Raw genomic sequence first — 57,671 nt, 5'->3', positions numbered from 1 at the left:
TGATGCGGTGCTGGTGGTTTTGGGTGCGGTGACGGCGGTTGGGGCTTCCTTGGTGGCGATCGCCCAAATCGACATCAAAAGAGCACTATCGCATTCTACCAGCGCTTCTTTAGGTTTAGTGTTTATCGCGGTGGGGCTCAATCAAGTTGACATTGCTTTGCTGTTGCTGTTCGTGCACTCGATCGCCAAAGCACTATTATTCATGAGCGCAGGGTCAATTATTACCACAACTAACACTCAAGATTTAACAGAAATGGGTGGGTTGTGGTCGAAGATGCCCGCCACGACTACGGCTTATTTAGTAGGCGCTGCGGGGATGGTGGCCCTATTGCCTATGGGCAACTTTTGGGCAATGCGGCGCTGGCTCAACGGTTTTTGGACTGTACCCTTGTGGTTAGTAGTTGTACTGCTGTTAGTTAACGGTTTGACGGCGCTAAATTTAACTCGCGTATTCGCTTTAGTGTTTGTTGGAAAACCGCAGCCCAAAACTCGCCGAGCTCCCGAAGTCGGTTGGCCGATGGCTTTGCCGATGGTAATTTTGACGGTGATTGGGCTGTTGGTGCCTTGGATATTGCAGAAGTGGCAACTGTTAATTAGTTGGACTGGGCCTTGGGCGGAAACGGGAGATTTTGATGCTTTAAATTTGCTGTTGAAGACTCTGGATATTCCGCTGCTGATGTTATCAGGCTTGATTGGCGTTGCGGTTGGGGTGGCGATTTATTGGTACGGGGTGTTACCTCGACCGATACGGCTGCCGGTTCCGGCGGTGCAGGATTTGTTGGCTTACGATTTTTATATCGATCGAATTTACCGCTTGACTGTGGTTTGGGCCGTAGCTTCTATTGCGAAAATCAGCGCTTGGACTGACAAGTATGTAGTAGACGGGGCGGTGAATTTGTTCGGTTTTGCCACAATTTTCAGCGGTGAAGGTTTGAAGTACAGCGGCACCGGTCAATCGCAGTTTTATGTGTTGACTATTGCTGCGGGAGTTGCTGCGTTACTGGGGCTGATTATTTGGCAGTTTTGAACCGCAGATGTTGGCGGATGAACGGGGATGTAGGCGAAGCCTTCGGGAAGGCTTCGCAGATAAATTGTTTTTGGTTTGTCTGCTTGTTCCTCTAGTTTTATTCAAACTCAACTGGCCACAATTCTGCAACCGGAACTTCCCAACCGGGTAAAAGTTCGGGAATTGAAATCGTGTCTCCGTCTGTCAATACAACTGGCTCGGCTGTAGGAGTGTAAATCGTTACTGTATGTTTGTCGGGGTCGATTAATATTCCTACTTTTGCTCCCATTTCAAGAAATGATAGAATTTTGTCTCGGAGTGGTTTTAGGCGATCGGACTGAGATTTAATTTCTACTACTAAATCTGGAACCAGTTCGGCAAAATACCGTTTGCTTTGTTTGAGACGTGCGGCTAACACAAAAGAAACATCGGGTGCTCTCACATCTGAATTGGGAAGAATAAACCCGCCGCTGGAATTGAAAACTCGTCCAAGTTTCCGGGGTTTGACCCAGTTTAGTAAAAGACTGCCAAATTCTGCCCCAATTTGGCTCGATACCAGATCGGACGGGCTCATAACTATAATCTTTCCGTCTAACAGTTCGAGTTGATAGTCGAGATGTGCTTGGGAGAATAAAGCTTGCACTTGTTCCAAGTCTGCCACTGTGAGGCGGGTGGAAGGATAGCCTGATTTAATTTCCAAATCTTCTCGATCGCTAATAATTGAGGTCATAGGACGATTCCAAAAACATTTGCATCTATGTTAACAAGAAAATGGGCCGATCGCTTTTTTATGCAGTTGCTTTGCGCTAATCTTAAATATAGTTCTAAATATTGTGTAATAAGGGAAAGTTTTAATTGATGCTCAGTGCTTTAATCTGGATACCAATGTTCGCGGCTGCTCTGATTGGGTTCTGGCCCGGTGCGGTAAGTTCTAAAATAGTTCGGAATGCCGCGATCGCCATTGCGGGCCTAACTTTTATTCTCTCGGTGATTGTGGCAGCTCAGTTTGATGCCAATATCAGTCAGTTGCAGTTTTCGGAATATGTTCCTTGGATAGGTGCTTTGGGATTGAATTACAATCTCGGCGTTGATGGTTTGTCTCTGCCTTTGGTAATTTTAAATACCCTACTGACAGGGGTAGCTATTTACGCTACGGATGAGTCGATCCGCAGACCCCGATTTTATTATTCTTTGATGCTGTTAATTACTGGCGGTGTCACAGGGGCTTTCTTATCTCAAAATTTGCTGCTATTCTTCCTGTTTTTTGAGGTAGAATTGATTCCGCTTTACCTGTTAATAGCGATTTGGGGAGGCGAGCGCCGGGGTTATGCTGCTACTAAGTTTTTAATCTATACTGCATTTGCGGGTATTGTGCTGCTGGCTGCTTTTTTGGGGGCTGGTTGGCTCAGCGGTGCTTCTAGTTTCGATATGGTTGGTGCAGCGGGTGCATCGCATTTGCAAGGAGGTTCCCCATTGCCTTTGGTAAGACAAATTGTGTTGCTGGCTGGAGTGTTGCTGGCTTTTGGAATTAAGATTCCCTTAGTGCCTTTTCATACTTGGCTGCCGGATGCTCACGTAGAAGCTTCGACTCCGGTTTCAGTGCTGCTGGCGGGGGTACTTTTGAAGCTGGGAACCTACGGGATGCTGCGCTTTGGTTTGGGTTTGTTCCCGGATGCGTGGGCGGTGGCGGCGCCTTGGTTGGCGAGTTGGGCGGTGGTAAGCGTGATTTACGGGGCGAGTTGCGCGATCGCCCAAAAAGATATGAAAAAAATTGTAGCTTACAGTTCGATCGCTCACATGGGCTACATTTTGTTAGCTAGCGCCGCAGCGACTCCGATTAGTATGATGGGAACAGTGTTGCAAATGGTCAGCCACGGTTTAATTTCGGGGCTGCTATTTTTGAGTGTCGGCATTGTTTACAAAAAATCCGGCAGCCGCAACATAGATGTGCTCAAAGGTTTGTTCAATCCCGATCGCGGTTTGCCGGTAATTGGCAGTTTAATGATTGTCGGCGTGATGGCGAGTGCCGGCATTCCAGGGTTGTCGGGATTTATTGCTGAATTTTTGATGTTTAGGGGCAGTTTACCAGTGTTTCCCGTGCAAACTTTGCTCTGCATGATCGGCACAGGTTTGACTTCAGTCTACTTTTTAATTATGGTCAACCGCGCCTTTTTCGGCCGCCTTTCCGATTTGGTGGTGAATTTGCCGCAAGTCCGCTGGGGCGATCGCATTCCTTCGCTAGTTTTAGCAGTAATCATCGCCATCATGGGATTGCAGCCGGCTGTTTTAGTTGGTTTGAGCGAGAAAACTGCGATCGGCTTAGTATCGACTGTGCCGGCGCAAGTTAAACAAGTTGCTCAAAACTTGGAGTGAAATCTTCCATAGGTTCGTAGTTGCGCTTCAGCGCTGGCCGGCGCTAAAGCGCAACTACAAACCTAAAACATACAAGCGCAACTACGAACCAAAGCTAAAACATAGTTATTCAATTAAGGTTCAAATCAAATGACAAGTACCGTATTAAAACCCTCTTCCCATCCTCTAGCCGCATACATTGACATCTTGGAATCAGGCAAAGCTTTGCTTCCCGAATCTACCGAAAATGTAGTAGAAGTGGTTGGCATTCTCAAAAGTTACGGTGTAGTTCTCGATGCCTATTCTCGCAATTTAAACTACATCGCTGAAGAACAATTTTTAGTGCTGTTCCCGTTTTTCAAATATTTCAACGGAGAAGTGACAGTGCCGAAATTAATGCGCTATTTATGGCACGATCGCATTAATTTTGAGTATGCTGAGTATTGCATGAGAACGATGCTTTGGCACGGCGGCGGCGGTATGGACAGTTATGTGGATTCTCCAGAATTTAGCAGTTTGGCCGAAAAGGCGATCGCAGCTAAATTAAAAGGCAACTTTTTGATGCAGGGACTCCACAAAGCATTCCCAGAGTTTTTGCCCGAACAAGTGCGGATGCTGGCTTACTACAGCGGGCTGGGGCAGTTTTGGCGGGTAATGAGCGATTTGTTTATCGATTTGTCCGATCGCTACGAAGCCGGTACAATTAAGTCGATCGCTGACGTAGTAGATTTAGTCTTAGCAGGTTTGGTAAGCGCCGCCAGTCTACCAATCACCTACAGCGTCAAGATTCGCGGTGAAGTCTACGATATCCTTCCAGCGTCGGCTAACTTGACCTTTTTACCAGATGTAGCAGTACCTTATGTAGAAGCAGTTTTCTTTCGAGGAACAGCTTTTTTTGGGACAGTTTCCTACAACGCCCAAGCACATCAAATCCCAGAAGAACAAAAAGAATTTAGCTACGGGGCTTTGTTTGCAGATCCTTTACCCATAGGAGGTGCAGGCATTCCGCCAACTCAATTGATGCAAGATATGCGGCATTATCTGCCCGATTATTTGCACGAAATTTACCGCACTAGCTGTCGCGGCGAAGATGATTTGCGCGTGCAAATTTGTCAGAGTTTTCAGAAGTCGATGTTTTGCGTGACGACAGCGACTATTTTCGGTTTAGCACCTCATCCGATGAATACCTCCGATCCCGAGGAGAAAAAGGCTAACCGGGCTTATTTGGAAGCTTGGATGGATCGATTCGGCACTTCTCGCTTGGATTGGGCAAATCAGCCAACTATCAGGGCCTGTCAGCTTTTCCCAGAACGGTAGTCATGAGTCATTAGTCATTGGTCATTAGTCATTGGTCATTAGTCATTTGTTGTTTGGTAATAACGAATGACTAATTACCAATTACCAATTACCAATTCCCAATTCCCAATTCCCAATTCCCAATTCCCAATTCCCAATTCCCAATTATCAATTCCCAATTCCCAAAGTATCTAGATTCGGACTAAAAGACTCAGGCCGTGAGAATCAGTGCCGCAAGTTCCCAGCAAACCGTAAGTTTCGGCTAAATCTTTCACTAAAGCAGTTTGTTTGGGACTCGGTTTCCAAGGATTGGGATTGTTGTAGGCATAGTAAATTTCTACGCCGTCAATTCCTAAGCGAGCGGCTTCTGGGATTAATTTATCTGCGGTAGAACGATAGCGGCAAGGATGGGCGAGAACTGCTAAACCTCCTGCTTCCTGAATAGCTTTAATTACCTTTGGTGCTGGATAATTATCGCTACTTTCAGTACCGCTATCACGTCGCAAGTATGGTTTGATACAGGGATGTTGCGGATCGAAGCCATAACCGAGAATGTGTACCTCATTGTTTAGCAATTCAGCATTAATTTCAGCCCCTGTCCAGAGAGTTGGTGCTGTGACATTGCTGTCGGGATTGTTTGATTTCCAATTATCCAACCAAATTTGAGCTTGAGCGTAGCCTTTGGTGCAATGGTGGTCTGTAATCGCTAACCCTTTGAGGCCTCCGGCTATGGCTTGTTCCATCAATTTCTCTGGCTGCAATCGCCCGTCCGAGTAGACTGTGTGCATGTGGAAGTTATAGGAACCCGGACAGCTATCGGCATCAATTGTCTGCAACACTTGTTTGAGTGCCCAGATATTCTGGGCTTCTGGTTTGAGGCTAGAATTTGTTGAGGGAGCGAGATTGACAGTCATAAGCGTTAGTATAAATAAGAGTAGCTTTGTTTAATATATCCAATAAATTGATATGTTGCACTGGTCGCGATAGTCGCAATAGCGATTTACCGTGGCGCGGGGGCGGGTTTATGAGATTATTGATTTTAGGCAATTATGGTTGGTAAAACCCGCCCCTACAGGTTTGTTGAGAATGGCAAAAGATATCAATTCACTCGCACATCTTGCAAAATTCTCACTCAAGGATTTTATCAAAATTTAGGGGTTTAAAACCCCCGCCTCAAGGCGGAATGTTTTTAGGGTGGGGTATAAATCCCCATTCTAAAAACCTCGCACTCATCTGTCAACTGTCAACTGTCAACTGTTTAACGTCGGGTGGGGGCGGGTTTATGAGATTATCGATTTTAGGCAATTATAATTGGTAAAACCCGCCCCTACAGGTTTGTGGAGAATGGTACAAGATATTAATTCAATCGCATTTTAAACCTGCGGCTGCGGCTGTGGGAAATTCGATCGGCACAAAGGTAACGCCATATATTGCTGTAGAACAGGGTACAATATGCGCTACTCGTTTGGGAGGATTTTTCCGATTTCCAGTCTTTGAGTCAAACTCAATTATACCCGTGGCTCCCTCGGCTTTAAAGGTTGGATCGGCTAAGGTTTTTTGCATTCCTTCGCGAGTGGGTTGCGGCTGCATTTCTAATGCTTTAATCAGCGTCCGGGCGGCGTCGTAGGTTAAGGCAGATCGAGTATTTACCGGGCCTCCCCACAATTTTTCCGCGTTTATAGGAAATTTTTTGTCAAAGCTTGCTAGCGGATGCCAAAAAAGGGATATTCCCAGTTTTTCAACAGATTTTAACTGCTTTGCTATTTCTAATGTTCTCGGTTCGTACAGCGTCCAAGGCCCGACAATCCAATTGCGATCGGCGTTAACTTTAATCATTTCCAGCCCATTTTCTACGGAATTAGTTACTTGACCGTCTGGAAAGAGTGCTATGGCTTTGATTCCGGCTTTCTCAACTTCTTCGATCGCGGATTGGGCGTTAAAATCATTTTTAGCTAAGTTAGCGTAATTTCTGAGTCTAACAGTTTTGCCGCCTTTGGCTTCAAATTGCTCGGTAAATTGTTCCCACAAAGAATAGCTGAACGGACTGTCGGGATTGTAAAAAACAGCTACTTTTTTTTGCCCTACGCTCAGCAATTGATTTACTAAGCCTTCAGCTTCTACGCTAGTTGTCGGAGCCGTCCGAAAGAAAAATTTTCGGGGTTTTCGGGTCAGTTCTTCTGTGGTGCTTCCCGGAGAAAGGGCGACTAATTTATGGCGATTGTAAATATCTACTGTTTCCACAGTCATGTCGCTGGTATAATGTCCGATGAGTGCTAGAATATCTGGCCGCTCGACTAGGTAATTTGCTCTTTGAACTGCGTAGGATTTAATATTTCCGTCATCAGCAATGATGACTTTAAGACCTTTTCCGTTAATAGCTTTTGGTTCGAGAAATCCTTGACCGGGAAAATCTCGATCGCTCTCATTGGAGATGAGACTTAAATTAACTTCGGTTTGAGCTTGAGCAATGCCGCGCAGCAGTTCTTCGGCTAAGTTGGCGTTGGCGATGCTACCGTCTTGATTTCTGCGGATGGGAACAACAATGGCGATGGTATAATACTCTGCACCGCTCGCTTCCAGCAGGGCATTGTTCATGTAAATTAAAGTTTCCGGATCTCTGCGGTCTTCCCTCCATGACTGTTTGAGCAATTTAAAAGCTTCTGGATAATTTGAGTCGGCAAATTCGCTAATTCCTCTTTGTTTTGACCAAAGGGCGGAGGTTTGTACTAGAAGTTTTTCGCCAGAACTTACACCATCTGTGGAGGGTGTAGGAAGCGTTGGCTGCGGGGAAATTCTGGGGTTGAGCGGGGGAATTCTGCGATTTAGCGCGTAAATTTCGGGGTTTAAAAGTACGATCGTCAATGCGGCCGCAATTCCCACAGAACCTACCAACAGCCAGCGACGCCAAGGCTTGGGTGATTCGGGCTGTGCTACTTGCAAATCCCCATCGGGCAAAACATCAGTAATAGATAAATTGCCGTTTTCAGATTCGGGCTGCGTGACTGGCACATCTTCATCATGCAACACACCAACAACAGATTCGATCGAATCTAAATCGCGCAAAATATCAACAACAGATTGGTAGCGGTCTTGAAAGTGGTAGCGCACCATCCCAGTTAAAATATCTCTGAAACCGTCGCTAATTCGTACCGCAGGTCGATCGGGCGTTAGGAAAATCCAAATCAGCTCGCTAGTTACCGGATCGGGGGGAAGATCGTTGGGATTTCGCCCGGTGAGAGCTTGAATCGCGATAATTCCGAGAGCGTAAATATCGTTGTAGGGTCGCGGTAACGATCGCGGATTGTATTGTTCGGCTGGCATATAACCGGTGGTGCCGATCGCCTGGGTTGTTAATATTTCACCTGTAGAGTTAACTGTAAAAGTGCTGATTTCTCTGACAGCTCCAAAATCAATTAAAACAATTTTTCTGTCTGCTTCGCGCCGAATTAAGTTAGCAGGTTTAATGTCGCGATGTACAATACCTTCTTGGTGGATAGATTGCAATATTGTCAGAACTTCCCGCAAAAACTCGACGGTTTGTATCTCCGTCCACTGCTGCTCTGGAGGGAGTTCTTGACTGAGTGGATGTCCTTCTATGTATTCTTGCACTAAGTAAAAATTGTTGTTTTCTTCAAAGCTATCGAACAATTCGGGAATCTGCGAGTTATTCCCCAGATGGCGCAAAGCGCTGCCTTCCATTTGAAACCGCCTCCTTGCTTGTGCCAAGACGCGCGGATCGTTCGATCGGGGAAAAGGAATTTCCTTAACAACGCACGGCGGATTATTGGGTTGATTCATTTGTGCAGCCTTATAGGTTCTCCCAAACCCTCCCTCTCCCAACCCTTCCATAATTCTGTAGCTTCCTTGAATTCCGTTCAGAATATGCCCTGGTTGGAGCAGAATATTGTCCGATTGGATATACATAAATTTTCCAAACCTCTTGACAAATTGCGGTTTTTAATGTTGCTTAAAACAAGCCCAAATTAGGTGAGGGATGTCTGGCGATCGGTAATTAGTAATTGATAATTAGTAATTGGCAATCGATCGGCGAGTACCTAACTGACTTGAAAACTGCTCTACCAGCTTTTTCGCTCCCGGTAGATGCAGGCTGATATTATATCAAAAACGGGCAATCGATCGAGCTCGCTTGCAAAAGTTCTTCACGTGCCGGGGGCGATCGCAATTTCATTCGGGCGATCGAATATTTCAAGTCGGCCGGGGCGGGTTTATCGACTCTCGGATTTGTACAGAAGATCTCGGCGAACTCGCCCCTACAGAAATTACGGTAAATAACCTGCTGACTGATGACCAATGACTGATGACTGCTGACTAATTAAGTTTCCCCTAACTTGCTGAGTACAAAAGCAACGAAAAATCCGCAGACAGTAATTAAACCAGCAAAATCGTGAGTTTCCTCGAATGCTTCGGGAATCATGGTATCTGAAATCATGGCTAAAATACCGCCTGCTGCTACGGCGGTAGTTGCAGCTATTACTTCCGAAGAAAAGCGGCTGAAAACCGTATATCCTAACAATGCTGCGATACCGGAAATAACTGCGATCGCGCCCCAAACTCCAAAAACGTAACCGATCGATCTTCCGGCTTTTTTCATACCGGCGGCGCTAGAGAGTCCTTCGGGAATGTTGGAGAGAAAAATTGCCGCTACTGTCACCCAACTGACAGCGCCTCCAGAAATCATACTGACGCCAATGACGATCGACTCCGGTATCCCGTCTAACAGCGCGCCGAGGGCGATCGCCAATCCGCCACCGCCTGACTCTGTTTTAGCTGGGTGCAAAGTGCCCGATCGCTTGCGGTGTTTTGCTCCCTGCTGACTCAAAAACCAATTGGCGGCTGTATAAACAGCAGCGCCGCCCAAAAAGCCGATCGCCGTCGAGTCAAAACCGCCGCGCTTGTAAGCTTCATCCATCAGTTCAAAAGATAGCGCTGAAATCAGCACACCGGCGCCAAAAGCCATAATTGTGGCGATCGCGCGCTGGGGAATGCGGACAAAGTAACCCACCGCCGCTCCCAGTAGCAGCGCCGAACCGCCCACTAAACCCCAAAATCCTGCCTGCAACCACACTGGAAACATGACTCCGCACCTCAAAGCAAAAATTTTTACACCCGCATAAAAATTATATATTTTTTATTGCAGGCAGACAGCGGATACAGCAGTTTTAAACTTAGAGAGGTACTCTTCATTCATGACTAATGACCAATGACTAATGACTAATGACCAATGACTAATGATTAATGACTAATGATTAATGACCAATGACTAATGACTAATGACTGATAACTAATAAAAAAAAATCCCAGGCATAACCTGGGACTTAAAAATATTAAAAATAATGTTGTTTTAATAAATTGAATTGGCCGGAAAGCGGCGATAATTTGGGTGATAATTGAGCAGCGCTGGTAGATTTGAGAGCGGACTGCGGGGCGGGCATTCCGGTTCCGGTGCCGCACCCGATCGCATTTTCCGAACTCAATAAAACAGTTGCGTTCATGTTCGAGTACCCGTTAAGCTTGGCTGCTGTTGCGAGTCTGGCTTGCCAGCTCCAACAGTTGCGCCCAGCGTTTGTGGACTTGTTTCGGAGTGCATTTGAGTGCGGTGGCGATCGCCTTGTCGCTTTCTTGATTCCGCTTCATTTCTAACAGTTGCTGCATTTGGGGCGACAGTTGAGCGCGAAATGCTTCCCATTTGTCCGAAGTCATGCCCAGCTTTTGATCGACATCAGCACCCAGCCATTCGTGCACGAGTTTCCAGTTTTGAGTGCGGGCAAATTTTTCGACGTGGTACTTAAACCGCTGTTGCAAGTAGTCGCGCTGGCGGGCAGACAAACCGAGAACTCGATCGATTTCCGAAGCCGAAAGGTCTTGCAATTTTAAAGTCAAGTAGCTAACACATTCGGGCTGATTTTGAGCTTCCAGATAGGCGATCAATTCGGTGACTACTCGATCGCGCAGCACAGCATCAGCCGGATCGACAGTTTCCGAAACCATTTGCTCGCGCACTTGTTGCAGCGCCGGAGAGCGACTGTAGATTTCCGCATCTTCTCCCTTGCCCGACTCTACAGCCATTTCAATGTCGATCGCAGTTTCAGGAGGTTGGCCCTTGGCAAATCCTTGAGCGCGAAGCACGATCAGGCGCTGGCGGTTGCGGCCGGGCAAGCCGATTTGGCGCTTGGCGTAGTGTTCGGTGAAAGCCATGTATTCAGCCAATTCTAGCTGCGTGCGGGGCTGGTAGGTAGCATCGAGTTGGTGTTCGCGGCGGAAAGCTCGCAAAGATTCGATGTAAAAGCCTTGCAAAAAGTCTTCAATCATGTTGTAGCGAGCTTGGAAGTTCAAGTTCGATCGGAAGGAAGCAACGTGGCGGTAAATCATGGATGCGAGGTGAGAGTGCAGTTCGACGCGGCCGCCTTTGGAACCGAGGCGGTAGAATTGCAGGGTTTTTTGCAACCGGTGCTCGGCCAAGGTGATTTGCCAAGCTTCAACTTCGCCGGAAACTTGGATGCGATCGCTTTTTTGGCAAATCCGTTCGACTTCCTTAGCAATCCGCATCGCCACTGTTTGAGCGCTGCGGCTGGAAGTTTTCATTTCAGCTTCCAATTCTTTGAGGGCGAATTGGGCTAAAGCCAGGACATCGATGCTGGACACTGTATTGATTTCGGCGGTTTGTTCGCTGGAGGTGGCGGGAATGAAGTTGAGGTTAGAAGCGGTGTTGCAGTTGACGGTGTTGGTGGCAGTTTTGACAGTCATGGCGTTTATCGGGTGGTAGCGCACAGCGTGCGAGGACATTTTTCAGGGAGCGAGGTGGCAGTTGCTGGCGGTTTCGCTTGCTGTGCTGATTCAACTCTCTATACATTGAATATAGGGAAGTAGAGATAATCGCAGTGATGCCAGTGTTCCACTCTCTCATGCAACAGTTTTTGGCTGCTGTTTCTGATTCTAAGCGCTGGCTGTGGGAGATTGATTTTATTGCCCTTAAAGCCTGACTGTACAAGCACTCTGAGCTGTAATTCGGGTAGGGCGATCGCGACAAAGATTGACGGTGTTCCGGGGCCGCGGAGTGGACAATTTACCAACTGGCCTTTTGAGGCGGTTTTCGGCGTTGGAGATTGTGGAATCGAGACTCGGCAGAATGTAGTGAACTGCAATGTCTTCAGAACCTACGCCACAGCAGTTTGGAAACCCGGTTAATCTGCAAATTTGCTTTTAAAAGGGGCAACGGCTTTTTTTGAACGAACCGCGTTGGCGTAGCCTGCGCGTAGCGCTTAGACGCAAAGGACACGTTCGGCGAAGCCGTTCCCGTTCCCCGCAGGGGTTCCCGAAGGGTAGGGTAGGAAGACAAGAGAACAGAGTACAGAGAAAGTCTGCCAACAATTCACCCGGATTCTCTTTCCAACACCAAAGTCACCGGGCCGTCATTATCTATAAAGACTTGCATCTGAGCTCCAAACACGCCTGTTTCGACTTTTAAGCCGCTCTGGCGCAACTTTTCGACGAATTTTTCATAAAGTTTTTCGGCTCGTTCAGGAGCCGCTGCTCGGTCAAAGGAAGGCCGCCGACCTTTGCGACAGTCGCCGTAGAGGGTAAACTGACTGACAACCAGCAACTCGCCGCCGATGTCTTGTACGGACTTGTCCCAGCGCCCGCCGTCGCTGGCTGAATCGGGAAATAAACGCAATTCTAGGCATTTGCGAGCCATCCAGTCGAGTTCTGCTTCGGTGTCTGTGTCCGCAATACCTACCAGCAAGTTGAGTCCGCAGCCGATTTGGCCGACAATTTCACCGTTAATTTCGACTTGAGATGATTTGACTCGCTGGATGATGACTCGCATTTTATAGCAGTGGACAGTTGAGAGTGGACAGTTGACAGTTGCACAGTACGGAAATCAAACCGTTTATGCTATGGCTCTCGGCTCTATTCATGAGGTTATTTATGTCCTCACTGCTGTGGCGATTGCTATAAATCAGAAATATTTAAATTAAAAACTCACAAGGAAAAGGTGAACTTCCTTTTTCAACAGTCTTCGACGCATCAATACTAGAGAAACCGGGTTTTTTACCAGCATTAAAGGCATTGATGCAGTTTTTTGGGAAAAAAACAGGTTTCTGGCTACCCGTGCGTAAGTCCTTTTTAAGAGTAATATTATCTCCCCTCAAAAGACCATAATTAACATTGGTTTGTAGTGAGGACTTTAGTCCTCGGATAATGCGGACTAAAGTCCTCACTACAAACCGTTAGATCTGGGTTTTCGCAGCCAATTCTCTCGGCTTTTTAAAGCTTTAGTTTTTCCCAAAACCTTTGCCGCGATTGGCTGAAGCCATACAGAGACAGTTTTCGATTTGCGATCGCAAAGTCTCGGTATCCAAATCCTGACCGATGAGAACAAGTTGATTTTTGGGTTCACCTTTCCACTGGTCGTCATCCATTGAAAATCGCTTGCCGCTCAAGTGAAAAATATGCCGCTTGGGACTTTCGTCAAACCACATAATCCCTTTGGCGCGAAACACGTTTGTTGGCATTTGGTGGTCTAGGAAATATTGAAATTTCCTCAGAGAAAACGGCTTGTCGCTCTGGAAAGAAATTGAGGTAAATCCGTCATTTTCTAAATGGCCGGAGTGGTCGTGATGGCTGTGGTCGTGATGGCTGTGGTCGTGATGGTCGTGGTCGTGGTGGCCGTGGTCGTGGTGGCCGTGGTGTTCGTGGTGTTCGTGGCCGTGATGGTCGTGGTCGTGATGTTCGTGACTGCTAGAAGTTTGCTCAGATTGGAAATATTTGTCAGATTCAAACAATCCGACGCTGAGCACGAGCGGCAGGGGAACTTCCGATTTTACCGTTCGCAGAATGCGAGCACCTTCTTTGACATCGCGAATCTTAACTTCCAACAAATCTAAATCTGCTTCTTCAACCAAATCTGTTTTGTTGAGGATAATAATATCGCCGTAAGCTATTTGACTGTAGGCTGCTTGAGAGTTGAACAAATCTAAGCTGTAGTTGGCTGCGTCTACTACTGTAACTATTGAATCTAGACGGGTCAGGTCGCGCAGTTCTGTGCCTAAAAAAGTCATCGCTACTGGCAGCGGGTCGGCTAGTCCGGTGGTTTCGACTACTAGATAATCGAGATTTTCTTGACGTTCTAAAACTTTGTAAACTGCATTAACCAAATCTTCGTTAATTGTGCAGCAGATGCAGCCGTTGTTCAGCTCAACCATGTTGTCGTCTGTGGTGACAATCAGTTCGTTGTCGATGCCGATTTCGCCAAATTCATTGACCAAAACTGCTGTTTTCAAACCTTGCTGGTTGGTCAGGATGTGGTTGAGCAGGGTTGTTTTGCCGCTGCCGAGAAATCCTGTAATGATTGTAACGGGCAATCCGTGTTTGGGAGCGTCCATCGCCGTTTCTGTCTCGGACTGAGTTGTAGATTGCATAGCTTGACTGTCAAATAATGTCGATCGCACTTTTTGAGTGTTTCTTATTGTATCTTATTTAAGCCCAGCCCCCATCAACCCGGTTTCTGCGATAAATTTGGGGTGGGGCCGCAGCCGCACCTCCGCATCAACGGGGAACCAGCGCCCGAGTAAGTGTCGCAGTTGGCTTGCAGCCTGTTTTCTGGGTAAATCCAGCGGCGACAAATTTGGGGCCGACTTCCGCAAGTGCGATCGGCGCAGCTATCGTCCGCGTGAATCGACCAATTTCCGCTGCTATCTAATAGTTTTAAAATAATTTAAATTATCGAGCTGTGTAAAATATTTAAACCTCAACTAAAACAGGGCGGTGGCTAACAACAGCCACCGCCCTCAAGATAGTATGGCACTATCTAAGTCTTTCCTTACGCAGGAAGCAAGACTGCATCGATGATGTGGATGACGCCATTATCAGCAGCAACATCCGCTGCTGTAACAGTAGAATCATTAATTTTGACGCCATTGGAAGCATCAATTTTCACTTCTGAACCTTCAACTGTCTTGGCAGATGTCAGGTTGACTACATCAGCAGCCATAACTTTGCCAGCAACGACATGATAAGTCAGGATTTTTGTGAGCTGAGGAATGTCCTTAAGCAGTGCTTCTACAGTACCTTCGGGAAGCTTAGCAAAAGCTTCGTCTGTAGGTGCAAAAACTGTGAAGGGCCCAGCGCCTTTGAGAGTATCTACTAAACCAGCAGCTTGGACGGCAGCAACTAGGGTTGTAAAAGAGCCTGCCGAAACGGCGGTATCAACGATGTCAGCCAAGTGAGTCACCTAGGTTTTGTATTCCGTAAATCAATATAACGCTAAAAAGTTAATTTAGCTACCTAATTTTTCCTCTTTTTCAGTCAGTTGTTCTGATATAAATAGCCAAATTTTTTTATATAACTCATTGCAAAAAACATATCTAAAGGTAGATGAAAATCTCTAGGTTTTAGGGTATTTTAAAGTCAAAACAATGCGATCCTAAATACATTGGTCAGCCGATCGCACAATTCGCGATCGCTCGGCGCAGTGTGAAACGTAAATGCAGGGCGATCGACATTTTGACTAACTTGGCAAAACCTTCAACATCGAGCGCCGTGCTCGGATCGCACCGCCAAAGCCAGCCACTCCCGACTTACGGCAACAGTTCGGCTTGCATCCCGCTCTCAACTGTATAAAATTCAATCGGCCTGCTACACAACTTTCTGCCTTGTGAGGGAATTGGTTGTCCCAAAAACTGCGTTACACTTATATACGTATCTTTACAAAACAACATACAAACATGACAGTTGCCTATCCCCGCAAGCTGCGCAACGGCATGGGAGCGCGCGAAGTTTTAGCTCAAGTGGTGCGCGATCGCGAAATTCACCTGATCACCCTCAACCGCTACCGCTTCAGCGAACAGCGCAGTTGCAAAGACCTCACCGACTTGATCGAGCAGCTAGACGGCGAACCGGCCGAACTCGTGCGGGATCTTTCCCGGCACATCTCGGACGAAGCGCGGCACGCCATGTGGCTTACGGACTTGCTGGTAGACCTCGGCCAGAATGTGGGAAAGCCGCCGGGAGTTTCCTACATTGACGAATTTGAAAGGTTGTTCGACAGCGAGCAAAAAGACCCTACCAAAGACCGCGAAGATTTTGTGATTTCTTCCCTAGCGGCGATTAACGTCACCGAGAAGCGGGGATGCGAGTATTTCTCAGCGCACATCCACGCCCTCAAAAATGCTCCCCAAACCGACGAAAACGTCAAAATCCGCGAAACTATCGAAAAGATTTTTCCCGAAGAAGCTGGTCACGTCCGCTGGGGCAACCGCTGGCTGGGCGAAATTGCTGCTAAGAGTCCGGCACACCGCGAAAAGGTGGAACAGGCAAAACGCAAGTATGCGGCGATCGAACAAGCAGCATTTGCATCGGGAATGGATATCATGCTGGGAGCAGAACTGCGCCGCGTCACCCGTCTCGTGGACATTGCCAACACGATGCCCATGTGGGAACGCCCGCAATACCTGATGGAACGCTTGCCGGCCACCCTGCTCGCCCCCGATTTGCAAATGACCAGAGTCGATGTAGCTCAACGGGCCTGGAACCGAGACCCGCAGGCATTTGTGGAGAAATTTGTGCCGATGTTCCTCAATGGATTAAAACCCATTGAGAAGAAGCCGACCCCGGCCAAGCCCAAGGCTTAAGCACTGTCTGGGACTTGTGCGCGCGGGGACTAGAAACCCGGTTTCTTCGTGGCCCTCTCGTTAAGCGGCCAGATATCTCTGTGAGAAACCGGGTTTCTTTTCGTAGCTTCTAAATGTGAAGGGGAAGAGCTCGGCTGGGATTGTAGAGTTGAGATTTTGGACAAATCCAAGATTTTAAATCTACAATCTCAACCTCTAGGAAGTACACTGATTAGTGGAAAAGTGTCCGTCAAATCACAACCATGACTAACAGCGAGCCGAACCCACAAACAGTTTCCACAGAAAGTCTCTTGAGTGAAAGCGCGATCGCCTCCGAGCAGGTCGAAAAAGCCACAGCAGTCAGCTATGCAGAAGAAATTGAAACTGTGATTGCCAGCATGGCTGTAGACCAAAAAGTGATGGTCGGTCAAAATGAAGCTGGCGGACATCTTTGGAAATTTAAGTATGGCAGCGTCGAAGTGTTCGTGCAACTTACGGGCGAAACCGAAAATGATACTTTGACTGTGTGGGCTTTTGTTCTCCAGTTGCCGGCCAAGAATGAAGCTCAATTAATGCGGAAACTTCTAGAAATGAATTGGCTGTCTACTTTGGAAGGTCATTTTGCGATTGTTGACAACCAAGTTGCGGTAGTATCGACTCGGACAATGGCCCAAATCTCGATCGGGGAAATTTCTCGGGTTATTACTATTGTCGCCACGATCGCCGATGACAACGACGACGTGCTGCAAGCAGAATTCGGTCAGTAGTCCTTAGTCAGTAGTCCTTAGTCATTAGTCCTTAGTCATTAGTCCTTAGTTAACTGTTAACTGTTAACTAATGACTAATATGCAGGCCCTGCGATCCAAGAAATAGCGATTCCCAGCCCCAAACCGACGAGCACTTGAAAAGGAGTGTGCCCCAGCAACTCTTTGAGCCGAGCTTCATTGAGGTTGTGATCTTCCTCAAAAAACTCGTCAATAATTTGGTTGAGGATGCGAGCTTGTTTTCCCGCAGCTTGGCGGACTCCAGCAGCGTCGTACATCACAATAATTGCAAAGATCGTAGCGATCGCAAAGTCCGGACTTTCCCATCCCATCGTTTGTCCGACTCCAGCAGCCAAAGCGCCCACAAAAGACGAGTGAGAGCTCGGCATTCCCCCCGTTGTTACCAAATAACGCAGATTAAACTTGCGATTTTTGATTAATTCGATCGGCAACTTCAATACCTGAGCCGACAAACAAGCGATCAAAGCAACCACCAGAATCTGGTTGTGCAAGATGCCGCTGCAAATTTCCTGCATAGTGTTTGGCATTTCTAGTTACTGCGGCTGGTAATATAATCGGCGATTCCCAACAGCGGTAGAGCTTTGCTCCCAAACACTGCCAGTTGAGACTTCGCATCAGCAACAAGCTGTTTGGCTTGACGGCGAGACTCTTCAATTCCCCACAAACTCGGATAAGTCACCTTTCCGGCTTGAACATCTTTGCCAGCAGTTTTGCCCAATTCTTCTTGAGTACCAGTAATATCCAGAATGTCATCAATTATCTGGAAAGCCAGCCCAATATTCTTAGCGAAACGAGACAGCCGCTGCAAATCCGCAGCCGAAGCCCCAGCCAAAATTCCCCCACAAACTACGCAAGCTTCTAACAGCGCGCCAGTTTTGTGAGCGTGAATGTAATTCAAAGTTTCCAGAGAAACATCTGTTTTTCCTTCCGATGCCAAGTCAACCACCTGACCGCCTACGAGTCCAGCAGCGCCGGATGCCCGCGCCAAATGGGCGATCGCCTGCAACACCAGATGGGGGGGTACGTCCTGAGTTTTAGTGGCGATAAATTCAAAAGCATAAGTCAACAAACCATCCCCAGCCAAAATGGCGATATCCTCGCCGTAGACTTTGTGGTTCGTCAGTTTGCCGCGGCGGTAGTCGTCATTGTCCATTGCCGGCAAATCGTCGTGAATCAGCGACATCGTGTGAATCATTTCCAAAGCGCAAGCTGTGGGAATTGCCATAGATGCAGTGCCGCCGGCGAGTTCGCAGCTAGCCAGACACAGGATCGGACGCAAGCGCTTGCCCCCCGCTAGCAGCGAGTAGCGCATTGCTTCGTAAATTTTCTCTGGGTAGATGACCGGTAGTGCACTGTCGAGAGCTACCTCGATCGCCTTTTTTTGCTCGACTAAGTAAGTAGATAAGTCGAAAGCGGATTCCGGTTGGGACGAATCCATTTCTGTTGCTGTAAATACCATCCCTTGCTCTCTTGTACTGAATGTGACTGGGGATATTGTGAGCCGTTCGGGTCGGATCGCGCCGACTTTTACGGCAGGGGTTGCCCGAAATCCGAGCATCAATTAATTATTCTACGGGTGTTGTTGCACAGAAAATCTTTGAGTTTTGATAACTTTGTGAAATTACCAGTCAATCTAAACTCTCAAATCTCAAATCCGCCACTTTGTCTGGCGACTTCCAAAAACCGCTGCACCGCCTCCGTTGGATCGCAGCGCCAAATTAGGGCGATCGCCACAATGCAGGTTGATTCTGGCAAAGATTTGTAAACAACCCCGCTGCGCTGGAAATTTTGCATTGATGCGGGGACGATCGCCACGCCCATCTGGGCAGCTACCAAGCTGATAATTGTCTGCATTTGAATCGCTTCTTGACCGACGATCGGGCTAAAACCTGCTTGCTGACAAAGACTGACGATCGGATCGTACAGTCCCGGAGCTAGGGAACGCGGAAATAAAATGAACGGTTCTGCTGAGAGTTCGCGCAATTGAACAAAAGCGCGATCGGCCCACGGGTGCGTTTCTGGCAGCGCCACGATCAGCGGTTCTCGAAAAACGATTTCGGAATTTATGCCATCTTCCTCGATCGGAGGGCGCACGAAGCCGATATCAATTTGCCCTTCCCGCAGTTGCTGCAACTGTTCGTTAGTGGTGAGTTCCCTCAGTTCGAGTTTGACTGCGGGACACCGAGTGCGAAACGCCTGCAAGATGGCTGGAACTACATTGTGCGCTGCAGAGCTGACAAAGCCGATCGTCAGTTGGCCGAGTTCGCCGCGGCTTGTCTGTTTGCCGAGTTGAATGGCGCGATCGACTTGCTGCAGAATTTTTTGTGATTCCTCAAAAAAAACCTGTCCCGCAGCAGTTAGCACAACCGTCCGCTTAGTGCGGCGAAACAGTTGAAACCCCAACTCTGCCTCCAACTGCTGGATTTGTTGGCTCAGCGGAGGTTGAGCCATGTGCAGTCTTTCCGCTGCGCGAGTGAAATTCAGTTCCTCTGCAACCGCAATAAAGTAACGCAAATGTCGCAGTTCCATAACTTCCAAATCATTGATATTTTAAAAGTATAAGTTGTTAGTTAAAAAGATATTGGACATTGATGATGAGATTTCATACAGTGATTAATAGGCGAGATTGAGAATTAAACAATGGCTAATCTGGATATCAAAATTAGAGAAGCAGAACTTGCAGATTTAGAATTGATTCTGGCTTTTATTTCGCAAAAAAGCGAGTTCGATGGAGCGAGAAATCTGTTGGCCGCCACAGCAGATAAATTGCAGCAAACGTTATTTTGTCAGACTCCGCTAGCGCGGGTATTGTTGGCAGAAGTTGCAGGGAATGCGGTAGGATTTGCTATGTTTTATGCTTCCTATTCAAGTTTGTTGGCGCAGCCTTGCCTGTGGCTTGATGATTTATTTGTGCAAGCTCCTATGCGCGGTATGGGAGTCGGTACAGCTTTGTTGAAATATTTTGCGCAAATTGCTGAGTCCACAAATTGCGGGCGGATTGAATGGACTGTTAATGCTAAGAATGCGCCGGGAATTGCTTTTTATGAGAAGCAGGGAGCGCGGATTTTGGAAAATATTAGGGTTTGCCGTATTGATGGAAGTGCGATCGCCCAACTCGCTAACAAATAATTTGATTGGTTTTGTGAAGAAGGTTTTTTTTTATACCATTTTTCTAAAATCGTGCAACACTCTTCGACCCCCCCTAGCCCCCCCGCTGTATTGCGGGGGGAACAAGAATACTGTTGCATTCTTTTTTAAGATTGGTATTATTAACCGCAGAGAACACAGAGAACACAGAGAAAGAGAAGACAGATTTAGGGTAGTTATCATGGCACAAAATTCTTGGAATACAACTCTTTACGAACAACAGCACGCCTTTGTTTGGCAGTACGGCGAATCGCTTTTGGAGTTACTATATCCGAAGGCGGGAGAACAAATTCTGGATTTGGGCTGCGGTACGGGACAGTTAACTGAAAAAATTGCTCAAAGTGGTGCTTTTGTGCAAGGTATTGATTCATCTTTGTCGATGATTTCCACGGCTAAAGCAAATTATCCTCACATTAAGTTCGCGGCTGCGGATGCGAGGGATTTTTATGTGGAAGAGCCGTTAGATGCTGTGTTTTCTAATGCTGTTTTGCACTGGATCAAGCAGCCGGATGCTGTGATTAATTGCGTGGAAAAAGCGCTGAGGCCGGGAGGGCGTTTTGTTGCTGAGTTTGGCGGTAAGGGGAATGTGGGGGCGATCGCCGGTGCACTTTTGAGCGTTTTGTCGGAAATTGGCTCCGAGGAGCCTGAATCGCTTAATCCTTGGTATTTTCCGAGTATTGGCGAGTATGCTCTTCTGCTGGAAAACCAGGGTTTTGAGGTGGGTTATGCGGTTTTGTTCGATCGCCCGACTCCCCTAGAAGGCGGCAGCGCTGGTATGGTAAATTGGATTGAGATGTTTGCTGGCGGGTTTTTGTCGGGTTTGTCTGAGGAAGTGCGATCGCGCGCAATTCGTACAGTTGAAGAACGTTTGCGGCCCGCCCTTTACCGCGACGGTAATTGGAGTGCAGATTATCGCCGAATTCGCGTTGTTGCTGTCAAGAAATAGTCGGCGCACGTAGAATTAGTCTCTTTGGTATTAAATGAACCGCAAAACTTTTATATGTAGGGTGCACGGCCCGAGCGCACCTTACCGCTATACGCGCGTCAAAGCATTTTTTTCGTATAACTCGAAACCGTATTTTCCAACAGCATAGCAACAGTCATCGGCCCGATTCCTCCCGGCACTGGCGTGATAAATTCGGCTACTGTTTTAACAGCATCAAAATTTACATCTCCGGCTAAACGGCTAGTACCGTCTGGATTGACGACGCGGTTAATACCGACATCAATTACTACTGCTCCCGGTTTGACCATATTAGCTGCAATCATTTCGGTGCGGCCGACGGCGGCGATTAAAATATCGGCTTGGCTGGTAATTGATTCTAGGTTTTGCGATCGCGAATGAGCTACAGTAACAGTGCAATCGGCTTCTAACAGCATCAGCGCCATCGGTTTACCCACCAAAATACTCCGTCCCAAAACAACGGCATTTTTTCCTTTCAAATCAATCTGGTATTCTTGCAATAACCGCATCACTCCGGCGGGAGTACAACTCCGCAAACCTTGCTCACCGCGCACGAGACGGCCTAAATTTACAGGGTGAAGCCCGTCAGCATCTTTGTCGGGGGCAATTTGGTACAGTAGGGAAATTGCATCTAAGTGTTCTGGTAGCGGTAATTGAACTAAAATGCCATCTACTCGATCGTCGGAGTTGAGCGCCTCAATTGCAAGTTCTAGTTCGGCTTGAGTAGCGTTTGCTGGGTAATGCTGGCCAAAGGAAGCTATGCCAACTTTAGCGCAGGCTCGCTCTTTGTTGCGCACGTAAGCCGCGCTGGCTGGGTTGTCGCCCACCATCAGCACGGCAAGTCCGGGAGGACGCCCCATCTGGGGCTGTAGGGCGCGGACTCGATCGCTCAGTTCGCTTTGAATCTTTGTCGCTAAAGCTTTGCCATCTAGTATTTGAGCAGTTTTGGCATCCATTGTAGACTCTGGGTTAGGGGCTGACGATTTTAGATTTTAGCTTAATCCCCGTCAATGATTGCAAAGCAAGAAATTTCTGACTTGCGATCGACTCTGGGGATTCTGTTAGAGTAAGTCGTATCTCCAATCTCAAATCAGTTGACCAATGACTACTGCAATTAATCAAGTTTGGGTTCCAAGATTCTCCATAGGCTCTTTATTGCTAATACTTACCAGCGGTTTGCTCAGTTGTGGCAGTTTACCCATGTCTCAACTCAATCTTGGTTTTAATGTTGCTAGCATTGGCGACATTCAACAAAAGCGCCAAGTCGATGGTGAAGTTTATCTCCGGGGAAAGGTGGAAAATCGCGCTCCGTTTGTGGGGAATGCGGCTTATCAACTTCAAGACGGTACTGGTCAAATTTGGATTTTAACTAACCAAGCTTTGCCTCAGCTTGGCGATGAAGTGTTGCTCAAGGGAGAAGTCCGCTACAAGAGTATCACTCTTAAGGAATTGGCAGGCAAGGATTTAGGTGAAGTTTATGTTGAGGAAATGGAACAATTAAATCGCACTCCAGCGGCTGACAAAGCAAAATAGCTACAGGCTAATTTTTTTTTTCAATAATTAAGTACCTGTATTTCATAAGAATCCAAGGTTTGTAGTTGCGCTTGGGCGCTTTGGCTTTGGTTATTTGTGCTGAAATGCGATCGCGTTTACGAGCTTTTTCCTTTATTTTACAGTTAGTTTAGGGTGAAACAAAGTTTCGACCGGGGCGGGTTTAGGAGCTCTTTCGTTTTGATCGCAGATTAGGGTGAACCCGCCCCTACCACAACTTCTTCCCTCTTCCTTCTTCCCTCTTTTTACCCTGAGCGAAGCCGTTATAGCCTTCCATCCGTTAAATCTGTTACATCCGTTACACAATCCGTTGCCGAACTTCTTTATGACTCAAATTCACGTTGCGATCGCCATTTTATACAAAGACGGCAAGTTTCTCTGCCAGTTGCGGGACGATGTTCCTAATATCAGATATCCCGGACATTGGGCTTTGTTTGGCGGACACTTGGAACCGGGAGAAACTGCGGAAGTTGCTTTGCTGCGGGAATTAGTAGAGGAAATTGGCCATGCTCCTGCAAGTCTTTCTTTTTTCTGTTGCGATGTCGAAGGAGATGTTGTTCGCCATGTTTTTCACTCACAACTTAGTGCGGATGTCAAGGATTTAGTTTTGCACGAGGGTTGGGATATGCAGTTGTTGACAGCCCAGGATATTCGGGCTGGCAAATGCTATTCTGAAAAGTCGGGAGATGTGCGACCTTTCGGCAGTCCTCACCAGCGGATTTTATTGAGTTTTATTGAGTCAATTTGAGACTCTATTGATATTTGTAAGGTGCTTCAGGGCGCACCTTACATGGCAGGGGTTTTAGCAGTTAAGAGCGAGCTGCAATCATTCCCGTTTGGCGTGCGTAGGCAAACAGCCCTCCGGCATCAATCACCGGCCCGACATCTCCTAAAGGCTTGAGGGAGCAAGTGAGATTTTGAGTGTGGTTGATAATTCGATCGCCCGCAAAGTCGATCGTTACTTCTTGGCCTGTTACAAATAAGTCGCAAAGTCGATCGACCGATTCGATCGGGTACAATTCGCCAGTAGCCGAGCAATTGCGAAAGAAAATCCGGGCGTAAGACAAGGCTACCACCGCTGTGACGCCGGCGGCCCCCAGAGCGATCGGAGCGTGTTCCCGCGAGGAACCGCAGCCAAAATTTTCGCCGGCAATGATAATCGGATACCGGGTTTTGGTTTCGCCGGCTTCGATAAACTTGCCGTAGCGATCGGGCAACCCAATCATCGCATAACTGCCTAGTTTCTCGTACTCGTCCGGCTTCGAGGGAACCAGGGTCAAGTATTCGGCCGGGATAATTTGATCGGTATCGATGTTGTCGTCTACAACAAAAATTTGACCGCTAATTACTTTACCCATAGTTTATTTCCGGTTGGCGAGAGCTCGATGCTGTGGTGATAATTTTAAGTGGGATCGGTATGCAAAATTTGCACCAGTTCATTTTAACCTGGCAGTGTCAGTGATAACCTGTATGAGTGAAAATCAGATCCGAGACTTTGGGTTAACAAATATACAGATTGCTAAGCGTCAAGATAGTTTTATGGCGAATCCAATAGATGATATTGCTCGACAAGCTCGCGAGGGCTCCGTTGCATCGATTATTCAAATCCTTAACGACCAACTGGCACAGGTAGGTGTCCGAGCCCGAGCCGTGTTTGCTTCCGGGGTGCTGCAACTGCTGTGCGAAGCTGCAACACCCCAACTGCTCGAACAGTCTAGTTTGGTCGATCGAGTCCGAGAAATTTTGGAGGGCCTTTCGCCCCGCAATATTCACCGAGTCAACATCAACAGCCGGCTTGTCCGAGAACACCAACTGCTGTGGCTCGAAGAAATTAGCCGCGATCCCGAGAATCAACTGCTGTGGTCTCAAGAAATTAAACTCAGAAAGCCGAATTTGTTCAAGCGTTTGGCCCTTTCCTATCACGAGCGCCAAGCTAAAGGCAAGCGGGCTTTGCCTAGAATCGCTGCACCTCGATCGATGCAGCAGCCGCGGCAATTTCAGCGGGGTATCGTCGGTGGCGTCAGCTTGACCGTGCTGTTGCTGGCCGCCGCCATCTACAAAGCACTCAATTCCCCAGTCCCAAACAGCACAGCAGCCACCACCCAAGCCGTTGCCACTGCCACTCCGAATCCGGTAACACCTGAATCGAAAATTTCTAAGGAGACTGCGAATTCTGCTGTTGACTCTTTTGCACAAGCTGTGCGAATAGCCGAGCAAGCAGCCACCGACGGCAAAACCGCTCAATCTCGCGAGGATTGGTTAGTAGTAGCGACTAAGTGGCAGCAAGCTTCGGATTTGATGGCCGCCGTGTCCCCCAACCATCCCCGCTACAGCACTGCTGTCAACCGGACGGCACTTTACCGCCAAAATAGCGATAAAGCCCAACTGGAAGCACAAAATAAGTAAGCAGGGAAGTCGGATAAATTTAACAATAGAACTGGCAAGCGCGTCTCTTCGAGCTGCGATAGATGAGTTTTTGAGCAAAAACTCCGACACTCTCAGGTCTGCTATGACGGGAAATTTTTTAATTTTTAATTTTTGCGATCGCAGTCACTCGATCGCCTGATTTGTATCACAATAAAAATTTACCAGGATCACAAACTTAAATAGGAAACATCACAGAGTCAGGAGAGGGGTGTCACTAAGCGGTCTCAAGAAAAGCTTCATACTAAAATAACGGCCAAAATTAGTGGGAATGGGATTTATCCTCATCAGGTAAAGGATGCAAAGTTCATTCCGTACAGATATAAGGGTAGAAAACAGCAAAATAAAAAATAAAAATAGGTCATATCTGGGTATTTTTCACAGATCTAGTGACCTGCCAACGGGCGGAACTAACACAGAAAGCAGGCTCATAACAGTCAAACCGACTGTTGTGGATAGGTTCTATATATCCAGCGCGAGCCTGCTCAAACATCTTAAAATAAAGGCTTCGTTGCCATGATCGATTACCAGGGAAATCAAGATTTTACTCCGATCGACCGATCGCTGTCAGAGTCTTGCACTTTGCATCTACCACAAATCGCAGAACCAGTATCAGTCCAAAAATTTCTGGATCGTCTTATGCAGTACCAGGTCGATCCTGCCCTTCTGGGGCGGCAAATTTACCAAATTCTCGCGACCAGCTTAGATCGAGAAATCCTGCTGCTACAAATAGCCAATACTTTGGGGGCGGCCTTGGGGGCAGACTGCTGTGTGGTTGCTGCTGCGGTTGACCAGAAAGTAGTAAATCCGAATGCTTGGTGGCAAAGTCGAACCGACGATCGCCCAAATGCTGCCGTTGCTGCTGATTCAACTCCAACACCGGAACACTCTCAAACCACAAGATTAGAATCGCCTAGCATATCACCCGAACATCCCGTCTTGGCTCCTGTGCTAGCAGACGGCGAGATAGTGGCGATATCAGACTATCTGGAGAGTGCTGCTGCTTCATCGCCCAATTCCCCTGTGACACCGCTGCCTTTGCGGGCAATTTTAGCAGGGCCTGCGCGATTTGGAGGGGCTGTAAATGGGATGATGATTGTTGGTAAGTCGCAACCTCACGAGTGGTCGGCAGCCGACCGGCAGTGCCTAGAAGCAGCATCAGACGCGATCGGCATCGCGATTTCTCACATTCAAAAAACTCAAGAAATTGCCACTTTAAACCAACAGTTACAGCGACAAGCTCAATACAAAAATCTCCTCGGCTCAGTCGCTGCCGCGATCGACACCAGTTCAGAAGCCGATGGAATTTTGCAGCAAATTATTGAAAATACCGTCGATACCCTGGCAGTAGATAGAGGTCAAATCCTGCTGTTGAAATATACAGACCCTCTCTTTAAAAATCGCTCTACCAACAATCAAACGCCCAAAGCAAAAGTCGAATTAGTTTGCGAATCCGCTCTCAAAAAAGATGCAAACAAACAGACAATAGCAGAAAGCGATGCGGGGAAAAAAAGCACGAGTGCCAAAACAAAAAACAAGGAGAAAACTGCCAATTCCAAATCGAAAATCCCCAACTCAAAATCAAATAACTCTCCCGCTTTTTGGCTGTCGGAATCTAGCTTGTTCGAGCAAGCATTCCACAGCGCACCCCAACCTCTCGCCCTCGCTGACGCAGGCGAATCGATCGACAACGAACCAGAAACCGCGGCAGAAATCTTGAAACTCCAAGACATTCGCGCCCTGTTGCTGGTTCCCCTCACGGGCGCCAACGGAGACGAAACCGTCTTGGGGTTCTTGGTTTTGCAGCACTCCGAACCCCGCCCTTGGCTCAAAGAAGAATTGGAAGTTGTGCAATTAGTCGGAACTCAAGCGAGCAGGGCGATTATCCAAACTCAGACGCTCAAGGAAGCGCAAACCCTAGTCTCAGAAAGAAGCGCTCAGTTGCAGCAAAGTCTCGACCTGCAGGAGAAACTCTACGAACAATCTGCCATTCAACTAGAGCAAGTGCGCAAATTGAAGCTGATAAAAGACGAGTTTCTCAGCACTATGAGTCACGAGTTGCGCACCCCTTTAACAATCATGAAGCTGGCGATTCTGATGCTAAAACAAGCTGAACAGCAGTCAGCAAGTCGGGCTAAGTATCTCGACATTCTAGAGCAGCAGTGTTCTAAGGAAACCGCTCTGGTTAACGATTTGCTAGCCCTCAAGCAGTTTGAGCCCCAGCAAGTCCCTATTTCTCTCATCAAAATCGATCTCAAGCGTTTGATTCAAGATTTAGCTGGGGATTTTGAGAAACAGTGGGCGGATAAGGAATTGACTCTGAAGGTGGATTTGCCGAAGTTGGCCCCTTGCTTGGAAACCGACCAGGACAGTCTCAAGCGGGTGCTGCTGGAACTGCTGACGAATGCTGGAAAATACTCGGCTTCTGGAAATGCGGTGGTTTTGGAGGCGTCTGAGGCGGCCGGCTCTATTGTCTTGAGCGTCTCTAATTTCGGGCGCGGCATTTCTGCTGCTGATTTACCCCACATCTTTGACAAGTTCCGCCGCGGCACTGGCATTACTGACCAAGCGATCGCCGGTACGGGTTTGGGTCTGGCTCTGGTAAAGTGTTTAGTAGAGCACTTGAATGGTACTATTGATGTGTCTAGCACTCCGGCAGAAAGTTCAGAAGCTGACGAGTTGTGGCGCACATCTTTTACTCTGACTTTGCCGCAATTTCCAGCGAAACTCTCTAATCTAGAATAATAGTTTGGTTGAGAAGCGGCTCTTAATTGACAGCGAACCGGCGAAGACTTGCCTTGATAGGGAGATTTGGAAATGTGGCAAACGTTGCCCAATCCTCCTTTTTGACCTTTGAATTTCAAAGGTGGTACCCGCCAGGGACTTGCATCCGTGGAATCAATCCAAAATCTTCAACGCTCATCCTTGCGTCCCCCGCATTTATCCGTGGGGTCGCCTCTAAAATCTTCAATGCGAAAATCGCGCAATCGATTGACTTGTTTGTCTGGTTGCCCGTATAAATTGCCGCTCGTCCGCAAAACTTTTGCTAGTATTTGCTGCTGATTGCTCGCATATTGTAGGTGTCTTGATGGGGTACTCGATTTGGCGATCGGAGTTTTTTCGCCACAGCCTACCCGCACTCCCTGTAACTTCTTGAGTGCGGGATCTGGGAGAATTTTATTATTTTTTCATAGTATTATAATATTATATATAAAATTAGTAGGTTGGCTGGCAGAAACTGATAGGATTATAGTTGTAATAAGTAGCATTTTTGGATTGGGTACTTCCTGAAATATTAACAATTTTTAATATTTACTGTGTTTACAAGGTAATATAACATAGGTTAAAATTAGTCTATTATTTTAGCCATCAGAGATGGCGTCAATTTGGGGTGTTTTGAGGGCAAAGTCTGATAAGTTTAACCGCGAATTGAAGGTAATTAGTTGGTGGGTTCCCACCAACTTTCATCAGTTCGGATCGATCGGTCAACGTTTGATAAATTTATGACCCACATGAAAAACATCTGCCAAAAACTTGCCGTCGCAGCAGCCAGTGGTGCGATCGGTTTTGCAGCCCTTGAAACGCTCCCTGCCAAAGCAGCTTCGTTCGCACTGGGAAATTCCACTACCCCACTATTGATTGAATTTTCTGGTAATGTAACGTTCGATGGAACGAATCAAGCGTCTATGGGACTTGACGAGCTTGATTCGTTCCAAGCCACATTCCGCTACGTTATTTCACCAACTTCCTATGAAGAAGGAACCTGGGACAAGAACGATCTTTCTAGCTTTAGTTTTTACTTCAATCCGCTGACAATCGACGATCCACAGTCTCCTTCAGCTCCGGATCGATCGGCCTTAAGGCTTGAAGCAAAGAACTCAAGAGGCGCAACTTTGTCGGTGAGGCCAGAAAGTGCTGGCTTCGTTACGGCCTATCTTCCCATAGAATGTCCGCCCGGAATTCCGCCTGGGATTAAGGATTGCGGGTACTTTTCTGGCTTTCGCGTGGGAAGAGGGGCTGTTTACCGCACAGCCGACGACTCGACTCCCGCACCGGTACCGGAGGGGACTGTAATTCCCGGCTTAGCTTTGGGAATAGGATGGTTGATTCAAAAACGCAAGCATCTGGCTGTGAAATAAACTGACGGTGTTTGGCTGTAAGTAAATTCCGCATTTGTCGGGTATTTCTATCTGAGCCGATCGCTTGCTGCAATTTCCAGTTAAAATCGTTGCGGTGCACCTCAATAGATCGCGACGAATCTTATGCTCACAAAAGCTGCACCTAAACTCCTGCGTTGGCAACGTTCTAAATATTCGCCGCTGGCACGACAAATAGACGTTTTTGCTGCGGCGGCAAAGTTTATGTTTTTTTTGTGGTGGGATGGACTGCTGCAAAATAATTCTCCTCATACTAGAAGAATTCGCGCCCATTGGTTGGTCAATACTTTGCTGGATTTGGGCCCGACTTTTATTAAAATCGGGCAGTCTCTCTCGACTCGGGCGGATTTGCTGCCCCTGGAGTACGTGAAGGAGTTGGAACAATTGCAGGATCGGGTTCCTGAGTTTAGTTCCGAAGAGGCGATCGCTCTTGTAGAATCAGAGTTAGGCAAGGATATTTATGCTTTGTACCGCGATTTTGACCCGTTGCCACTGGCTGCTGCGAGTCTGGGACAGGTGCACAAAGCGAGGCTGCACACCGGGGAAGATGTGATTGTGAAGGTGCAGCGTCCGGGTTTGGAAAGTTTATTTGATTTGGATGTGAAGGCGGTGCGCCAAGTGATGCGTTTTTGCGATCGCTATTTGCCTGGGACGCGCAAGTACGACCTAGAATCTCTTTATCACGAATTTTTTAAGATTTTATATCAAGAAATTAACTACGTGCAAGAAGGTAAAAATTCCGATCGCTTCAGCCATAATTTCCGAGAATATCCTCAGGTTATTGTCCCGAAAGTCTACTGGCAATACACTACTAAAAAAGTGCTGACTCTAGAATACGCACCAGGCATTAAGGTGGACGACCGCATTAGTTTAGAGGCGATAGGAGTAGATATTGCGAAGCTCAATCAACTAGGAATTTGCTGTTATTTGAAACAGTTGTTAATTGACGGTTTTTTTCAAGCTGACCCGCATCCGGGAAATTTGGCGGTGACAGAAGATGGCAGCTTAATTTTTTACGATTTTGGGATGATGGCTGAGGTTAAGTCTCTGGCTAAAGACCAAATGGTTAAGACTTTTTTTGCTGTGATGAGAAAGGATGCTGACGAGGTACTCAATACTTTAATTACGATCGGCTTGGTTGAGCCGATGCCGGATATGATGCCGGTACGCAGGCTGATTGCTTTTCTGTTGGATAAGTTTATTGATAAGCCGATCGACTTTCAAGCTTTCAATGAAATTAAGAACGAACTGTACATCATGTTCGAGCAACAACCGTTTCGCTTGCCCGCAGAAATGATGTTTATTGTCAAGTCGGTGACAACTCTCGACGGCATTGCTAGAACTCTCGACCCTAACTACAATTTCCTATCATGCGCTCAGCCTTTTGTCAAGAGTATTGCAGTGAGCAAGGGGCGGGGAAATGCGCTCGGAGAATTGGCTCTTCAAGCGCGAACTTTTATCACCTACAAGTTGCGACAGCCGAGCAAATCGCAAGTTTTCCTCAAGCGTTTGGAGCAGCGGATAGAAGATGGGGAGCTGCAAATTCGAGTCCGCAATAGTTCGAGCGATCGCGCCCTCAAACGCATCAATCTCGCCCTGAAAACTCTGATTTTTGCCTGTGTGGCGGGTTTTGCGCTGCTGTCGGGTGCGGTGCTGCTGGTGGGCGGATATCAAACGGGGGCGATCGTAGCTTTTGCGGTTTCCGGATGCGGCGGCTTGTTTGTGCTGCGTTCTTTGTTAGATTTGTTGGTGAGGGAAAGGCTCGATAAAATGGCTGAAAAATAAATATGCTGGGGAATGGGTAATGGGGAATTGGTAATGAGTAATATGGTTTCCGCGGGCCTCAAAATAATAATTTTCCGATGGAGCGTGCGAGCGTCCTTCCCACATTCAAATAAAATTAAGTTAAACTCAATTCAAGCCAAATTATCCACCGCTCGGCAATGGCAACCCAAAATCAAATTCTGGAACAGCTCAAAATTTTAGAAACACTCTATAACCGAGGCGAAGTGAGCGAAGTTGTAGAACGAGCGCTCCAAAAAATCATCGCCCACGAAATTGCGATTGCTCAACAACAAGTGGCAGAACTAGAAACAGATTTAAAGCAATACGAAAGCCAGTATCAAATGTCATCCGCTGAATTTTACCCAAAATTTAGGGCTGGACAATTAGGAGATGATATCGATTTTGTCGAGTGGAGATCTTTTTATCAAATGTGGTCTTCTGTTCGAGAACGCTTGCAGATTCTTCTCTCTAATTCCCAAGCATGATATCAGATAGATCCAGAGTAAATTTACTTGATTTGATAAATGTAAGCATCATCAATGTACCTATGATTGATGCTTTGATTCGTTATCCGTCTCCCTGAGAAACTTGATTTGAAACGTTGTTGTAACTCACGCAATCCCTGAATTAATTCATCTTTGACGCTGACTGCTACAAGGGCTGTCCAATCAATTTTCAATTCTGGCTCTACCTCGCGAAAGACTGATAGTATTTCGTGGTAAGTTTTAAGTGGGCCTTTCTTATCATATGAAGGTGATGTGAGCATCAATCGCCAGCTTTCCGGTTCTGGTGCGTAGATCCAGAGAGCAGAATCAACTGATACACCTGCTGCATTAAGAGCGTCTATTAGTCTTTGACCTTCTGCTATTTCTTGACTTACCAATGTTGCTGTACCCATTGTAAAACTCCGTGATTTGGGTCGGTAATTGCTGAGTAAATATCGAGGGCTTTTTGTTTGTCGTGTTTTTGGTAACGGCTTTCTTCTGACCAGTCTTTAAGAACTACCCATGCAGTTAAAAAGTCTACATCTTTTAGCAGAGTTTTTAATTCTGAATCAAGTTTAGCAACTTTAACCAGTTTTTCTAAATCGTGGGTGTAACTGTCGAAAACAGTTTTTTTGTCAGGAAAGTCGAATTTCCGGGTTTGTTTGGCAATGCCAGCTTTTAAAGCGCATTCTATGACATAACCGCTGAGATAGTAAGCACCAGAGTATTGACGATTTTCGAGCAGCACTTCTACTTCTTTAAGTCGAGTGAGTGCGATGTTTTGCAAATCTCGTCTATTCACAAATTTAGCTTGCCTCCATGAAATCAGCAACAAGACCGGGCAGTTGAAACCGCGTCTGGATTTATAGCAACCGCCACATCGGTCAGGACATAAATAACTTCATGAATAGAGCCGATACCCGTACTGCATCAATGATTTGATTCCCGTTCTGCAACTGTCAACTGTCCCAGGTCAACTGTCAACTGCTATACAATTATCCAATACGAGAGGAAATTAAACCCACCAAAAGCAAAAATGATACCTAGCGTGTGGATTGGGCTTGTTGCCTTCACCAGTTGCTAGATATCATTTTGATATCAGAGTTAAATTTTCAATACCCCCAGGGGAATTCGAATCCCCGTCGCATCCGTGAAAGGGATGTGTCCTAGGCCTCTAGACGATGGGGGCGCGTTTTGCGTTGCGTTTGCTTGTGTTCCGCACCTTTATTACCTTAACTAATCTTTCTGAATTTGTCAACTACTTTGCGAAAGTTTTTTTCTAGTCGTCCGAAAGTTGCTCGCAGTAGGCTTTGAGGATGGCGGCGCAGTTGCCGATCGCCCCCAAGCGAGCAATCTCAAACCCGTGGGTGTTCTGCGTGGGGAAAGCCAAACAAGCGGCGCGGGCTACATGGCCGAACTTCATGGCGATCGAAGCATCGCTTCCAAAACCGCTAATTACCGCCAACTGCACCTCTACATCGGCTGCTGCGGCTGCTGCGCGCAATTGAGCGTTCAATCCTTCATCGTAAACTCCGTAGCCGTCCTGAACCAGCAAAACTGGGTTTTCGCCGTCGTCGATCGGGTATTCTGGCGCTAGAGGGCAAATTTCCAAAGCAATCAGCGCGTCCAACGGCTGGCGCTGCGTAAAATACAAAGCCCCGATCGCCCCAACCTCCTCCTTCGCCGACGCCACCAAATAAACATTCACCGCAGGCTCTTGCAAACATTCCGCCAGAGCCAGCAAAATCGCCACAGAAGCCTTGTTGTCGAGGGTGTAGCTCGCGATCCAATCCTTCAACCGCAGCGGGCGCTTGCGGTGCTTTCCCACCACCATCCGCGTGCCCGGGCGAATTCCCGCCTCGGCTAATTCCTCGGCGGTACATTTAGTTTCAATCCAGGCATTTTCCCACTTTAAAGAAACATCTTCCTGCTGAGCTTTTTGGGGGGATTCGTGAGAAACGTGGCGGCTCCCGAAGCTGAGAATGCCGCTAATTGTTTGCTTGTCGCCCAACAAATCGACAACGCCTTCGCCGTAAACCCAAGGAAACGCACCGCCCAACCTGCGAACTTCGACGCGCCCGCTCTCGCCTATTGTTTTAACTAGGGCACCTATTTCGTCTTTGTGGGCGGTAATGGCGATCGACCTTTCGGGATTGCGGCCCTTAATTAGGGCGATCGCATTGTCAGCGCGATCGATCCAAGCATTCACTCCCAGGGCGGCGAACTTTTCCATCAACCGCTGGTTAATTTCCGACTCCGCACCGCTGGGGGAGTGCAGCATGACTAATTCTTCGATTGTTTGGAACAGGCGATCGAACTCTAACATTTTTGATTCCCGCGTTTTGGAGCATATTTTGACATATATTAAAGCAGATTTATTCTGTCTAGCAATCCTATTTTCTGAAGTGAACCAGATTGGTTTTTCAATAAACCGTAAAGGCGACAGAGGAATGTTTAAAAATTTGCCCACCTTCGCCACCAAAGAAACTGGGTTTCTGATACCTTTGCGCGCCGCTCTCAGAAACCGGGTTTCTTGCGATATTTCTCGTTCCTCTTCGCAAAACTCGTAGAAACCCGGTTTATTCCGATATTTCTCGTTACCCAACCCAAAACTCGTAGAATCCCGGTTTCTCGCCCTGCGTCAGATATAAAGCTGTCCGAAATGTTATTATGAAAATGAATAAATCTAAATATCCCTATGATTATCAATAAATTAGTGCAACTCTTACAGCGCAAAATTAGAGCAAAAAAGTTAGGCATAAAATTTAACAGAGTTGCTAGCTTTCAATTGCCCGATCATTTGCTTGTACAAGGAAAGCGCCATCAAGTCAACGTGCCTTCAGAGAAAGGCATGGACGGAGAATTTATAGAAGTGCTTTTAGACGACTGCTACGGAGTCGAACAATTATCCCAATCGCTGAGGACAATTATTGATATTGGAGCCAATGTCGGGTTATTTCCGATTGCTGCGAGGAACAGGTTTCCCCAGGCGGTGATTCACGCCTACGAAGCTAATCCCAACTTGGAAATTTACCTCAAACATCAATCTGAAATCGCAAATTTTACGTATTTTATGGAAGCTTTAGGAGACCGAGATGGTAAAGTAGTGCTGGATATTCGGGAAGTCTCGGGAAAAACGCGATCGACTGTCAGCGACAGTGGCGACGTACCGATGATATCGTTGAAAAGGGCGATCGAGCGAATGGGCGGCAGCGTCGATTTAGCCAAAGTAGACTGCGAAGGTGCAGAATGGCTGTTATTTGAAGACCGAGATACTTGGCAACTCGTGCAAAACCTGTCTTTAGAATATCACTTGTGGTCTGGTCACACTCACGCCGAAACCCGACAAGTTATTGAAAATTTAGGATTTCGGGTCAGAAAGCAAACGCCAATAGATAAATGGTACGGCTCCATCTTAGCATCCCGAACCCCCAACCCTAAATAAGGTTGGATCGTTCGGACTTCAGTCCTCAGATTTTAGAGAGGAGTGAAGTCCGATGCTGCGAACGAATAACATAGCTAGCATTAAATCTGTTCTTCACCTTGATTAAAACTGTGCATTCCTTGATTTTCCTCGACGCCAACAACAGCATCTTCGGGAATATTGAGGATGCCTGTGAATGGTTCTTGACTTGCTTGCAAAGCTTGTTCCTTGTTTTTCCGCTGGGCTATTTCCCGCTGCAACTTGTCAATTATCCGTTGAAAATGAGCTGCTTGTCTGACCATCTCCTGTTCGGAAAAGTCCAGCAATTGAATCAGATTTGCCACTTGATATTCCAAAAATTGCCTTTCATAAATATTGTTATGAAAGGCAATTTTTTCAGGATTTGCTGATGGATGAAATACAAATTTTGTGTCAGTCATAGACAGGGCTGTTTTGACACTAAGTGCCAAATGTCTAAACATTACAGCGGTGTTGGGGGGAATTTTAACTTTCATAAACATCAGTACAGCAAACAAACTTCCCGACTCTAGAAGTCCCCCAAATCCCAAGACAGACTTGACTCGGTAGGGAATAATTAAGGAATCTTGTTCTGGAATAAAGGGGCTGCCTTTTGCCTCTGATACGTGAAAAATATTTAATGGTGCGGGTTCTAATTGCAGGAATCTTTCTCGCTCGATTCCGAGGACTGTAGGAATGTCTAAACCGAAGTGCCGGATTATTTCGGAAATCGCCGGGATTTTAGCTACTAATTCGGCGCTAACTAACGGAATCGCTGTATTTTCTGCTGCTGTGTGCCGAGAATTCCAGTGCGGTTCTTGGCCTGCTGCTGCTAGCAGAGTCCAGCATTTCATGTCGGGGGCGGGGGAATTGCCGTTCATCAAGCGGCGGGCAGATTGTTGCAATGAGTCTTCTAATTCCCCGTAGGGATGAGTTTTGAACAAACGCACTAAGGCACAAGTATTTTCTCCCGTTTGCGAATCGCAAAAATGTTGGTAAATATACTTGACAATTTTCTTGCTGCTGGCTTCCATACTAGCAGCGTTTCTACCGAACTGGCGCAGGACTAAGCTGCATTTCGCCATGTCTTGCGGGGTAAATAGGGTAATATCGTACATTGAAAAACGCTCTCCCAGAGCTCAAACACTCTTTTTCATTTATCGTTAAGACCGTTACCCCATCCGGAATCCTACTGAGAGTTTTTCCAAGTGTTAGTTAAAATACGTACAAAATTGGTCTGGAAAATGCAGCGGTTGTAAGACTGAGGGACAAAATCTCTCCCGTAGGGTGCGCCACAAGCACAGAGAAGCCGATGTATAGTGTTTGAAAGGATTTTTTATGCTGACTCGCGCACAGAAATTAAAGAAACGGGACTTTTCTACTGCGGTGACGACCAAAATCAAAGAGGTTCCATCGTTCCGACTTCAGTCCTCAGGAAAGGAAGGACTGAAGTCCTCACTACCAACCTCTCTTTTATAAGTAGATGCTTTGTGCAAAACTTTTAATCATCCCAAACGGCTCTACTGGGCTGGTTGAGACTTGGCTTGCAGAGCATCTTTAGCCGACAATCCCTGATCTTGAATGCCAAAATACCACAAACTAGCAGCAGCTTCGGCGCGAGTCACGGATTTCTTGGGCTGAAACAGAGTTGTAAAACCAAAAACGCGGCGAATATTCGCCAAATCTCCATTGTTAAAATCAGCTAAAACTGCCCGCGACGCCTGGGAATCAATCTTAGAAGCATCTTGAAAACCCCATTTTTCTTTCACTCCGTCAATGTTAGCTGTGGGCAAAACTTGACGAGTATCTAGCGGTACTTTCCAGAGAATCATTGTTTCGCGAGTTAAAGGTGCATCCGGGCGAAATTTCACGTCTTTAGTTTCTCCTGAAAGCGAACTCGGAATTACACCTGCTTCTGCTAAACCTTGAATTGCTGAAAAATCTGGGTCTGTTTTGGGTATGTCAGAAAAGGCTGGTTCGCTAGAGTCTACTGCTAATCTAATTTGTTTGGCTTGACGGCTAGCATAAATTTGATTGTTTGCTGCTACTAACCAGCGGGCGTATTCGCGGCGAGTGACAATTTTGTTGGGTTCGGGTAAAGTGCTGCCTGTTTCTAAGTTAGCATTTTTTTTCGCTCGCACTTTCAGCACTTCCAACTGAGCCAAATCTGCCACATACTGCTGCAACTGTTGAGGAATTTGAGTGTCTAGTTGGCTAACTTTTGCTGATTTTGGCGAAGCCGATGGGGTTGGAGTAGTTCCCTCTGAATTGGATGGAGTTGGTGAAGCGGTTGGAGATGGGCTAGACTCGGAGTTGTTAGGTTGGGGACTGGCAGCAATTTCTGGGCCCTCTTTGCTGTAGTCGATCGCAAATTCTGTAGAACCTCCTACTTTCTGAGTAGGAGAAAGCGACACTGTTACGCGCAATTTATCTCGGGTTGCGACTAAAGAACCTTGTCCGTCGGGGGTTGGGAGGCTGACTATTTGCCAGTTGCGACGCCCAAATTCTAACTGATAAAAGTTCTGAACCGAATTAACCGGATCTGTGCTCTCCCAGCGCAGCCGCACGTTTTTTGGCGACGCATCGGTTTGAGTGCCAACTTCGATTAACTGAGCATTAGGATAGAGTGGAATCTCTGTCGGGAAATCGTCCGGGAGTTTGGCGGTAGAGTTTGTCTCAACTGCTGTCGCTGGCGGTGGGGAAGAGAAAACCACTGGATTTTGTTGTAATTTCGGATCGGCGGCTACAGATTCTTCGAGTGCCTTGCTGTTGGGGCTGTTTGCGCAAGCTGTGACAGCAGCCAGCAGACACACAGCTAGCCAAGTATTTGCAGCAGCGAGTATATTGGTTTTACTGGTTTTACGGGTTCGATCGGGCGATCGCCCGATCGACTTGCGTTGCCGTTGAGTAAATATAGTATTCAGCATAAATCCCTCGTTTGCGGATATATTTCTAGGCTAGCGCAGATCGATCGGACCAATATAATTATTACCCAAATGAAATTGCTGCATATAATTCTAGTTACTGCTACATTACTTGTCTGTGGCCTCAAGTTTGCCAGTCCCGCAAAAGCTGAAGCAGCCCCGCTGCGGGCGTCACTTCTGACGCCGGAGTGGCTGCCGTTTTGCTCAGCCCAGGGTCAGTTTGCGATCGATATGCCGGGAACTCCCAAAATTAATACTGAAACTTTTTCAACTCAAATTACCGCTCATACATACAGATCGATATTAAAAAACAAAGAAACTTATTTACTTCAATACTTTGACCTAGATTTTCGGCTCAGCAACAATAATATCAAAATTACTTTAAATAATGCCGTTGATTTGTTTGTCGTGGCGGCGAATGCTAAATTGCTGCAAGTCCGGGATATTTCCCTGGGCGGCTATCCGGGAAAAGAGTTTGAGTTTCAGCCGCTTTCCCCCAAAGAACCTGTAGGTGTAGGTCAAGTTTTTTTGGTGGAAACGCGCGTTTACGGGCTGGTTGTCACTACTCCAGAACCAGAAAATGCTCAAAAATTTCTCGACTCTTTTCGTTTGTATTGAAGAAGGCAGTTCGGCAACGGATGTCAGTCATTGGTCATTGGTCATTGGTCATCAGTCATCAGTCATCAGTCATCAGTCATCAGGAAAAATTCGTTTTGAGTGGCGAGCGAATCTATTAATAAAACTTACGTTTTTGAACTTGGTGTCTCTGAAAATAGTAGCTTGGGTAACTAAAAATATCGGGATCAACCTGATTGATGATGAAGAGTGCGTCCCGGAATAATTAAGTTAAATTTAATCTAATACCCGTTTGAAAAAAGAATGCAACTGCTTTGTCAGCTTCAAACCCATATTCAGTAACTAATCTCCAATCGCAAATCCTTCGACACTCCGACAAGCGAGCGCGATCGCGCCGAATTCTCAAATCGAAAATCTCAAATCTCAAATCGTTCGACGCTCGCGATCGCGCCGAATTCTCAAATCGAAAATCTCAAATCTCAAATGCTATAAGACCTTATTTGGTTTTTTGTACTCTATCTAAGGACAGAGGTAAATTTTACACCTGTGGAGCGATGTAGCGGATTCCTCAATTTTATATGTTTTATATAAGGCTATTTAGAGAGCAGAAAGCAGCAACTAAAATTCAGTGTGGCTTAATCTAGCTCAACGAAGTCTGGCTCATTGAAAGCTTACCCGGAGGGTATTAACATATTATGAAGAAACTAACACCAATTATTATCAGCGGCCTCCTATTATTTGGAGCTGCTGCTTGCAGCGAGGGGGCTAAAACTAGCGCAGATGCTCCTAATTCTACCACAGAAAATGTCAAGAGCCCGCCCCCAGCCGAGAATGTTCAAAAAACTCAGTCAGACGCCACTAGCGATGTTCGCAAAGCACAAGCAAATTCTGATATCAGGGCCAGAGAACAGCGCAACAACGCGACGGGCGGCGATGCAATCAGAGCCGATGGCGATCTGAAAAGTGAAGTTCGTTCTAAGTTGGAAGTGAACATTACTAAAGGTCAGCTAACTGTTGACGCAAAAGACGGGGCTGTTACCGTAGGCGGTACAGTACCAAATCAAACTGATTTAGCTAAAATAGAGCCGCTAGCTAAAGAGATTAAGGGTGTAAAAAGCGTGAATGTTACGGCTGTTGTCGCCCCCGCTGCACCCGCCGCATCGCCTAGCAAGTAATAAATTGGAAGGAAGTTCGGCAACGGATGGGGTAACGGATTTAACGGATGAATATTGAGGGAACGTTGGGCAGTTTATAATTGCTTTAAAAGCGGCTCGTAACAGTTAGGTGACTCTTCCGGGTAGCGGGGTTTTAATTTAAAGAATTTAAGATTCACGCACTCTAAACTCCCACTCAAAACTCGCCTAATACCCGCAATTTTCTCTTCCAAGTTTCTGATTGCCAAGGCCTGATAATTAGGGTAAACCGGCCTGAAGAGAGAGACCCAGGTTATTCCCACCGACCGATGAAAAATGTGGGGAAAAAATGACTAAATGTGATTGATGGCAGCAAGCAGAGCAGAAATTCTGTAGTTGTGTAAAAACAGTATATTTTGAAGGAGAAAAGAAATGGCTTTAGGTCAACACAAACGGGCTGTAGGAGCGTTTTCTAATTACCGCGATACGGAACTAGCCTTGATGGAACTGCAAAGTACCGGCTTTCCGATGAATAAGGTTTCGGTAGTTGGAGAAAATCTCAATGGCAGCTCCATTGCGGGCGCTAGTGCTGCTAAGAGTACCGACGAGAAAGTGGGCGGCGGCGCGAAAGCTGGCGCGACGGCGGGAGTCGTGACGGGCGGTTTGATCGGGTTGCTGGGCAGCATTGGGGCGCTGGCGATTCCGGGAGTTGGCCCGGTGATGGCGGGGGGCGCGATCGCCACTCTGCTGGCTGATACTGTAGTCGGAGGCGCGATCGGGGCTGCTGCGGGCGGTTTGGTCGGCGGTTTGGTCGGTTTGGGTGTTCCCGAAGGCAAAGCTAAAGTTTATAGCGATCGCGTCTCGCGCGGAGAATATTTGGTATTCGTAGAAGGAACAGATGCCGAACTTGCCACAGCCGAAGGAATTATGAGCGTGCGGGGCATTCACGATTGGGCCATTTACGATGTGCCGGCAGATACCGGCCGCAGAGCGATGGCCCGCGACAAGCGCGCTGTGGGCGTGTTTTCCACCCGCCGCGAGACGGAACACGCGCTAGGAGAACTTAGAGCTGCTGGTTTCGACATGGATCGGGTTTCGGTCATCGCTAAGGATGCGGATTCTAAAGGGGATATCGCAGGGATTGACGTGCAGGGAAGCGCGGAAAACAAGGCCGATGAAGGGGCGACTAAGGGCGCGCTCACAGGCGGCACGCTGGGCGGTTTGACTGGCTTGTTGGTAGGTCTCGGCGCGCTGGCAATTCCGGGTATCGGGCCGATTATGATGGCTGGAGCCGCAGCTACGACGATCGCCACTACACTCGCCGGTACTGCTTTGGGTGCGGCGGCTGGCAGCTTGATCGGAGCTTTAGTCGGTTTGGGAATTCCGGAAGAGGAAGCTAGAGCATACAACGATCGGGTGGCGAGGGGAGATTACTTGGTACTGCTTGACGGTAGCGAAGCAGAAGTCGCTAAAGCTGAAACCATTCTGAGCCGCGGAGGCATTCAGCATTGGAACACCTACGACTATCCCAGCGTGGATACCGCTCGGGCTGATTACGGCGCTCCCGGCACTCCTGGCGTTGATACTACGGCTGGTATCTACGACCCCAATCAGGGTCTGACCGGCAACCGTCGGGTTTGATACACTTGAGACTTTGTTTGGGTGTTGTTTCTACGGACGGCACGGTAGCGGCACTGGCGCACTCGGATTGTGCAGGGCGTAGGCGTTTAGCGCAATGCCTGTAATATTATCTCAAAAGTCGGCTTTTTTTATGAAAGCCGGCTTTTGTTTTGTTGTGGAAACTTAAAAAAAGCGATCGGTTAAAAGTTGAATTTTGAGAGTGCGAGCTGGGCTTTGCGTCGGCCCGTCGATCGGCTCTATAAATTTTTACAGCAGAAATCCGCAGCGGTTTTTAAGTCTGTAACACTCACTACTCCTCGATCGCAAACTCCGCAGTATTATCAAATTTGATGACATTAATTGCAGCAGATATTGCTTGGTTAGTCAAAGAGCGACTATCTTTAATTATGGGGCAGCTAATTTCAGCAACTTAATACAGGTGAAATAGCCCGTCCCGCGCGCCCAGGACGGCCGGAGGCGGTCGGCAACTATTAGAATAATATTGTCGTCCCCGGAGGGCAAGACTTAGGCTGGTCATTGGTTGGCTGTAGCAGGCCAATTGCCGTTGGCAAAACCTGCGGCATGAATACAGTTTTTCTGGGAATGCCTCAGCGAAGCACCCTTTAAGCCCAGGAACAGCTTTTATGTCCGGGAGCGCGTCTGGTGTCGGGCGTTCTGTTAATTAGAACCGCAAGCGCTCATGGATCGAGTAAACATTAACAGCAAACACAGCAGCGCGGGAGTACGGGAACGGCTCGCGGCGCTTTTTTTCGGGAAATCTCAGGCGAATGGCAGCGTATTGTTTGCGGAGCCTGCGACTCGCTCAGCACTCGCCCGGAAACAGCCTTCCTGTTGGATTTCACGCGGAGCGCAGCACAGTGGGGGGGGTGACACTAGCTGAGATGACCGGGCGGAGGCTTTCATGGGCGCTCGAACATATAAGGCAGAAAGTAGAAGACTTTCGGGGTTGAAGCTTCGAGATATGGTTTCTTTCTGGCACTCATAAATTCGATCGCCCGTACCGGCAATTTTTTGGGTCAGAAGGCGGCGCGGATGCTGCCCGCAATACCCCAAATAGGCGATCGACCAAGACTCGATCGACAACTTCTCGGTATTTTAGTAAATGGTTAGTAGTTAATAGTTAGGGATTAGCAGTTAGTCTCGATATAACTAACAATTAACAACTCACCTCAACCGCCAGCTAATTAATAGCAAAATAAGACTTACAGGACTTACATACTGGAGCGATAAACTCGGTTTATTCATACAGTAATACCCCGCTGACCAACCCCATATTTTTACGATAAACCGGGTGGCTTTTCGTAAGTTATAGGTAAATTAGCATGGTGATGCTAGGAATCAACCAGTTTTGATAATTGTTAATGTGGTAGTATTGGTTTAAAAACAGACTGGCAAACACGAAAATACAAACTTTCCGACAACATAGAACATCGAGAAACTAAGGAAACTCACTCACTTTTTTTATGAATTTCACTGAAATTTTAAGTGCCGATGAACTTTTAACTAGACATAGAAACGGGGAACGAGATTTTCGAGGTGCGAACCTCATTGCAGCTCATTTGATTGAAGCTAATCTCAGTCGCACAAATTTGAGCAGCGCTAATTTGAAAGGGGCCAACTTAATTAGAAGCAAACTAATTGGAGCAAATTTAAACGGCGCCGACTTGAGCGGGGCTAATTTATCTAAGGCAAAATTAATTGAAGCTAACCTCGGCAGTTCTAGTTTAACTGGAACTGTGGCGATCGGAGCAGATTTTAGCGGAGCAAATCTCAGCGGAGCAATATTGTCTCGCGCTGACTTGAGCAAAGCTGTGATGACTGGAGCGAGTTTAGTAGGAGCTTGTTTGCTCAGCGGCTCGAAACTAACTGAAGCTAATTTGAGCGGGGCGACGCTGAGCCGAGCCATTATGAGCGGGGTTGATTTAAGCAGAGCAAATCTAACTAGAGCGATTCTCAGCGAAGTAGATTTGAACGGGGCGAACCTGAGCGGTGCAACTTTAATTCGGGCTTATCTCAATCGCGGAAATCTCGGTGGCGTCAACTTGGTTGGGGCGATTTTGGGCGAAGCAAGTCTGCGGGAGGCTTGTATTTGCGCTGCTAATTTGAGCGGTGCTGATTTGAGCGGTGCTGACTTGCAATCCGCTAATTTAAATGGATCTAATTTGAGCGGTGCTGACTTGAGTCGAGCTAATTTGAGTAAAGCCAATTTGAATGGTTTGATTCTGCACAATGCTGATTTGAGGGGTGCAAATTTGAACAAAGCTTCTTTGCGGGGAGCTAATTTGAGCGGTGCGAATTTGTCGGGTGCTAGCTTGCTGGAAGCGGATTTGCGGGGGGCGAATTTGAGCCGCGCCAATTTGTCGGGAGCGGGTTTGCTGCTGAGTTCTCTGACTGGGGCAAATTTGACAGGAACTAATCTGTCGGAGGCTAATTTGATTGGGGCGAGCTTGAATGTTGCTAATTTAAATCAAGCGGCTTTGGGCGGGGCGATTTTGCCGAATGGAGCTACTCACAGCCGGGATTGATGGGTTGATTAACGGAAAATAGTTTTGAGTTTTAAGTTGTGGGGGGCGGGTTTATATAGATTGTTGGCGCGAGTTAGATATTGTTGGTAAAACCCGCCCCAACAAAATCCGGGTAGATGTAGGGGCGGGTTTTACCAACAATCATTGCCAATTATCAACAATCTCTCAAACCCGCCCCCACCCAACCATAAATCACAATGTACATTTTTCCGAAGCAATGCAAATTTGAGGTAGATGTGGGCGTAAGGTTGTGGGGGGCGGGTTTATATAGATTGTTGGTAATTGTTATATATTGTTGGTAAAACCCGCCCCAACAAAATCCGGGTAGATGTAGGGGCGGGTTTCACCAACAATCGTTGTCAGCGATCGAGTCTTCAAAGCAATGTCACGATCGCCCTGACTAACTCATTCGGTTCGACAGGTTTTGTAACATGACGTTGAAACCCAGCAGCAAGAGCTTGTTTCCGATCGAAATCTCCAGCATAAGCAGTCAGGGCGATCGCCGGAATTTGCCCGCCCTGCTCGGGTGGTAAAGCTCTCACTTTCCGCACTAGCATATAGCCGTCCATATCTGGCATTCCGATGTCGCTCAGGAGGATATCGAAGGCTGCGGTTGAAAGCAGTTGCAGCGCCTCGATCGCAGACCCAACGGCAGTCACTTCGGCTCCCTCTTGTTGGGCTACAAACGCCACAAAATCGCGCGAATCCTGTTCGTCATCCACAACCAACACGCGCAGAGAAGCCAGGTGAAGATCGTCCGATCGAGCTTCTGTTGTATCGGCAACTTCCACCGCAATAGGATTCGCGGTATGCAAGACGGGAAGTTCAACGGTGAAAGTGGCTCCCTGTCCTTCACCCCTACTCTGGACCCAAATTCTGCCGCCGTGCAGTTCCACAATTTGACGCGCGATCGCCAGCCCCAATCCCAAACCCCCAAATTTACGAGTTGTGGCTCCATCCTCTTGCCGAAAATGCTCAAACACATAAGGCAGAAACTCAGGATTGATGCCTTTTCCCGTATCAATGACTTGAATCTGGGCATAAGTTTTAGTTTGGGTTAACCTAACGGTAATTTGCCCGCCTTCAGGGGTGAATTTCACGGCATTGGATAAAAGATTCCAGATTACTTGCTGCAAACGCCCGGAATCGCCAATTACCATTCCCTGGGAGGGTGAAAAGGTTGTTTGAATTTGCAGTGACTTGGCTTCGGCGGCTAGTCGAACGGTTTCTAAAGCGGCCGAAATCACCATATTCAAGTCAACGGACATCCGATTCAAACTCAGTTTGCCGCTCAGAATGCGGGAGATGTCGAGCAAGTCATCAATCAGTTGTGACTGGAGTCGGGCGTTGCGTTCGATCGTGGCAAGGGCGCTAGCCGTTTTTGCCGCATCAAGTTTGCTTTGCTGCAACAGCTTCGACCAGCCGAGAATGGGATTGAGGGGCGATCGCAACTCGTGAGACAGCACCGCCAAAAACTCATCTTTAATTCGGTTGGCAGTTTCGGCGGCTTCCCGTGCCGCTTGCTCCTGTTGCAGAAGCTTCTCGCGTTCAGCTTCGGCTTGTTTTTGCTTCGTGATATCTCGTGAAATTGCAACGAGTTGGCTCACCTGCCCTGAAGTATTCCGCAGTGGCGTGATCATGCTATCCCACCATTTCGGCGTGCCCTTTCGGGTGGGAAGATAGCCTTGAAACTGACCTGTATTACCCGCTTTGGCAGCCGCGATCGCCCTGGAGGCATTTTCATAATGTTCACCTTGCCAGATATCGAGCCAACGGGTGTTCCGAATGAGTGTCGGATCGTCGATTTCCAAAAGGCACAACCCGCCTGTACTGATATAAACGATTTCGCTATCTAGCGTTAAAACTTTAATGCAGTCCTTGCTGCTCTCTAGAATGCGTTGCTTTAGCTCTTCACTTTCTCGCAAGGCTTCTTCGGTTTGTTTGCGCTCGGTGACATTTCTGAAATAAACGGTGATTCCCTGTGCGGCAGGGTACATGCGGACTTCGTACCAACGATCGTGGTCGGGATAAAACGCCGTCAGTGACCCCGGAGTGCGATCCATTGCGCTCCTATAGATCGGCTCAAACTCGTTGCCAATCAGTCCTGGGTATTCTTCCCATAAATTCTTGCCAATCAAATCACCCGCAGTGCGATCGAGCAGTGTTTCGGCAGCCTGATTCACGTAGGTGAACCGCCAGTTCCGATCCAGGGCCAAGAATGCTTCAGCAATGCTCTCCAGAATATTCCGGCTCTGCTCCTGGATTTCACGCAAGGCTTGTTCTGCCCGTTGGCGATCGTCTTCGACACGGACGCGATCGGTGATGTCAACCGCAGCGCCGTAAATCACTTGCTCTTCTGGGTACGGCTGGGCGTTCCAGAGCAACCAGCGGTAGGAACCGTCTTTGTGTCGATAACGGTTTTCAAACGTAAAGGTTTTATTGCCACAGAAAAGACTATCGGTTTCTGCAATGGAGGGGCCCAGATCTTCTGGGTGGACAAACTCAGTCCAGGGGCGGGATGTCATTTCCTCTGGTGTCCAGCCGAGGGTTCGTTCAAAGGTTGGGCTGACCCAGTGGAAATACCCGTTTATGCCCGTAATCACTTGCAAATCCGAACCGACAGCAAGAAACCGTTCCCGTTCCCGCTCAATTTTTTTGCGCTCGGTAACATCCTGAAAGACGGCTGCAACTCGATAACTGTCTGCATCGCCCGCCTTGAAGACGTAGAGGTTGTACCAAGCCTTCAGCGGCTCGGCGTATAATTCTTGGCGTTCCCCCGCGCCTGTGCGGGCAACCCTACCGAAGGTTTCCCACCAGTGGGATTCGTAGTTCCCGTCGAGCTCGCGCAGCCGTCGTCCGACCAGATCTAGTCCGGTCAACCGCCGCACCGCCGGGTTCGCTTCCAGATAGAAGATGTCAATCGGGCGATCGTCCGCATCAAAAACCACATCGGCAAGGATGTATCCTTCGTCCATCGAATCAAACAAACTCCGATATTTTTCTTCGGATTCGCGCAGCGCAGCTTCGGCACGAGCGCGTTCCAACTTCGCCCAGATCCGGTTTGCTAATTCACGCATCAACTCAATCTCGTCGGGGCGCCAATCGTAAGGCGCTTGATGAAACACCACGAGCGAAAACTTCCATTCGCCGTCTCTGATTAGAGGGACATTGATTTGGGCACCGATTTTTAACGCGGCGTAGCGCTGCGGGTCAACAATGCGCCCGTCAACAGCGAAATCCCGGACAACCATCGGTTCTCCGGCTTTGGCAGCTTGCAGAAACTCCTCGGTGACAAACTCCCGCATGGAATAAACCCCAACTAAACTCGGCACATCATTTTGATGCCAATCGCGATCGATCGCCGCAAGCCCTGCCCCCTCGTTAATTTTAACGAAGGCACAATTTGAAGTATTGAGATAGCGGTTCAGTTGTTCGCCAACCGTTTGCACAATCTCGTCCACACCCATCGCCCCAACCAAGTCTTGGCTGATGTTAGCGAGAAATTCTGCATTCAATTCGGCTCGTTTGCGATCGTTGATATCCCGGAAGAAAAGAGACAGCCCAGTCGGTGAAGGATAAACGTGAATCTCAACCCACAGATCGAGCGGCGCATAATATTCCTCAAAGTCCACCGCGATTTGCTCGCTGAGCGATCGGCGATACTGGAATTCAAACTGAGCGCCAACCGTGCCTGGGAATGATTCCCACATCGTTTTGCCCAGCAGCGCTTCTAAGGGAGTTCGCGACACTCTTTGTGCGGCTTCGTTGGCGTAGGTAAAGCGAAAGTCGAGATCCATTGCCATAAACGCATCGGTCACGCGCCCCAGAAGGGTTCGCTCTCGCACAGTTGCTTCCTGTCGCAGCCGTCCGAGATTCAAACTTGCTTCTACCCTTGCCAGCAGTTCGCGCGCCGAGAACGGTTTAATCAGATAGTCGTCGGCTCCGGCTTCGAGTCCTTCAATGCGGGATTCTTCGCCTGCTCGTGCCGACAAGAGAATGACCGGAATGTCTTGGGTTGCGGGATTAGAACGCAGCGATCGCAACAACTCAAACCCGTCCATCCCTGGCATCATCACATCGCTTAATACCAGATCCGGTGGATTGTTCTCTAGGGCGCTCAAAGCAGCAACGCCATCGGCGACGGTTTCAACGGTATAAGAACCGCTCAGGAGCCGCCGAATATAATCGCGCATATCAGCGTTATCATCGGCCAGGAGAATTTTAGATTTTAGATTTTGGATTTTAGATTGAGCGGGTTGATTGACGAGTTCATGAGTGGATGGAGCCATGCTCGATTCTTCTAATCTCAAATCGCCTTCTGGCAACCACCGTTGAGCTTCTTCGATATATGGCATCGCGCCTAATGCCGTTGATGCTAACGTGCGACTGGCACGAATGCGCTCCGGCAGCAAATGTGCCGTTCCGGTGGGAATCGTCACCGTAAAGGAACTGCCCTGTCCAAAAGTGCTGCTGACATCGATCGTTCCACTGTGTAGTTTGACAAGTTCTTGCACTAGCGATAGCCCAATGCCGGAGCCTTCAAAACTCCGCCCTTGAGAATTTTTGATTCTATGAAATCGCTCAAATAAATGCGGCAGTTCTTCAGGTGGAATCCCGACACCTGTATCTGAAACAGTTAATTTAACATTATTTTCGAGGCACTGCAATCGAACAGTAATTGTTCCTGTTAATGTAAACTTAAAGGCATTTGATAACAGATTGAGAACGATTTTTTCCCACATTTCGCGATCGACATAAATCGCTTCGGGCAAGGTTGGACAGTCAACAATTAGCGACATTCTTGCCCGTTCAATCAGCGATCGAAAGCTACTGGCAAGTTCCGCCGTATAGGTTGCCAAATCAATCGGTTCATAAGCTGCCTGCACTCGACGTGCTTCGATGCGCGAAAAATCGAGCAAGCTATTGACGAGTTTGAGCAGCCGCATTCCGTTGCGCTGCACTAACTGTAATTGTTCGCGTTCTTGAGGTGGAATTGTTCCACCCAAATTTGCGATCGTGTCTTCTAAGGGAGCCAGCATCAAGGTGAGCGGCGTGCGGAATTCGTGCGAAACATTGCTGAAGAAGGTGGTTTTGGCGCGATCGAGTTCGGCAAGTGCTTCGGCGCGTTTGCGTTCTGCTTCATAGGCTCGGGCGTTGGCGATCGCTGTGGCAATATTGCTGGCAACCAGGTCAAAAAAGCCCCGGTATTCATCATCAAAAGCAAGTCTAGGGCTAATTCCCAGGACTAGAAATCCTGCTAATAGCTGCTTTTGACCTGCCATCGCGATCGGCAAGACGATCGCCCCCCTAGATGGTTCATCCCAGGCTCCACCAGAGAGCATCCCAAACCGGGTGATTAATTCATCAACAATCTCAGCATCCCCAGTCTGCTTGACAGTAGCAAACTTCCAGCGATCGCCAACAGCCGTCAAGTCAACCAGCTCCGGGCCCGCGGGTTCGAGGGCATCTATCCTGACCGTTCCCACCAGCCGAGCTTGTTTCCCGTCCTGTTCGACTAGGTACAGCAAGGCAAAGGGAATGTCGAAAGGATTGTTCGCAAGAGTGGCGCTAGCAATGCGACAGGTATCCTCAACCGACTTGGCTTCTGCGGTACTGGCGGCGAGTTCCCGTAACGTTGTGAGCCGCCGCTCGCCAATCACCCGTCGGGTCGTTTCAGTCACAGCCGTAAACGCCCCTCCCACCTCCCCTGTTTCTAGAAAAATTGGGCTGTAGGAGTAGGTGAAAAAAGCTTCCTCGGTGTACCCGTAGCGATCGACTAGCAGCAGCGTATCGTCAGACCAGGTTGCCTGTGCCGTTTCCAGTACGCTCTCTAGCTGCACGCCAATAATGTCCCAAATTTCTGACCAAACCTCTTGTCCGGGTCGTCCTAGTGCCTTTGGGTGTTTAGTCCCCAGGATGGGTAGCCAAGCATCGTTGTAGAGCAACACTAACTCTTTGCCCCACCAAATGACCATCGGGAAGCGGGAGTTCAACACTAAAGGCACGATGGTGCGCAAGCTTTGAGGCCAGGTTTCGACAGCCCCCAAGGCCGATCGCGACCAATCGTGCGATCGCATCAGCATCGCCATTTCGCTATTGCCGGCAAAAATCTGTTCCACGAGTTGATACTGCTGGATCATGCGCTTGTCTCTCTATTGGGCCCATACAAACGGGCAACGATCTTAACTATCTCGGCTTCGCCGGGCGGGTGCAAGCTAGGTGACCCCAGAAACGAGGGCGGCTCACATTTGTTGCTGGTCAACTCGGACAGTATCGGCCCTCGATCGCGATCGCCGTTCGTTGACCGGGCGGGCGATCGTCTGCAAGAGTTGGACTTGCATAGCCAAAAAGTTTACTAAACTTAGTCATACTTAACTTTACTGGTTAACATTCTGGGCGGTATGATTACATCATTGCCGAAAAAAAGGCTTAATTATCTGGTTTGTAAACCACAGTTTTGTCAAAACTGACCAGCCTGTTACAAGGTCGAACGGGAGTCCGCGTTTCGTTAAATTGGTTGAAAATAGTGGATGACTCATGGCTAAAAGCTTCAACTAAGATTAATTCAATTAGGGTGGGCTACACCCGAAGTAACGCCTGTGGACAAGAAAGAGCCGACTCCCTTGGGTGAAACAGGAAACAGACCCTTCAGGAGTAATTCTGATTGAATGGTGAGGCTTAAATAAGTTTAGCCAAGTTTTGTGTAGCAGTTGGCGAATTTTACCCATGAGAACATAACCGTCGCTCTGTGGCATTTCGATATCATATCAATTCCGGCCCAGCCAGAACGATGAGCTGTGGTTTGAGTGCCCCCAATGGAAACAAGAGATCGCTTTAACTAGACATCTCCAATAATTATTGTGGAACAGGCCCTCCGGCCTGTTCAAAACTGGCAATTCTTGCGATGCCTAATCAAACAAGGTTGGTTTGAGAAGAACTTGGGAGCCGATCGTAATCTTCATCTTTCTTTGGGAAACCTACTTGCAAAATTTTTAACACCGTGCTATTGTCAAAAGGTTTGAGACATTGTGAGTTAGAGGTAAAACCCCGCAGAATGAAACAATTGGGAACCCATCTGGTCGCTGATGCTTGGCAGTCTCCTGGAGAGCTGCTCAACGATCCTGAACGTATCCGCCGCGCCATACTCGATGCGATCGAAGCCGGAGGAGCTACTCTCATCGATTTGTGCGTACACCAGTTTAGTCCTCACGGAGTGACGGCTACTGCTACTTTGGCAGAGTCTCATATAGCAATCCATACTTGGCCTGAACACGGTTATTTTGCTGCAGACTTATTTTTCTGCGGAGCCGGCGACCCTCACCGAGCCATGAAGGTGCTACAGACAGCTCTGGAAGCTAAACAGGTAAAACTCACTGAGTTCACGCGCGGTTTCGAGCCCGGGGTGGGCATTCTAGGTTCTGCTCGTGAAGAGCAGTATGCACCTCGTTTAGTAGAAACGAGTGCAGCCAGAGGATGATAGCCAATTAGCGTAACTTTGAATATTTTATGCTAGGTTTTCGTTAAGATCCCACGGTTCGAGCCGTGGGATTCTTGTGGAAATTTACTTTCCCTTCAACAAAGGGCGAACAACTAAATAACCGGCGCCGAAGGCAGCAATGACAATCAGAAAAATTGCGATCGCCAACCACAATCCGCTTAAGTCTGAGGCTTTTTTGGGTTGAGAGCGAATGCGGTAAGGAGTTTCCGGCACAGTAGTAAATAATTGTTGTGGAAGTGTCTCCGGCATCGGGGGGGCTGTTGGCTCCGCGGACGGTAGGGGGAAGGGGAAAGCCACTTTCTGAGGTGGTTGAGGTACGGCAGAGCTAGTCCGCGAGGTTACAGGTGCTGGGGGCTCCGGTTCAACGCTGAAATTGAATTTGACTGAGGGCATTTGAGGCATCCCAGTCTGGGTGACGCTCTGAGCCGAGTTGACTACTTGCTGTAACTGTTGCGATACTTGAACTACTGTTTCTACTTCTCGCCGCAGTTGTTGATTTTGTTGAACTAATTGCTGGTTGTGGGTTTTGAGTGAGTCGAGCATCGCTTGGGCGGCTTGCAACTCGGCCGTTACTTCTCGATAGAGAGAAATCGGTACCGATGCAGAGTAACTATTTGAGTTTTCAGGGTTCGTATTGTCAGATAAGGTAGTATTTTGCATCCATTGTAGATGGCGAGGGTGAACTTTTTTTAGTTTAGCCTGAGAGTATTTGCAATTAGATCGATCGCAACACAATTCGTCAAGATACTTGTTACAGATATTGATAGTGAGTTTAATTAAATTTTAGAAGTTTTGAGTCGATCGCTATGAACAACCAGCAAACCGAACAAGATGTGTCGCAAAAGTCAAGCACCGAGGCAATGAAATACGGCGAACGCGAGATTTTAGAGGGGCAGTTAATTACTTTCCCGAATCCGCGAGTCGGGCGGCGCTACACGATTGACATTACTTTGCCAGAATTTACTTGCAAGTGCCCGTTTTCAGGCTATCCCGATTTCGCCACGATTCACGTTACTTACGTGCCCGACGAGCGGGTGGTGGAGTTAAAGGCACTGAAGCTCTACGTTAACAGTTATCGCGATCGCTACATTTCTCACGAAGAATCGATCAATCAAATTTTAGACGATTTTGTCGCAGCTTGCTCGCCGCTGTCCGCGACGGTGAAGGGCGATTTTTCGCCGCGGGGGAACGTCCACACCGTGATTGAGGTGCGGCATCAGAAGTAGAAGGCTCAGCCTTTAAATGTGCGTTCTGTGGCAGTAGGGGCGGCGCTTGTGAGTGTGCGCCCGCTGTTTAAGGATAAATAGGGAATGTTATGCCCGTTTAAAAAAATACAACGGTAAGCCACTCCTCCAAACCCTTAATTCATCAATCATTCCCAATCTAAAATCTCAAATCTCAAATCTCAAATCTAAAATTATTAGAGGGCCAAGTGATAAGTATTTTGACCGCGATGTGGCAAAAAGATTAATTCTTGCTTGATAAGATCCGGTTGCAAACCTAAACTTTCCAAGGGAATCAAACCTAGTAAGGGATCTTCACCTCCTGGCAATTCCATACAATTAAACTCTCCTTTCCGTTCCCCTACAGAAAGACTCAATCTCTTGAACAAACGTGCTTTTTGGATGCCTGCGGCTGTCTTGACCTCGACTTCTTCATCGAGTGTTAAACCCAATTGCTGGATGATTGGTGCGGGCAAACAGAGGCGAGTTGCACCTGTATCAACTATAACCTTTTCTAAGGTGACAGAACGCACATCACCGACCGTTATAAATCCTCTTTCTTGCAAAATTTCATCCACTAGGTTGGTGACAGTGATTGTGGCGGTAACTAAGCCCATCTTTTCAGTAATTTTTGGTGACATAATCAGATGAGATAAATTGTTTGATATCTAAGATTTCAATCAATACCAGTTCTCCGCTGCGAGAATAGTGTAGAATCATTTGGCCTTCATCTTCGGCATAGGCGATCGGGGCATCGCAAATTTCGATAAGTATCGCATCTACATCAGGGCTGTATCTAATCTTTTTCATATTTATTGATTGATGTAAGGTGCGCATTGCGCACCCTACGGTTAGCTACGGTTAGCTTTGACTGACAACAGAAGTCGGAGATATCGCACTTTTGGCCTCTGCTGTTTTCAATTCTGCCAACTTGTCCAAAATCTCAACAACTTCTCTTTCAAAAATCACCTGAGCGCGATTAGTGCGGCCGCCGACGTAGAGTTTGCCGTTTTTTTCCAAAGCCCAAATCTGCGAGTGAGACAGATAGCTCATCAGCACGCTGAGCATCAGCAACCCGAAGCCAGTATAGACGATCGGGATTCCCGGATCGGCTTTAATTTGCAGTCCCGTGCTGCCTACAACTTCGTCAATTGCCAGCATCACTCCGTTAACTTCCACCGCCGTGCCGGCGCGAACTGTAGTTAACAATTTGCCATCCGTACCGTACACTAACATTGTGCCTTGCAAGTCCTTAGCTAGCAGAGAAACTCCGGCACTCAAATCTGGTTTGGTCGGAATCCAAGCACCCCAAATTCTGCCTTTACCTTGAGTATCTAACTGAGCCATTGGCAGTTGCAAAACCGGGCTTTTGTTGAGGCGAACTCGCACGGCGGCGAGAGACCAATCTGCTTGATAAAATGTCACTCCCCGGTATCTCAGAGGCTCGTTAACGTGAATAGTTTTGCGATCGACCTCTCGGCCTGTTTTGTCCAAAACTGACAGATCCGAGTAAAATTGGTCGATCGCACCGCTCGGACTATAATCGATCCAGAACCGATTCACACGCACCGACCAATCCTTAGGTATTTGCGGCGCCGCCCAAGGCCCAGCATCAGTGATATTCTGCACCTGAAAAGTTTCACCGCTAGGAACCATTTCTTGAGCCATAAATCCCGTCATCGAGCCCCACATCGACCCAGCTAAAATAATTAGCATACTCGCGTGAACAATAATCGGGCCAACTTTGCCAATTATGCCTTTGCGAGCATAAACTTTTTCGCCTTCTCGAAATATGCGGTAGTTTTTTTGCTGCAAAAGTTGTTCCAAAGAAGTTAAAGAAGTTGTTTCTAATTCCGCACTCAGAGCTAACTTTTCAAACTGCTTCGGTTCTTCATAAAATTTCCAGCGGCGGGCGGCTTTCAGGGCGGGAAATTGTCGGGTAAAAGTGCAAGCTGTCAAGCTGCTGCCGAACAGAATTAGGATTGACAAAAACCACCACGTGCGGTAAACGTGGTCAAGTCCTGCAATCAGCACAACTTTCCAAGTTAAGAAGCCGAACAAAGCCGGGTGTTCTGGATAGTTGGATTGGTAAAACTCTACTGATTGGCCTTGTTCGATGACTGTGCCGGAAATGCTGAAAAATGCGATCGCCAGCAGCAAGATAATTGCCAGCCGCAAATCTGCCAGCACCGGCAAAATTTCTCGCTTGAAAAACTTTTGAGGCGCCGTCGCCCAGTCTGATAGTTTGGATAGAAATACTTCTTTTGATGTCATTGGTAATTGTTAATTGCGAATTGGTAATTGGTAATTGGTAATTGGTAATGGGGTAAATAACTAACTAACACACCACCAATCACAACTAATTAATTCTCTGTATCCTTGAATCTTGTAGGGTTTCGGTAATTCTTAAAGGACTGAAGTCCGAACGGTCGAACCTTACTGCGAACCTTACGCGGGAAGTATCCGAGCCAGCAGAGAGAAAACGCCATATCCTACTAGCAAAACGCCGCTAACAGGCGTAATCCAACTCGACCACCGGCGCAATTCTAACAACTTTTTAATGCTCGCGGTAAAAGTACCTGCTACAATCAGCGGAGCGACGTAGCCAGCAGCATAAAACAGCAGCAACACACCGCCTAAAACTGTATCTCCCGTTTTGGAAACCCAAGCTAAGAGTGTAGCTAAAACCGGCGTGCTGCACGGAGATGCTACTAAACCAAAAGTTAAGCCCAATAAGTACGATCGCACGCCCGCAGGCAAAGATGAAGGCACCCACCCCACAGCGTCGAAAGACGGCATTTGCAAGGGTAAAGCTTCGAGTAAATTCAGCCCCATTAAAATAGCGATGATGCTCACAACGATCGGCAAACCCAGACCAATTTTACCGTAAACTTGACCGGCAAATGATGCTACAATGCCTAAACCCGCAAGGGTTGTCGCCAATCCCAAGGAAAACCATGCCGACTGGGCGGCGGCTTGGAGGCGGCTTTTTGCTTCGTATCCGCCGATGTAGCCGATCGTGATCGGCAACATGGAAAGCATACAGGGCGTCAAGCTCGTTAGCAACCCTGCCAGAAAAATGACTCCGACGCTGACTAAACTCAGGTGTGTCAGTTGAGTGTTGACTAAAGTATTAGCAAATTGTGCGAGTTCGTAAAGTTGGGTTTGCAGGCTTTCCATCAGTCGATTTTAGATTTTAGATTTTAGATTTTAGATTTTTAGATTTTTAGATTGACTCCAGTGTCGTCGATTTGAGATTTTAGATTTTAGATTGACTCCACGGATGAATCTGGAAGCTTAAACTAAATATCTAATTTTTTTCGATCTCCACAACTCCTGTCGCGGGCTTGTATCCCTCAGCAGGTGAGTTCAGGGTCGGTGCTGTTCTGGCTACGTTGAAAATTGTAACAGATGCGGGCCTGTTCAGGGACGCTCGCACTGTAAAAAAATGCTTTTTGCAAAAAGTGAGATGCTCCCACATACAACCTGCGGTGTACCGTAGCCGGACATACAGAAGCGGGGATGATTGGGAAAAGTGCGAGATCCTCTTAACGCGATTTAATACATTAAGAGCTTGACCAATTCTTGTGTAATAGGAAAACCTGTCTGACGCTCAAAATGTACAAACATCGGACTAGGATTTGCCTCTAAAAATACATACTCACCCGTTGGCTTGACACGCCAATCAATCGCAGTCCAGTCTAGCATAAATGCCTGGGATATTGCCAAACATTGTTTGCGAACAGCTTCTGGCAAATCTATCGGAATTAGCTCGGCCTCCAAATCTTCCCGAAAGTCCAACGCCGGACTGCGAATTTCGGCAGTAGAGACTGATTTTCCAATCACATAACTGCGAATGTTTGTCCCAGGAATATACTCTTGGATTGTGACAGGAGAAATCCTCAAAGCCATTTTCAGCCGATGAATTTCTAAATGCGCCTCTGTCACAAACTTTGTATGAGCGCCACCATAAACAGGCTTGAAAATTACTTTTTGATAAGCTTTGACAAATTCCCTAACTTCGTCGGGATCGTTGCTGATTAAAGTTGCCGGAATCGTCACTCCTATTTGTTTTGCCTTACTCAGTTGTAGGGGTTTTTCTTTGTGAAATTGGTAGGCCTGCCAGGAATTAATCCAGCGAGTCCGACAAGCTTGCATTAGCGATCGCACTGTACTCATTGAATCATTAAATGCGACCTGCTGTTGGTTGAAATCTTTTAAAGGTGGAACAGAAACACCGGAGAAATTGCGCCAAAATACACTGTGAATATCTTCGAGATTCAAGCGGCGACCGGACGGTAGCGTCAAGCATCCTACCTGGGTGTCAGGTCGCCAAGACAGGCGTAACTGTTTGGGAAACAAGCTGGTATCCAAATAATCTACTGCTGCACCGGCTTGGGTGAGAGCATTCTTGAGATGAGCAGCATGAGCATCGGAAGCATCGCCCAAAATTAAAATGTTCATGGGAAACCTGAGAATTAAAGATGCGGTCAAGACTTACACGCGCCGGTTTAGAACTTTGGTTTATGACTGGATACTTCGTTGCTAAACCCAAGATTTGTATCATGTCCGCTCGCTCGACGATCAAACCTTATTGATGGATCGCGGGTAATTTATCGGACATGATTATTACAATAAACCTGGTTTTTCGGCAATTTATAAATATTAAAAGTGGCAGCACTTGTTTCGAGAGTGTTGCAACTTTTTGGCTATTCAAAAAAGCATCGAATGAGGTTCAAGCTTGGAAAATCCCATGACAGAAACGCTCTGAATAGTGCAGGAATTCGGCAAAATCTCTACAAGTGTCAGCACTAATGAGATTACCAATAAATGGGGCCTCCTCCACATTCAAACCAAGCCTTAGTGTAAGGGCCTCCACCTTCTTCACCAAGAGCCAGAGTGGTCATCGGAGCTTCAGTGGGAATAGGATGAGGAGATTCTCCTCCTTCACTTCCCGGACATGGAGCAGAGATACACACAATCGAGCCACCTTCTTCACCGAGAGCCAGAGTTGTGGCTTTAAGTCCACCGCCAACTTGGGCTGCTTGTTCATCAGTTAGCTGCTCTTCAAAATCCAAATCCATTGCTTCGAGGTCGGCAGCATCTAGATCAAAAGGATGATTCATA

53 protein-coding genes and 1 tRNA gene (1 of these 54 cut by a window edge) are annotated in these 57,671 nt (G+C 47.5%); 24 read left to right on the top strand and 30 right to left on the bottom strand.

The features are described 5' to 3' along the window. Positions 1-1,027, top strand: partial view of an NAD(P)H-quinone oxidoreductase subunit F gene (locus QUB63_RS09395; protein WP_332944664.1) — the 3' portion only. 848 nt of this gene lie to the left of the window's left edge; 1,027 of the gene's 1,875 nt are visible here — the last part of the coding sequence; its start codon lies beyond the left edge, outside the window; the stop codon is at positions 1,025-1,027. Positions 1,028-1,124: 97 nt separating this feature from the next. On the opposite strand, the gene QUB63_RS09390 is transcribed toward QUB63_RS09395, so the two are convergent. Next, positions 1,125-1,736, bottom strand: a complete 612-nt coding sequence (locus QUB63_RS09390) for a Uma2 family endonuclease (RefSeq protein WP_332944662.1) — start codon at positions 1,734-1,736, stop codon at positions 1,125-1,127. A 128-nt stretch (positions 1,737-1,864) separates the two neighbouring features. On the opposite strand from QUB63_RS09390, the gene QUB63_RS09385 reads away from it, so the two are divergent. Both QUB63_RS09385 and QUB63_RS09380 read left to right on the top strand, forming a co-directional pair. Then, positions 1,865-3,379, top strand: a complete 1,515-nt coding sequence (locus QUB63_RS09385) for an NADH-quinone oxidoreductase subunit M (RefSeq protein WP_332944660.1) — start codon at positions 1,865-1,867, stop codon at positions 3,377-3,379. A 129-nt stretch (positions 3,380-3,508) separates the two neighbouring features. Next, positions 3,509-4,675 carry a CO2 hydration protein gene (locus tag QUB63_RS09380; protein WP_332944658.1) on the top strand — a complete coding sequence of 389 codons (1,167 nt, stop codon included), beginning with the start codon at positions 3,509-3,511 and terminating at the stop codon, positions 4,673-4,675. 170 nt (positions 4,676-4,845) lie between these two features. Here the strand turns inward: QUB63_RS09380 and QUB63_RS09375 are convergent, their stop codons facing one another. Both QUB63_RS09375 and QUB63_RS09370 read right to left on the bottom strand, forming a co-directional pair. Then, on the bottom strand, positions 4,846-5,568 hold the full coding sequence (locus QUB63_RS09375) for a PHP domain-containing protein (RefSeq protein ID WP_332944656.1): 723 nt from the start codon (positions 5,566-5,568) through the stop codon (positions 4,846-4,848). 448 nt (positions 5,569-6,016) lie between these two features. Continuing rightward, complete coding sequence (locus tag QUB63_RS09370; RefSeq protein ID WP_332944655.1) at positions 6,017-8,578, bottom strand: bifunctional serine/threonine-protein kinase/ABC transporter substrate-binding protein; 2,562 nt, start codon at positions 8,576-8,578, stop codon at positions 6,017-6,019. Between the two features lie 223 nt (positions 8,579-8,801). Here QUB63_RS09370 and QUB63_RS09365 point away from each other — a divergent pair, with 223 nt between their 5' ends. Beyond that, on the top strand, positions 8,802-8,969 hold the full coding sequence (locus tag QUB63_RS09365) for a hypothetical protein (protein WP_332944654.1): 168 nt from the start codon (positions 8,802-8,804) through the stop codon (positions 8,967-8,969). 18 nt (positions 8,970-8,987) lie between these two features. On the opposite strand, the gene QUB63_RS09360 is transcribed toward QUB63_RS09365, so the two are convergent. From QUB63_RS09360 to QUB63_RS09335, 6 genes are all read right to left on the bottom strand, one after another. Further along, complete coding sequence (locus QUB63_RS09360; RefSeq protein WP_332944653.1) at positions 8,988-9,749, bottom strand: ZIP family metal transporter; 762 nt, start codon at positions 9,747-9,749, stop codon at positions 8,988-8,990. A 250-nt stretch (positions 9,750-9,999) separates the two neighbouring features. Continuing rightward, entirely contained in the window at positions 10,000-10,167 is a 168-nt protein-coding gene (locus QUB63_RS09355; RefSeq protein ID WP_332944651.1) for a hypothetical protein, read from the bottom strand. A gap of 13 nt (positions 10,168-10,180) precedes the next feature. After that, on the bottom strand, positions 10,181-11,419 hold the full coding sequence (locus QUB63_RS09350; RefSeq protein ID WP_332944650.1) for a HetZ-related protein: 1,239 nt from the start codon (positions 11,417-11,419) through the stop codon (positions 10,181-10,183). A 625-nt stretch (positions 11,420-12,044) separates the two neighbouring features. After that, positions 12,045-12,500: a D-aminoacyl-tRNA deacylase gene (gene dtd, locus QUB63_RS09345; RefSeq protein WP_332944649.1), complete on the bottom strand. Its 456-nt coding sequence runs from the start codon at positions 12,498-12,500 to the stop codon at positions 12,045-12,047. Positions 12,501-12,948: 448 nt separating this feature from the next. Further along, the gene (locus tag QUB63_RS09340) at positions 12,949-14,094 is read right to left on the bottom strand and encodes a CobW family GTP-binding protein (protein ID WP_332944648.1); all 1,146 of its coding nucleotides are present in this window, start codon (positions 14,092-14,094) and stop codon (positions 12,949-12,951) included. A gap of 401 nt (positions 14,095-14,495) precedes the next feature. After that, a complete protein-coding gene (locus tag QUB63_RS09335; protein ID WP_332944786.1) occupies positions 14,496-14,897 on the bottom strand; it encodes a fasciclin domain-containing protein in 402 nt (133 codons plus the stop codon). Between the two features lie 251 nt (positions 14,898-15,148). On the opposite strand from QUB63_RS09335, the gene QUB63_RS09330 reads away from it, so the two are divergent. The 3 genes from QUB63_RS09330 (at position 15,149) to QUB63_RS09320 (ending at position 17,051) form a co-directional block, all read left to right on the top strand. Further along, positions 15,149-15,295 carry a hypothetical protein gene (locus tag QUB63_RS09330; RefSeq protein ID WP_332944647.1) on the top strand — a complete coding sequence of 49 codons (147 nt, stop codon included), beginning with the start codon at positions 15,149-15,151 and terminating at the stop codon, positions 15,293-15,295. A 104-nt stretch (positions 15,296-15,399) separates the two neighbouring features. Next, positions 15,400-16,305 carry a ferritin-like domain-containing protein gene (locus QUB63_RS09325; protein WP_332944646.1) on the top strand — a complete coding sequence of 302 codons (906 nt, stop codon included), beginning with the start codon at positions 15,400-15,402 and terminating at the stop codon, positions 16,303-16,305. A 242-nt stretch (positions 16,306-16,547) separates the two neighbouring features. Continuing rightward, entirely contained in the window at positions 16,548-17,051 is a 504-nt protein-coding gene (locus QUB63_RS09320; RefSeq protein ID WP_332944645.1) for a YbjN domain-containing protein, read from the top strand. A gap of 74 nt (positions 17,052-17,125) precedes the next feature. Here QUB63_RS09320 and QUB63_RS09315 read toward each other — a convergent pair whose 3' ends face one another. From QUB63_RS09315 to QUB63_RS09305, 3 genes are all read right to left on the bottom strand, one after another. After that, on the bottom strand, positions 17,126-17,584 hold the full coding sequence (locus QUB63_RS09315; RefSeq protein WP_332944785.1) for a divergent PAP2 family protein: 459 nt from the start codon (positions 17,582-17,584) through the stop codon (positions 17,126-17,128). Positions 17,585-17,598: 14 nt separating this feature from the next. After that, positions 17,599-18,528: a geranylgeranyl diphosphate synthase CrtE gene (gene crtE / locus QUB63_RS09310; RefSeq protein WP_332944644.1), complete on the bottom strand. Its 930-nt coding sequence runs from the start codon at positions 18,526-18,528 to the stop codon at positions 17,599-17,601. Positions 18,529-18,710: 182 nt separating this feature from the next. After that, positions 18,711-19,598 carry a LysR family transcriptional regulator gene (locus tag QUB63_RS09305; RefSeq protein ID WP_332944643.1) on the bottom strand — a complete coding sequence of 296 codons (888 nt, stop codon included), beginning with the start codon at positions 19,596-19,598 and terminating at the stop codon, positions 18,711-18,713. Positions 19,599-19,709: 111 nt separating this feature from the next. On the opposite strand from QUB63_RS09305, the gene QUB63_RS09300 reads away from it, so the two are divergent. Together QUB63_RS09300 and QUB63_RS09295 are read left to right on the top strand one after the other, a co-directional pair. Next, positions 19,710-20,198, top strand: a complete 489-nt coding sequence (locus tag QUB63_RS09300; RefSeq protein ID WP_332944642.1) for a GNAT family N-acetyltransferase — start codon at positions 19,710-19,712, stop codon at positions 20,196-20,198. Further along, complete coding sequence (locus QUB63_RS09295; RefSeq protein WP_442921770.1) at positions 20,083-21,162, top strand: class I SAM-dependent methyltransferase; 1,080 nt, start codon at positions 20,083-20,085, stop codon at positions 21,160-21,162. The genes QUB63_RS09300 and QUB63_RS09295 overlap by 116 nt, the downstream gene beginning before the upstream one ends. A 98-nt stretch (positions 21,163-21,260) precedes the next feature. Here QUB63_RS09295 and folD read toward each other — a convergent pair whose 3' ends face one another. Then, positions 21,261-22,136: a bifunctional methylenetetrahydrofolate dehydrogenase/methenyltetrahydrofolate cyclohydrolase FolD gene (folD, locus tag QUB63_RS09290; RefSeq protein ID WP_332944641.1), complete on the bottom strand. Its 876-nt coding sequence runs from the start codon at positions 22,134-22,136 to the stop codon at positions 21,261-21,263. Positions 22,137-22,281: 145 nt separating this feature from the next. Here folD and QUB63_RS09285 point away from each other — a divergent pair, with 145 nt between their 5' ends. Together QUB63_RS09285 and QUB63_RS09280 are read left to right on the top strand one after the other, a co-directional pair. Next, positions 22,282-22,713 carry a DNA-binding protein gene (locus tag QUB63_RS09285; protein ID WP_332944639.1) on the top strand — a complete coding sequence of 144 codons (432 nt, stop codon included), beginning with the start codon at positions 22,282-22,284 and terminating at the stop codon, positions 22,711-22,713. A gap of 343 nt (positions 22,714-23,056) precedes the next feature. After that, positions 23,057-23,479, top strand: coding sequence for an NUDIX hydrolase (locus QUB63_RS09280; RefSeq protein WP_332944638.1), 423 nt, complete (start codon positions 23,057-23,059; stop codon positions 23,477-23,479). Between the two features lie 61 nt (positions 23,480-23,540). On the opposite strand, the gene QUB63_RS09275 is transcribed toward QUB63_RS09280, so the two are convergent. Continuing rightward, the gene (locus tag QUB63_RS09275; RefSeq protein WP_332944637.1) at positions 23,541-24,089 is read right to left on the bottom strand and encodes a LeuD/DmdB family oxidoreductase small subunit; all 549 of its coding nucleotides are present in this window, start codon (positions 24,087-24,089) and stop codon (positions 23,541-23,543) included. Between the two features lie 181 nt (positions 24,090-24,270). Between QUB63_RS09275 and QUB63_RS09270 the strand changes: the two genes are divergently transcribed. After that, on the top strand, positions 24,271-25,137 hold the full coding sequence (locus QUB63_RS09270) for a hypothetical protein (RefSeq protein ID WP_332944635.1): 867 nt from the start codon (positions 24,271-24,273) through the stop codon (positions 25,135-25,137). A 534-nt stretch (positions 25,138-25,671) separates the two neighbouring features. Continuing rightward, positions 25,672-27,900 (top strand): sensor histidine kinase, encoded by a 2,229-nt coding sequence (locus QUB63_RS09265; RefSeq protein ID WP_332944633.1) that lies wholly within the window; start codon positions 25,672-25,674, stop codon positions 27,898-27,900. 167 nt (positions 27,901-28,067) lie between these two features. Here the strand turns inward: QUB63_RS09265 and QUB63_RS09260 are convergent, their stop codons facing one another. Next, on the bottom strand, positions 28,068-28,295 hold the full coding sequence (locus QUB63_RS09260) for a hypothetical protein (RefSeq protein ID WP_332944632.1): 228 nt from the start codon (positions 28,293-28,295) through the stop codon (positions 28,068-28,070). Positions 28,296-28,658: 363 nt separating this feature from the next. On the opposite strand from QUB63_RS09260, the gene QUB63_RS09255 reads away from it, so the two are divergent. The 3 genes from QUB63_RS09255 (at position 28,659) to QUB63_RS09245 (ending at position 31,582) form a co-directional block, all read left to right on the top strand. After that, the gene (locus tag QUB63_RS09255) at positions 28,659-29,294 is read left to right on the top strand and encodes a hypothetical protein (RefSeq protein WP_332944631.1); all 636 of its coding nucleotides are present in this window, start codon (positions 28,659-28,661) and stop codon (positions 29,292-29,294) included. A gap of 123 nt (positions 29,295-29,417) precedes the next feature. Further along, a complete protein-coding gene (locus tag QUB63_RS09250; RefSeq protein WP_332944630.1) occupies positions 29,418-31,097 on the top strand; it encodes an ABC1 kinase family protein in 1,680 nt (559 codons plus the stop codon). Positions 31,098-31,255: 158 nt separating this feature from the next. After that, positions 31,256-31,582 (top strand): hypothetical protein, encoded by a 327-nt coding sequence (locus QUB63_RS09245; protein ID WP_332944629.1) that lies wholly within the window; start codon positions 31,256-31,258, stop codon positions 31,580-31,582. A 23-nt stretch (positions 31,583-31,605) separates the two neighbouring features. Here QUB63_RS09245 and QUB63_RS09240 read toward each other — a convergent pair whose 3' ends face one another. From QUB63_RS09240 to QUB63_RS09225, 4 genes are all read right to left on the bottom strand, one after another. After that, positions 31,606-31,995 carry a hypothetical protein gene (locus QUB63_RS09240; RefSeq protein WP_332944628.1) on the bottom strand — a complete coding sequence of 130 codons (390 nt, stop codon included), beginning with the start codon at positions 31,993-31,995 and terminating at the stop codon, positions 31,606-31,608. Continuing rightward, positions 31,974-32,384 (bottom strand): HEPN domain-containing protein, encoded by a 411-nt coding sequence (locus tag QUB63_RS09235; protein WP_332944626.1) that lies wholly within the window; start codon positions 32,382-32,384, stop codon positions 31,974-31,976. The genes QUB63_RS09240 and QUB63_RS09235 overlap by 22 nt, the downstream gene beginning before the upstream one ends. A gap of 314 nt (positions 32,385-32,698) precedes the next feature. After that, positions 32,699-32,771, bottom strand: a tRNA-Glu gene (locus QUB63_RS09230). Between the two features lie 90 nt (positions 32,772-32,861). Further along, on the bottom strand, positions 32,862-33,908 hold the full coding sequence (locus tag QUB63_RS09225; protein WP_332944783.1) for a M42 family metallopeptidase: 1,047 nt from the start codon (positions 33,906-33,908) through the stop codon (positions 32,862-32,864). A 372-nt stretch (positions 33,909-34,280) separates the two neighbouring features. On the opposite strand from QUB63_RS09225, the gene QUB63_RS09220 reads away from it, so the two are divergent. Further along, a complete protein-coding gene (locus tag QUB63_RS09220) occupies positions 34,281-35,027 on the top strand; it encodes an FkbM family methyltransferase (protein WP_332944625.1) in 747 nt (248 codons plus the stop codon). 80 nt (positions 35,028-35,107) lie between these two features. On the opposite strand, the gene QUB63_RS09215 is transcribed toward QUB63_RS09220, so the two are convergent. Then, positions 35,108-36,142, bottom strand: a complete 1,035-nt coding sequence (locus tag QUB63_RS09215) for a histidine kinase (RefSeq protein ID WP_332944624.1) — start codon at positions 36,140-36,142, stop codon at positions 35,108-35,110. Between the two features lie 402 nt (positions 36,143-36,544). Beyond that, positions 36,545-37,951, bottom strand: coding sequence for an S-layer homology domain-containing protein (locus tag QUB63_RS09210; protein ID WP_332944622.1), 1,407 nt, complete (start codon positions 37,949-37,951; stop codon positions 36,545-36,547). A 69-nt stretch (positions 37,952-38,020) separates the two neighbouring features. Here QUB63_RS09210 and QUB63_RS09205 point away from each other — a divergent pair, with 69 nt between their 5' ends. From QUB63_RS09205 to QUB63_RS09190, 4 genes are all read left to right on the top strand, one after another. Further along, complete coding sequence (locus QUB63_RS09205; protein ID WP_332944621.1) at positions 38,021-38,566, top strand: hypothetical protein; 546 nt, start codon at positions 38,021-38,023, stop codon at positions 38,564-38,566. Beyond that, a complete protein-coding gene (locus tag QUB63_RS09200; protein ID WP_332944792.1) occupies positions 38,529-38,789 on the top strand; it encodes a hypothetical protein in 261 nt (86 codons plus the stop codon). The genes QUB63_RS09205 and QUB63_RS09200 overlap by 38 nt, the downstream gene beginning before the upstream one ends. A 430-nt stretch (positions 38,790-39,219) precedes the next feature. Further along, positions 39,220-39,699 carry a BON domain-containing protein gene (locus tag QUB63_RS09195; protein ID WP_332944620.1) on the top strand — a complete coding sequence of 160 codons (480 nt, stop codon included), beginning with the start codon at positions 39,220-39,222 and terminating at the stop codon, positions 39,697-39,699. A gap of 390 nt (positions 39,700-40,089) precedes the next feature. Then, on the top strand, positions 40,090-41,298 hold the full coding sequence (locus QUB63_RS09190) for a general stress protein (protein WP_332944619.1): 1,209 nt from the start codon (positions 40,090-40,092) through the stop codon (positions 41,296-41,298). Positions 41,299-42,057: 759 nt separating this feature from the next. Here the strand turns inward: QUB63_RS09190 and QUB63_RS09185 are convergent. After that, positions 42,058-42,381, bottom strand: a complete 324-nt coding sequence (locus tag QUB63_RS09185) for a hypothetical protein (protein WP_332944618.1) — start codon at positions 42,379-42,381, stop codon at positions 42,058-42,060. 380 nt (positions 42,382-42,761) lie between these two features. On the opposite strand from QUB63_RS09185, the gene QUB63_RS09180 reads away from it, so the two are divergent. After that, complete coding sequence (locus tag QUB63_RS09180) at positions 42,762-43,823, top strand: pentapeptide repeat-containing protein (RefSeq protein ID WP_332944617.1); 1,062 nt, start codon at positions 42,762-42,764, stop codon at positions 43,821-43,823. A 374-nt stretch (positions 43,824-44,197) separates the two neighbouring features. On the opposite strand, the gene QUB63_RS09175 is transcribed toward QUB63_RS09180, so the two are convergent. Next, positions 44,198-49,963: an ATP-binding protein gene (locus tag QUB63_RS09175; protein ID WP_332944616.1), complete on the bottom strand. Its 5,766-nt coding sequence runs from the start codon at positions 49,961-49,963 to the stop codon at positions 44,198-44,200. 914 nt (positions 49,964-50,877) lie between these two features. Between QUB63_RS09175 and speD the strand changes: the two genes are divergently transcribed. Beyond that, complete coding sequence (speD, locus tag QUB63_RS09170) at positions 50,878-51,300, top strand: adenosylmethionine decarboxylase (protein WP_332944614.1); 423 nt, start codon at positions 50,878-50,880, stop codon at positions 51,298-51,300. Between the two features lie 84 nt (positions 51,301-51,384). Here the strand turns inward: speD and QUB63_RS09165 are convergent, their stop codons facing one another. Continuing rightward, a complete protein-coding gene (locus tag QUB63_RS09165; RefSeq protein ID WP_332944612.1) occupies positions 51,385-51,981 on the bottom strand; it encodes a hypothetical protein in 597 nt (198 codons plus the stop codon). A gap of 146 nt (positions 51,982-52,127) precedes the next feature. Here QUB63_RS09165 and queF point away from each other — a divergent pair, with 146 nt between their 5' ends. Then, positions 52,128-52,547, top strand: coding sequence for a preQ(1) synthase (gene queF / locus QUB63_RS09160; protein ID WP_332944610.1), 420 nt, complete (start codon positions 52,128-52,130; stop codon positions 52,545-52,547). Between the two features lie 194 nt (positions 52,548-52,741). Here the strand turns inward: queF and QUB63_RS09155 are convergent, their stop codons facing one another. The 6 genes from QUB63_RS09155 to QUB63_RS09130 form a co-directional block, all read right to left on the bottom strand. Further along, entirely contained in the window at positions 52,742-53,185 is a 444-nt protein-coding gene (locus tag QUB63_RS09155; protein ID WP_332944608.1) for a retroviral-like aspartic protease family protein, read from the bottom strand. Next, entirely contained in the window at positions 53,166-53,354 is a 189-nt protein-coding gene (locus QUB63_RS09150; protein WP_332944607.1) for a DUF2283 domain-containing protein, read from the bottom strand. Before QUB63_RS09150 ends, QUB63_RS09155 begins: the two co-directional genes overlap by 20 nt. Positions 53,355-53,405: 51 nt before the next feature. After that, entirely contained in the window at positions 53,406-54,818 is a 1,413-nt protein-coding gene (locus QUB63_RS09145; RefSeq protein WP_332944605.1) for a cytochrome c biogenesis protein, read from the bottom strand. A gap of 174 nt (positions 54,819-54,992) precedes the next feature. Continuing rightward, a complete protein-coding gene (locus tag QUB63_RS09140; protein WP_332944782.1) occupies positions 54,993-55,727 on the bottom strand; it encodes a cytochrome c biogenesis protein CcdA in 735 nt (244 codons plus the stop codon). 375 nt (positions 55,728-56,102) lie between these two features. After that, the gene (locus QUB63_RS09135; protein ID WP_332944604.1) at positions 56,103-57,008 is read right to left on the bottom strand and encodes an MvdC/MvdD family ATP grasp protein; all 906 of its coding nucleotides are present in this window, start codon (positions 57,006-57,008) and stop codon (positions 56,103-56,105) included. A gap of 356 nt (positions 57,009-57,364) precedes the next feature. Then, a complete protein-coding gene (locus QUB63_RS09130) occupies positions 57,365-57,670 on the bottom strand; it encodes a hypothetical protein (protein WP_332944603.1) in 306 nt (101 codons plus the stop codon). Position 57,671: the final 1 nt, after the last annotated feature.

It is taken from the genome of Microcoleus sp. ARI1-B5, from assembly GCF_036705795.1.
Taxonomy (GTDB): Bacteria; Cyanobacteriota; Cyanobacteriia; order Cyanobacteriales; family Microcoleaceae; genus Microcoleus.
This window is presented reverse-complemented; position numbering and strand designations above follow the sequence as displayed.

Bases quoted from the DNA above. Each gene is read 5' to 3' on its own strand.
- QUB63_RS09390 (WP_332944662.1), bottom strand. From the start codon at position 1,736: ATGACCTCAATTATTAGCGATCGAGAAGATTTGGAAATTAAATCAGGC.
- QUB63_RS09385 (WP_332944660.1), top strand. From the start codon at position 1,865: ATGCTCAGTGCTTTAATCTGGATACCAATGTTCGCGGCTGCTCTGATT.
- QUB63_RS09380 (WP_332944658.1), top strand. From the start codon at position 3,509: ATGACAAGTACCGTATTAAAACCCTCTTCCCATCCTCTAGCCGCATAC.
- QUB63_RS09375 (WP_332944656.1), bottom strand. From the start codon at position 5,568: ATGACTGTCAATCTCGCTCCCTCAACAAATTCTAGCCTCAAACCAGAA.
- QUB63_RS09370 (WP_332944655.1), bottom strand. From the start codon at position 8,578: ATGTATATCCAATCGGACAATATTCTGCTCCAACCAGGGCATATTCTG.
- QUB63_RS09360 (WP_332944653.1), bottom strand. From the start codon at position 9,749: ATGTTTCCAGTGTGGTTGCAGGCAGGATTTTGGGGTTTAGTGGGCGGT.
- QUB63_RS09355 (WP_332944651.1), bottom strand. From the start codon at position 10,167: ATGAACGCAACTGTTTTATTGAGTTCGGAAAATGCGATCGGGTGCGGC.
- QUB63_RS09350 (WP_332944650.1), bottom strand. From the start codon at position 11,419: ATGACTGTCAAAACTGCCACCAACACCGTCAACTGCAACACCGCTTCT.
- dtd (WP_332944649.1), bottom strand. From the start codon at position 12,500: ATGCGAGTCATCATCCAGCGAGTCAAATCATCTCAAGTCGAAATTAAC.
- QUB63_RS09340 (WP_332944648.1), bottom strand. From the start codon at position 14,094: ATGCAATCTACAACTCAGTCCGAGACAGAAACGGCGATGGACGCTCCC.
- QUB63_RS09325 (WP_332944646.1), top strand. From the start codon at position 15,400: ATGACAGTTGCCTATCCCCGCAAGCTGCGCAACGGCATGGGAGCGCGC.
- QUB63_RS09320 (WP_332944645.1), top strand. From the start codon at position 16,548: ATGACTAACAGCGAGCCGAACCCACAAACAGTTTCCACAGAAAGTCTC.
- QUB63_RS09315 (WP_332944785.1), bottom strand. From the start codon at position 17,584: ATGCAGGAAATTTGCAGCGGCATCTTGCACAACCAGATTCTGGTGGTT.
- crtE (WP_332944644.1), bottom strand. From the start codon at position 18,528: ATGGTATTTACAGCAACAGAAATGGATTCGTCCCAACCGGAATCCGCT.
- QUB63_RS09305 (WP_332944643.1), bottom strand. From the start codon at position 19,598: ATGGAACTGCGACATTTGCGTTACTTTATTGCGGTTGCAGAGGAACTG.
- QUB63_RS09300 (WP_332944642.1), top strand. From the start codon at position 19,710: ATGGCTAATCTGGATATCAAAATTAGAGAAGCAGAACTTGCAGATTTA.
- QUB63_RS09295 (WP_442921770.1), top strand. From the start codon at position 20,083: ATGCTAAGAATGCGCCGGGAATTGCTTTTTATGAGAAGCAGGGAGCGC.
- folD (WP_332944641.1), bottom strand. From the start codon at position 22,136: ATGGATGCCAAAACTGCTCAAATACTAGATGGCAAAGCTTTAGCGACA.
- QUB63_RS09285 (WP_332944639.1), top strand. From the start codon at position 22,282: ATGACTACTGCAATTAATCAAGTTTGGGTTCCAAGATTCTCCATAGGC.
- QUB63_RS09280 (WP_332944638.1), top strand. From the start codon at position 23,057: ATGACTCAAATTCACGTTGCGATCGCCATTTTATACAAAGACGGCAAG.
- QUB63_RS09275 (WP_332944637.1), bottom strand. From the start codon at position 24,089: ATGGGTAAAGTAATTAGCGGTCAAATTTTTGTTGTAGACGACAACATC.
- QUB63_RS09270 (WP_332944635.1), top strand. From the start codon at position 24,271: ATGGCGAATCCAATAGATGATATTGCTCGACAAGCTCGCGAGGGCTCC.
- QUB63_RS09265 (WP_332944633.1), top strand. From the start codon at position 25,672: ATGATCGATTACCAGGGAAATCAAGATTTTACTCCGATCGACCGATCG.
- QUB63_RS09255 (WP_332944631.1), top strand. From the start codon at position 28,659: ATGACCCACATGAAAAACATCTGCCAAAAACTTGCCGTCGCAGCAGCC.
- QUB63_RS09250 (WP_332944630.1), top strand. From the start codon at position 29,418: ATGCTCACAAAAGCTGCACCTAAACTCCTGCGTTGGCAACGTTCTAAA.
- QUB63_RS09245 (WP_332944629.1), top strand. From the start codon at position 31,256: ATGGCAACCCAAAATCAAATTCTGGAACAGCTCAAAATTTTAGAAACA.
- QUB63_RS09240 (WP_332944628.1), bottom strand. From the start codon at position 31,995: ATGGGTACAGCAACATTGGTAAGTCAAGAAATAGCAGAAGGTCAAAGA.
- QUB63_RS09225 (WP_332944783.1), bottom strand. From the start codon at position 33,908: ATGTTAGAGTTCGATCGCCTGTTCCAAACAATCGAAGAATTAGTCATG.
- QUB63_RS09220 (WP_332944625.1), top strand. From the start codon at position 34,281: ATGATTATCAATAAATTAGTGCAACTCTTACAGCGCAAAATTAGAGCA.
- QUB63_RS09215 (WP_332944624.1), bottom strand. From the start codon at position 36,142: ATGTACGATATTACCCTATTTACCCCGCAAGACATGGCGAAATGCAGC.
- QUB63_RS09210 (WP_332944622.1), bottom strand. From the start codon at position 37,951: ATGCTGAATACTATATTTACTCAACGGCAACGCAAGTCGATCGGGCGA.
- QUB63_RS09205 (WP_332944621.1), top strand. From the start codon at position 38,021: ATGAAATTGCTGCATATAATTCTAGTTACTGCTACATTACTTGTCTGT.
- QUB63_RS09200 (WP_332944792.1), top strand. From the start codon at position 38,529: ATGCTCAAAAATTTCTCGACTCTTTTCGTTTGTATTGAAGAAGGCAGT.
- QUB63_RS09195 (WP_332944620.1), top strand. From the start codon at position 39,220: ATGAAGAAACTAACACCAATTATTATCAGCGGCCTCCTATTATTTGGA.
- QUB63_RS09190 (WP_332944619.1), top strand. From the start codon at position 40,090: ATGGCTTTAGGTCAACACAAACGGGCTGTAGGAGCGTTTTCTAATTAC.
- QUB63_RS09180 (WP_332944617.1), top strand. From the start codon at position 42,762: ATGAATTTCACTGAAATTTTAAGTGCCGATGAACTTTTAACTAGACAT.
- QUB63_RS09175 (WP_332944616.1), bottom strand. From the start codon at position 49,963: ATGATCCAGCAGTATCAACTCGTGGAACAGATTTTTGCCGGCAATAGC.
- speD (WP_332944614.1), top strand. From the start codon at position 50,878: ATGAAACAATTGGGAACCCATCTGGTCGCTGATGCTTGGCAGTCTCCT.
- QUB63_RS09165 (WP_332944612.1), bottom strand. From the start codon at position 51,981: ATGCAAAATACTACCTTATCTGACAATACGAACCCTGAAAACTCAAAT.
- queF (WP_332944610.1), top strand. From the start codon at position 52,128: ATGAACAACCAGCAAACCGAACAAGATGTGTCGCAAAAGTCAAGCACC.
- QUB63_RS09155 (WP_332944608.1), bottom strand. From the start codon at position 53,185: ATGTCACCAAAAATTACTGAAAAGATGGGCTTAGTTACCGCCACAATC.
- QUB63_RS09150 (WP_332944607.1), bottom strand. From the start codon at position 53,354: ATGAAAAAGATTAGATACAGCCCTGATGTAGATGCGATACTTATCGAA.
- QUB63_RS09145 (WP_332944605.1), bottom strand. From the start codon at position 54,818: ATGACATCAAAAGAAGTATTTCTATCCAAACTATCAGACTGGGCGACG.
- QUB63_RS09135 (WP_332944604.1), bottom strand. From the start codon at position 57,008: ATGAACATTTTAATTTTGGGCGATGCTTCCGATGCTCATGCTGCTCAT.
- QUB63_RS09130 (WP_332944603.1), bottom strand. From the start codon at position 57,670: ATGAATCATCCTTTTGATCTAGATGCTGCCGACCTCGAAGCAATGGAT.